Origin of the sequence: Streptomyces sp. yr375 (genome assembly GCF_900110755.1) — a bacterium.
GTDB lineage: Bacteria > Actinomycetota > Actinomycetes > Streptomycetales > Streptomycetaceae > Streptomyces.
In genome coordinates this window covers 1-57,671 of sequence record NZ_FOFF01000051.1, presented here as the reverse complement: position 1 = coordinate 57,671, position 57,671 = coordinate 1, and the positions used below count along the sequence as shown (strand labels likewise).

Below are 57,671 nucleotides of genomic sequence, written 5' to 3'. Positions count from 1 at the left end.
ACTCCGGATAAAGTTGAACATTGAACGGAATGGGTCTACGGTCACTCACGTTGACGTCGTTGAATATTAAACATCAACGATCTTCGCCCTCCCCAAGGAGCACACCATGGGCATCTTCGGCCGCAAGAGCACCAACGAGACCGCCGCGACCACCACGACCGGCACCACGACCAGCACCGCGACCGACGTCGCCGCCGGCGCGACGAACCCCGGCCTCGCCGCCCTGACCGGCGACTACTCGATCGACCCGGCGCACTCGTCGATCGGCTTCGTCGCGCGCCACGCGATGGTCACGAACGTCAAGGGCAAGTTCACCGACTTCACCGGCTCGCTGCACCTGGACGGCACCGACCCGACACGCTCCACCGCCTCCATCGACGTCACGATGGACAGCATCGACACCGGGTCCGCCGACCGCGACGGCCACCTGAAGAGCGCGGACTTCTTCAAGACCGACGAGTTCCCGGCGATGACCTTCCGCTCCACCTCGGCGCAGGCGCTCGGCGACGACGACTACCGCATCACCGGCGACCTCACCATCCTCGGCGTCACCAAGCCCCTCACCATCGACCTGGAGTTCCACGGCAGCGCCAAGGACCCGTTCGGCAACGAGCGCGTCGGCTTCGAGGGCAAGGCGGAGATCCTGCGTTCGGCGTGGGGCCTGACCTGGAACGCGGCACTGGAGACGGGCGGCGTCCTGGTCTCCGACAAGATCAAGCTGAACTTCGACATCTCGGCGATCAAGAACGCGTAAGCGCGTCGTCGATTCGTCGCCGCATACGTAAGAAATCGGCGGATAGGGGCCGGAAGCGAACAGCTCCCGGCCCTTCGCTGTGTCCTGTGTCACAGTCACGAGGCATGAGCATCAGGACCGGACCCCAGGCATACCCGGGCGCGAACCGCGACCACTGGTACCAGGACGACTTCGGCGGCGACCGCATGGAGGTCAACGTCGTCGTCCTGCACACGACGGAGGGCCGCTCGCTGCCCGACTACCAGGGCGGCTCCGTCGCACCCAACCTGACGGCGGTGCCGGACTTCGCCGCCCGGCGGCTGAAGTGGTACCAGCACTTCGACATCGACGTCTCCTCCCGCGCGCTGGCCAACCTGCGCGGCGGCGTCGAGACGAACACCCTGAACGTCTGCCAGGCGGAACTCGTCGGCACCTGCGACCCCGACATCCACGCCAAGTGGAAGGCCCGCGACCTGGACCACATCTACTGGCCGAAGGCCCCCGAGTGGGCGCTGCGCGCCGTCGCCCAGTACCTGGCGTGGATGCACCTCCACCACGACGTACCGCTGCGCGGGCCGACGCTGTGGCCCGCGTACCCGAAGTCGGCGGGGAACGGCGGCGGGCAGCGGATGAGCGGGGAGCGCTGGAACGCGTTCAAGGGAGTGTGCGGACACATGCACGTCCCCGAGAACGCGCACGGCGACCCCGGCGCGCTCGACTTCGAGTCCCTGCTCGACTTCGCGAAGGCAGCGGTCCAGGACTGAGACCGGTTCACGACGTACCGGCGGGCGCGGAGGGGAAGGAAAGGGGAGCGGGCGTCTCGGTCGGGGAGCGGAACGGCGGTGGGTGACTGGTGGGCGGCGGAGATCACGTCGAGTTCCGGGGGAACGTGTTCCTCGGACCGGTCACCGGGTTGGGAGTCGTACCGGGGGCTGTGGCCGGAGCCGCTCCCCCGCCGCCGCCATCCGGTGCCGTGTCCAACCTGCTGCGCGCGCCCGCCGTCTTCACGGGCCGTGACACCGAGGCCGGACGGCTCCTGGACGCACTGGATCCGGCCACCGAACACACTGCTGTCGGCGTCGGCGTCGGCGTCGTCGCCGTCGCGGGCCTGGGCGGAGTGGGCAAGACCGCCCTCGCCCTGCACGTGGCGCACACGGCGCGGCAGCGCGGCTGGTTCCCCGGCGGTGCGCTCTTCGTGGACCTGCGCGGATACGACGACGTCCCGGCGACCTCCGAACACGCCGTACTGTCCCTGCTGCGGGCGCTCGGCGGCGACGAGCCCGGCGGCGAGGACCTCTACGGCCGCTACCGCATCGAACTCGCCCGCCGCGCACCGGTGTTGATCGTCCTGGACAACGTCTCCGACCCGGCGCAGATCACCCCGCTCCTCCCCGGGGAGGGCGCTGGCCACCGTGTGCTGATCACCTCCCGGGACGTCCAGGACTCCCTCCCCGTACGGCAGTTCACGATCGGCGCGCTGGCGACCGAGGACGCCTGCCTGCTCGTGGACCGCTGCCTGCGGGAGCACGACCCCGATGACCTGCGCGCCACCGAGGACCCCGACGCCGTCCGCGAACTGGCCTCCCTGTGCGGCCACTTGCCCCTCGCCCTGCTGATCGCCGCCGCGCTGTTACGACGCCGTGGACCGCGCCCGGTCAGCACCCTCACCGCCGAACTGCGCACCGCCGCCGACCGGGTGCGGGCGCTGCGCTTCAAGGGGGTGGACCAGTACCGCCGGGAGCTTGCGCTGCGGCCGGTCTTCGACGTCATGTACGGGCGGCTGGAGCCGGAAGTGGCCCGCGTACTACGGGCGTTGGGCCAAGCGCCGACGCCCGAGGTGTGGATGGGCTCGGCGGTCGTCCTCGCGGACCTGTCGCTCGACGAACTGCGGCCGCTGCTGGACGACTTGGTCGCCGCGTCCCTCCTGACCGCGGACCCCGGCGGCGAACTGTGGCGGATGCACGACCTGGTCCAGGTGTACGTCCGCGGCGTTGCGGACGCGGACCCGAGGACCGCGCAGGAGGCGGAGACCGCCCGGGGCCGCCTCCTCGACATCTGCGAGACCGGCCTCCGAGCCGCCAACAACTGCCTCTGGCCCGGCGCACACCCCGACACCCCCGACTCCTTCACCGGCGACTACCAGCGCGCCCTGAACTGGCTCGACGCGGAACGCCAGACCCTGCTGGGCCTGGCCCGCCGAATGGACACAACAGAGCCCACGACCCCGCACACGGACCCGCACACGACCGCTGCCCAGCCCCCGCCCCCGCCCCGAACCGCTCAAGCCATGGCCCTGGGCCTCAACCTCGACGCGTACCTGCATCTGCGCCGGGCCCACCACGACTGGCTGGAGGTGGCGACGGCCGCGCACCGCACCGCGCAGCGCCTGGGCGACACCGCGGCCACGGCCGCCGCGTGCGGTTCACTGGGCATGTGCCTCAACGCCCTCGGCCGGGGCGAGGAGGCGGTCCCCCTCCTGTACCGCGCGACGGAACTCTGCGCCGAGACCAGGAACCAGCGCGCCGAGGCCGCCGCGTGGACGAACCTCGGGACCGTCCTGCGCGGTCTGGGCAGACCCGCCGAGGCCGTCCGGGCCCACCGCGGAAGCCTGCGCCTCTACGAAGCGCTCGGCGACCGGCGCTCCAAGGGACTCGCCCTCGGCAACTACGGCGCCACGCTCTACGCGCTGGGCCGCTACGACGACTCGCTCGCCGCCACGAGAAAAGCGCTGCGCATCCACCTCGAACTGGGCGACAAGTCCGGCGAGGCAGCCGCCCGAAGCTTCCTCGGCCACCTCTGGACGACAGCCGGCCGCACCGCCGAGGCCGCCGATGAATACCTGCGCTCCGCCCGCCTCTACACCGCACTCGACAACCCGCACGAGACGGCGACAGCCTGCCTCCACATGGCCCGCGCCCTACACACCCTCGGCCACCCCGCCCAGGCCGAGGAAATCCTGAGAATCGCCGCCGCCTGCTTCGAATACGCCGGCTCGCAGGAGGAAGCGGCGAAGGCGAGACGGCTCGCCGAGGGGCAGTAGCCGGCCTGCGGGGCGGTGCGTGAGAGCCGGGCGCCGACAGGAACACGCGCTACTCCCCCGCGTAAAGACGCGCCAGATCCACCAGTACCACCTCTCCTCGGTCGCCTGCCGCACGCAGTTCGTCGCTGAATCCCCCTCCGCTGTAGCAGGCGAGCCGGACAGCCGAGGTGTCGATGCCGCGTGCCGCGAGCAACGCCGCCGCGTGACGCAGCCTTTCCAGGTGCCCCATGCCCATGGCCTGGTCCCACTTGGCCTCCCCCAGGGACAGCAGGACCCCGTTGTCCTGTCCGACGGCCCCGCGCACCACCACGTCGATCTCATGGCTGGTCCGCCCTGCCTGATCAGGAACAGTCCCGTACGTCACGTCGATCGGCATACCCCCGAAGGTCTCCGGAGCAGCGAAATGCGCCACCCACTCCCGGCAGATCTGCTCGAAGTGCGGCCCCACGACGGCGGACAGGAACCGGTAACGGGAACTCCGCCAGACCTGCTCCGCCATCCCCCGGTCGAGCAGAGGGAGTCGAGGCCGCGAAATGGCGTGGTCGAAGGCGATGAGCGGCTCACCCACACGGTAGACGCTGCGGTTCTTGCGGAAGGCGTCCGCCTCCTTGCGGACCAGGCCGCAGTCCTGGAGCACCGTGAGGGGGTGAGTGATGTCGCTGACGGGCCGCTCCAGGAATGCGGCGATACGCCCTGCCGTGCCGTTTCCGGAAGCGAGGGCCGCCAGCACGGAGTGGTACAGCGCCCGGTCCCGGAGGTCCGACTCGTCGGCGAGGAGGTAACGGGCCTCGCGGTAGAGCGGGGAGCGGGGTGACAGCGCCGTACGACAGACCCAGGCGTCGAAGTCGGCCAGGTCGGCCGGGGTGTCGTCCCGGACGAACTCCCGGCGGTAGGCGGGAGTTCCACCCACAACGCTGTGGACGAGCAGGGCGAGGCGAGCGTCTTCGATGCCCCAGAAGGTCGCAGTCTGCCGGAAGTCCAGTGGATGGACGACGAGTTCGAGGCCGGCCCGGCCTCTGAGGGGTGAAGTGCCACTGAGCAGCCTGCCCATGAAGGAGAGGGAGCTGCCGCACAGGAGCAGTCGGGTACGCGACTCGAGCCGTTCGGGGCGACGGGGGCCGTAGGCGACCTGGACGATGGAAGGCAGCGACGGAGTCGCCCTGGCCAGGTAGGGGAACTCGTCGATGACGACCGGGAGAGGCCGCTCCTTGCCCAGGGCGAGCAGCGCGTCGACGGCCTGCTCCCAGCGGTCGAACCGCATGGGGGCGACGGTCCCGGTGTACTGGCCCAGCTCTTCGCCGAAGCGGCGCAGAGACTCGGCCTCCGTCGCCTCGTACGCACAGAAGTAGAAGCCTCCGGCGGCCCGGGCGAGGGAGTCGAGCAGAAAGGACTTCCCCTGCCTGCGCCGCCCGGAGACCACAGCCATGGTCGCCTCACCGCCGTCATCGGCGGCGAACGCGGTGAGCTCGCTCCATTCCCAGTCGCGGGCGAACATGTCGGAGGGTTTGGGGAGGTGGGGATGGCGGGGGCGATCAGACACGGGGCGGCTCCTGTGCAGAGCAGGACTGGACGGCCGGTTTAGGGAAGTACGTTTCCCGGAAGTACGTTTCCCTTAACGAGGCGCGGGTTCTCCGGTCACTCCTGCGACAGGATGGGGATGGTGATGCCCACGCGGGGGGATTCCGGTGGGCGGTCAGGACCACGTCGAGTTCCGGGGCGGCACGTTTCACGGGCCTGTGACAGGCAGCGTCGAGCACCATCACCATCCCGTGCCCATCGTCACCGTCACGTCGACGCTTCCCTCACCCCCTGCGGCTTTCACCGGTCGCGACGGAGAACTCGGCGCATTGTCGGAGGCGCTCGACCCCAGCACCCATGGGAGCCCTGACGCGATCCTGATCACCGCCGTAGGTGGGCTCGGCGGGGTCGGCAAGACGGCGCTGGCCCTTCAGGCGGCTCACGCGACGCGAGCCCGCTTCCCGGGCGGAGCCCTCTTCATCAACATGCGCGGCTACGACAGAGCTCCGGTGGCCCCCGAGGAAGCGGTGCTGTCGTTTCTCCGCGCCTTCGGGGTCCGGGGCGAGGACGCTCCCATCGCACCGGAGGACCGGTACTCGCTGTACCGGTCGCTGCTGGACTCACGTGCGTCGATGCTGATCTTCCTGGACAACGTTTCGGAAGCCGCACAGGTGGTGCCACTGCTACCCGGCAGCACGCGCCATCGCGTGCCGGTGACGTCGGACTGCCGGGCCGCAGACTCCCCCTGGGCGCTGTGGCCTTCTTCGGTTGGCCGAATCAGCACCCTTGTGTGCGCGGCTGTCGCGTTCTCATAATCCTGCAACCGGCTTGACCTGACCATGCCAGCGCATGGGTATTCCTTTGCGTGCGCGATGTTTGTTGGCATGCACACGTCACGTCCTGCCCCCACCCCCACGGAAGGCAGCATCTTGAAGAAGTTCCTCACCGTCCTCAAGAGATTCGCCGTCGTCGGCGCCGCCGCCCTCGCGGTCGCCAGTCTCCAGCCCGTCTCGGCCGCGCAGGCCGCGCCGGCGCCCGTCATCGGCGGCACCCGTGCCGCGCAGGGCGAGTTCCCGTTCATGGTCCGGTTGTCCATGGGCTGTGGCGGTGCGCTCTACACGCAGCAGATCGTGCTCACCGCCGCGCACTGCGTCAGCGGGACCGGCGCCAACACCTCCATCACCGCCACCGCCGGCGTCGTGGACCTGAACTCCACCAGCGGCCGGGTCCAGGTCAAGTCCACGTACGTGTACCGGGCCCCCGGCTACGACGGCAACGGCAAGGACTGGGCGCTCATCAAGCTCGCCTCGCCCATCACCACCCAGTCCACCCTGAAGATCGCCACGACCACGGAGTACAACACCGGCACCTTCACCATCGCCGGCTGGGGCGCCGCGACCGAGGGCGGGGCCCAGCAGCGCTACCTGCTCAAGGCCACCGTGCCCTTCGTGAGCGACGCGGCCTGCCGTGCCTTCAGCGGCTACAGCGGCCTGGTCGCCAGCGACGAGATCTGCGCCGGGTACACGGCCGGCGGCACCGACACCTGCCAGGGCGACTCGGGCGGCCCGATGTTCCGCCGGGACGCGGCCAACGAGTGGATCCAGGTCGGCATCGTGAGCTGGGGCATCGGCTGCGCCCGCGCCAACGCCCCCGGCGTCTACTCCGAGGTCTCCACCTTCGCCTCGGCCATCGCCTCGGCGGCAGCCTCGCTCTGACGCCTGCCCCGATCACCGCTTAAGCCACGGGCCCGGCGCCACCAGCGCCGGGCCCGTACTCGTACCCTCGCGTCCTCAGAACCCTCCGCCGAAGTCGCCGCCCCCGCCACCCCCGCCGAAGTCCCCTCCCCCGCCGAAGCCGCCGCCGTAGTCGCCGGGGTCGAAGTCGGCGCCGGAGACGTCGCCGCCCTGGTAGCCGGCGCCGCCGAACTCGCCGTAGCCGGTGCCGTAGTCGGAGGCGTAGGACGGGGTGGCCATCAGGGAGCCGAGCATGGTGCCGACGAGGAGGCCGGGCAGGATGCCGCCGCCGAAGTAGCCGCCCGCCCAGGGGCCGTAGGCCGGGCCCGCCTCCCAGTACGGGCGGCGGCCGTAGTCGCTGTCGACCTCGCGGATGACGGGGTCGCGGCCGTCGGCGAGCCGGGTCGCGTCCGCCGCGCAGACCGGGACCTCGCGCGTGGCCCCGCCGGACGGCGTCCAGGTGGCGTCGGCGACCGAGGGGCCGTGGCGGGGGTCGAAGAAGCAGGGCGGACGGCGCTCGGGCAGCGGCGTTCCCGCGCGGCGGGCGGCGAGCTGGGCCAGGGAGAAACGGCCGTCCTCCAGCGCCTGGGTGACGGCGCGGACGTCCTCCGGTCGCGTCGCCGCCGCCATCGACGACTTGGCCTGTTCGTAGGCGTCCAGGGCGCGTTCATAGTCGGCGCGCATGGTGTCGTCGGCACCCGGTTCGGCCGGGTGGAAGTCCAGGCGGTCGAGTTCCTCGCCGAAGGCCGTGATGTCCTCGTCTACGACGACCCGCAGCCGTTCGAGGGCGGCCCGCTGCTCCTCCGCGTGCCGCCGGCGGTTGCGCCGCACCAGGGTGTACGCGCCCGCCCCGCCGGCCACCAGGACCGCGCCGACGGCGATCAGCGCGCCGGACGAGATCCGGTCGCCGCCGCCCGAGGAACTCCAGCTCCCGGGGGCCGAGCCGCCCATGTTGGCCAGGGCGCGGTCGGTGAAGTCGCCCAGTTGGGCCTTGGCGGTGCTCTCGTCCTGGACGCTGGTGACCAGATTCCGGACAGCGGTGCGTGACATGACGGACGAGTCGGCGCGGGCGTCGAAGCGGTCGCCGAGGCGGATCGCGTACAGGCCGGTGACGCCGGTGGCCGTACGCAGGTCCGGGAACAGGTTCGCGGTCGGGTACCCGGCCGGCAGGACGGCGATGAACAGGGGTTTGTCGGCGCCCTCGATCTGCCGCTGGAGCGCGTGCGCGTCCGCCTGCGACAGTTGGCCGCTCGCCTGCGGATCGACGTAGACCGGGCTCTTGCGCAGCGCCTCGGCGATCGTCGAGACGCTGGTCAGCTCGGTGGCGGCCGTGGTCGTGGCCGCAGTGGTGGCCGCGGTGGCGCGGGGGGCGCCCGCCGACGTCAGGACGGTGAGGACCGTCAGGACGGCGAGCGCCAGCGCGAGTCCCAGCGCGAGCAGCGGTCCGGTGCGGCCGGTACGGACCGTACGGCCTCGGGGGCGACGGGTCGGCGGTACGACCTTCATACCTCGAAGCTACCCGAACCATCCCCAAAGGGGACATCGGGTGGGCATTCAGTGGCCCCCCGACTCCCCTACTCCGCCGGGTCCACGCCCGCCCGCAGCAGACCGTACGTGTACGCGTCCTCCAGGGCCTGCCATGACGCGGCGATGACGTTCTCGGCGACGCCCACCGTGGACCACTCGCCCGTGCCGTCCGTCGTGGAGATCAGGACGCGGGTGGTGGACTGGGTTCCGTGGACGCCCTCCAGGATGCGGACCTTGTAGTCGACCAGGTCGAGCTTGGCGAGCTGCGGGTAGATCTTCTCCAGGGCCACCCGCAGGGACCGGTCCAGGGCGTTGACCGGTCCGTTGCCCTCCGCCGTCGCCACGATGCGCTCGCCCTTGGCCCACAGTTTGACCGTGGCCTCGTTGGCGTGGGTGCCGTCGGGGCGGTCCTCGACGATGGCCCGCCAGGACTCGACCTCGAAGTACTTCAGCGGCCGGCCCTCGACCTCGGCGCGCAGCAGCAGCTCGAAGGAGGCGTCGGCCGCCTCGTACGTGTAGCCCTTCAGCTCACGCTCCTTGACCCGCGCCACGACCCGGCCGACCACCTCGCGGTCGTCGCCCAGATCGACGCCCAGCTCCTTGCCCTTGAGCTCGATGGACGCGCGGCCGGCCATGTCGGAGACCAGCATCCGCATGGTGTTGCCGACCTGCTCGGGGTCGATGTGCTGGTAGAGGTCGGGGTCGACCTTGATCGCGGAGGCGTGCAGACCGGCCTTGTGGGCGAAGGCCGAGACTCCCACGTACGGCTGATGCGTGGACGGCGTGAGGTTGACGACCTCGGCGATCGCGTGCGAGATCCGGGTCATCTCGCGCAGCCGGCCCTCGGGCAGCACCTTCATGCCGTACTTCAGCTCCAGGGCCGCGACCACCGGGAACAGGTTGGCGTTGCCGACCCGCTCGCCGTAGCCGTTGGCCGTGCACTGGACGTGCGTCGCGCCCGCGTCCACCGCGGCCAGGGTGTTGGCCACCGCGCAGCCGGTGTCGTCCTGGGCGTGGATGCCGAGGCGGGCGCCGGTGTCGGCGAGGACCGTGGCGACGACCGCCTGGATCTGCGCCGGGAGCATGCCGCCGTTGGTGTCGCACAGGATGACCACGTCCGCGCCGGCCTCGGACGCCGCCCGGACGACCGCCTTCGCGTACTCGGGGTTCGCGCGGTAGCCGTCGAAGAAGTGCTCGCAGTCGACGAAGACCCGGCGGCCCTGTCCCTTGAGGAAGGACACGGTGTCGGCGACCATCGCCAGGTTCTCGTCCAGCGTGGTGCGCAGGGCGAGCTCGACATGGCGGTCGTGGGACTTCGCGACCAGGGTGATCACGTCCGCGCCGGAGTCGAGCAGTGCCTTGACCTGCGGGTCCTGCGCGGCATTCGCGCCCGCGCGGCGGGTCGCGCCGAAGGCGACCAGCTTGGCGTGCCGGAAGTCGATCTCCTGCCGGGCGCGGGCGAAGAACTCGGTGTCGCGCGGGTTGGCGCCGGGCCAGCCGCCCTCGATGAAGCCCACGCCGAAGTCGTCCAGGTGCCGGGCGATGGCCAGCTTGTCGGCGACGGTGAGGTTGATGCCCTCGCGCTGCGCACCGTCGCGCAGGGTGGTGTCGAAGACGTGGAACGAGTCGTCGGGTTCGCTGGTTGCGGTCATGGTCTGAAGGCTCCTGTGTCGGATCTCGGTCGTTACCGGAATGACCGGCTCCACCATCCCCCCATGTCCCTCGCGCTCTCGCTCCCGGCTGCGGGTGGGCCAGAAATGCGAAAAACCTCTCGCGGGTGCGAGAGGTCTGCGCGCGGGTCGAGGACGACGATGGCCGCTCGTACCTGGTCGTACGGAGCGGTCACTGCGGACCGGCGCGCCTGCTGCCAATAATCATGGCGAACGAGAGCACGCAGGCAGTCTGGCACAAGCCACCACGAAGCGAACCGGGTGTCTCAGGATACGGGCGGCGGTAGCCGCTGTCGTGGACACGGTGTCCACGACAGCGGCTACCGCCGGTGCCTGAGTGCTCAGCCCAGCTTGTGCATCCAGCCGTGCTTGTCCTCGGCCGTGCCGCGCTGGATGTCCAGCAGGGCCTGGCGGAGCCGGAGGGTGACCTCGCCGGGCTCGCCGCCCGACTGCCGCCACTCGACGCCGGTGCGCTTGACCGTGCCGACGGGGGTGATGACGGCGGCGGTGCCGCAGGCGAAGACCTCCGTCAGCGTGCCGTTCTCGGAGTCGCGCTGCCACTGGTCGACGGAGATACGGCCCTCCTCGGCCTCGTAGCCGAGGTCGCGGGCGACGGTGAGGAGGCTGTCTCGGGTGACGCCCTCCAGGATGGAGCCCGACAGCGACGGCGTGACGATCCGGTCGCCGTACACGAAGTACAGGTTCATGCCGCCGAGTTCCTCGACCCAGGTGCGCTCGACCGCGTCGAGGTAGCAGACCTGGGCGCAGCCCTGGGCGGCGGCCTCGGCCTGGGCGAGCAGGGACGCGGCATAGTTGCCGCCCGTCTTGGCGTCGCCCATGCCGCCGGGGACGGCGCGGACGTGGTCCTCGGAGACCCAGATGGAGACGGGCTGCACGCCGCCCGGGAAGTAGGCGCCGGCCGGGGAGGCGATCACGATGAAGAGGTACTCGTTGGCCGGCTTCACGCCCAGCCCGACCTCGGTCGCGATCATGAAGGGCCGCAGGTAGAGGGATTCCTCGCCGCCGTGCGCGGGCACCCAGTCCTGGTCCTGGGCGACGAGCGCGTCACAGGCCGCGATGAACGTCTCGACCGGCAGCTCGGGCATGGCGAGGCGGCGGGCGGAGGCCTGGAAGCGCAGGGCGTTCTTGTCGGGGCGGAAGGTGGCGACCGAGCCGTCGGGACGGCGGTAGGCCTTCAGGCCCTCGAAGATCTCCTGCGCGTAGTGCAGGACGTTGGTGGCCGGGTCGAGCGGGATCGCCGCGTACGGGACGAGCTGGCCGTCGTGCCAGCCGCGGCCCTCGGTCCACTTGATGGTCACCATGTGGTCGGTGAAGTGGCGGCCGAAGCCGGGGTGCGCCAGGATCGCGTCGCGCTCGGCGGCGGCGAGCGGGCTGGCGGAGGGCTTGAGCTCGATCGTGGGCGTCGTCATGAGTGGTTGTCCTTCACCGTTGTGTAGTGACGGGCCGCGCTCACGTCCCTGCGGCCGGTGGCCGATGGCCGATGCCTTGGGACGTCCGAGCATTCCCTCATACCGCGGCTCCGCGTTCGATTATCGCAAGCGGGGCAGGGGGAAGGAAAACGGCGTGAATGCGACCCGGGGATGATGGTGTCACCCGGCGGCGGACATGCGGAAGCCGCCGGGCGCGGAGGCGACCCGACGGCTTCTGGCAGCTCGGGTCAGCGGGCTACTCGTACGGAGAGCGCGTCGCCGATCTCGGAGGTGGTGCGGGCCGGCAGCGCGGCGCGCTCCGCGAGGTCGGCCGAGACGGCGTCCTCGATGCGGACGGCCTCGGCCTCGTGGCCGAGGTGGCGCAGGAGCAGGGCGACGGACAGGACCGTGGCGGTGGGGTCGGCCTTGCCCTGGCCCGCGATGTCCGGGGCCGAGCCGTGCACGGGCTCGAACATGGACGGGAACTCGCCGGACGGGTTGATGTTCCCGCTCGCGGCGACGCCGATGCCGCCGGAGACGGCCGCGGCGAGGTCGGTGATGATGTCGCCGAAGAGGTTGTCGGTGACGATGACGTCGAACCGGGCCGGGTCCGTGACCAGGTAGATCGTCGCGGCGTCGACGTGGATGTAGTCCGTGGTGACGTCGGGGAACTCGGCGGCCACCGTGTTGAAGACGTTCGTCCACAGGTGGCCGGCGAAGGCCAGCACGTTGTTCTTGTGGACCAGCGTGAGCTTCTTGCGGGGGCGGGCCTGGGCGCGGGCGAAGGCGTCCCGGACCACGCGCTCGACGCCGAAGGCCGTGTTCACGGAGACCTCGGTGGCGACCTCGTGCGGGGTGCCCTTGCGGATCGTGCCGCCGTTGCCGGTGTACGGGCCTTCGGTGCCCTCGCGGACGACGATAAAGTCGATCTCGGGCTGGCCGGCCAGCGGGGTGGCGACACCCGGGAGGAGCTTCGACGGACGCAGGTTGACGTGGTGGTCGAAGAGGAACCGCAGCTTGAGCAGGAAGCCCCGCTCCAGGACACCGGACGGCACGCTCGGGTCGCCGATCGCGCCGAGCAGGATCGCGTCGTGCTGCCTGAGCGCCTCGGCGTCGGCGTCGGTGAGGGTCTCACCGGTGGCGTGGTAGCGCCGGGCGCCGAAGTCGTACTCCTTGGTCTCCAGCTTCACGTCCTGCGGGAGGACGGCGGAGAGGACCTTGAGACCTTCCACCACGACCTCCTGGCCGATGCCGTCACCGGGGATCACTGCGAGATTGAGGCTGCGAGACATGCGGGAACCCTACTCCTCGTCCCATGGGATGACACGGACTGTCCGCCATACGGACGGGAGGCAAGTGTCGGATGCAGGCCGGTCAGTGGCCGGTCTCGCCGCCGTTGTCGCGGCGGTCCAGGGCCCGCTGGAGGGCGGCGGCGGCGTTCTTGCGGTCGGACTCGCTGGTGCGGGAGATGTGACGGACTCGGCGGCGGGCGGTCGTCTCGGCCATGGGAAATCGACTCCTTCGAAGTCAGGGAGCGCGGCGGAAATGCGGCGGGGGGTGCGAGACGCCGGATGGGGCGGGGAGCGGGCCGCAGGGGTTGCCTGCACGGGGTCCGGCTCACGACCGCCGTTCGCTGGGTCGAGCGAAGACGTTCGGCTCCTACAAAAGTAAGCGAGGAGCGCGCGCCTGTCTCTACAGTTAGTCGGACTTCCTACTATCTGAGACGGCGGCCGTCCCGCCGGGCCCGCCGAGGGCCGTGAGCACCGCTTCCCGGAAGCCCTCCGGGTCCTCCGCCCACGGCAGGTGACCTGCCTCGGGGAGGGTCACCCGGCGTACGTCCGGCAGGGCCCGCTCCAGTGAGTCGACGGCCGGGCGCGGCCGGATGTCGTGGGCGCCGTCGACGATCAGCACGGGCAGGTCGAGGGCGCGGCAGGCGTCGTACAGCTCCGGGGTGCCCCAGGCGCGCTCGCGTTCCGCGTTGAGGGCCTTGTTGCACTCCGTGTTGATCCCGAGCCAGGGGTCGGCCATGCGCTCGGCGTGTTCCAGGGCGTGTTCGCGGTCCTGGAACTCGATCGACCATTGCAGGACGGCCCGTTCGCGGTCGCCGGGTGGCAACTCCCGCCAGCGGGCGAGGCGTTCGGGCGGGTCGCCGAGGCGGGCGAGGAAATTCGCGGCGAAGTCGGGGTACCAGTCGGCGTCCGGTCCGATGCCGGTCCCGGAGACGTACACCAGCGCGCTGACCCGCTCGGGGTGCGCGAGCGCGTAGCTCAGGGCCAGTTGGGCGCCCCAGGAGTGGCCGAGCAGCGCCGTCCGCGCGAACCCGAAGTGCGCGCGGACGGCGTCCAGGTCGGCGACGAACCGGGCGCTCGTCCAGGGCCCTTCGCAGCGTTGCGAGCGTCCGCAGCCGCGCTGGTCCCAGCGCACGACGGTGGCCCGGTCGGCCAGCAGAGCGGCCACGTCCCCGAGGGTGTCCCACAGCCCGGGTCCGCCGTGGCACAGCACCAGGGGTGCGCCGCCGGACCCGGACCGGGACGCCCACAGCCGGACCCCGTCGCTCGCGCGCACCGTCGTCTCCATGGTGCGAGTGTGCCCGGACGCACGCCCCCGGGCGACGGGGTTGGTGAGGCGGCGGTCAGCCCATGTGCGGGTAGGTGTAGTCGGTCGGCGGGACCAGCGTCTCCTTGATGGCGCGGGTCAGGGTCCAGCGCATCAGGTTCTGCGGGGCGCCGGCCTTGTCGTCGGTGCCGGAGGCGCGGCCGCCGCCGAAGGGCTGCTGGCCGACGACGGCGCCGGTCGACTTGTCGTTGATGTAGAAGTTGCCGGCCGCGTAGCGCAGCTTCTCCATCGTGTACGCGGCGGCGGCCCGGTCGCCCGCGATGACCGAGCCGGTGAGCGCGTAGTCCGACACCGCCTCCATCTGCGTCAGCATGTCGTCGTAGCGCTCGTCCTCGTAGACGTGCACGGCGAGGAACGGGCCGAAGTACTCGGTCGTGAAGACCTCGTTGTCCGGGTCGGTGCACTCGACGACGGTCGGGCGGACGAAGTAGCCGACCGAGTCGTCGTAGGAGCCGCCCGCGACGATCGTGCAGGTCGGGTCCGACTTCGCGCGGTCGATGGCCGCCTTGTTCTTGGCGAACGCGCGCTCGTCGATGACCGCGCCGATGAAGTGCGACAGGTTGGTGACGTCGCCCATGGTCAGGCGGTCGACCTCGGCCGCGAACTCCTCCTTGAAGCCGGAGTTCCAGATCGACGCCGGAAGGTAGGCGCGGGAGGTCGCGCTGCACTTCTGGCCCTGGTACTCGAACGCGCCCCGGGTGAGCGCCGTCTTCAGGACGGCCCGGTCGGCGCTCGGGTGGGCGACGACGAAGTCCTTGCCGCCGGTCTCGCCGACCAGGCGCGGGTAGGAGCGGTACTTCTCGATGTTGGCGCCGACCGTCTTCCACAGGTACTGGAAGGTCTTCGTCGAGCCGGTGAAGTGGATGCCGGCCAGGTCGCGGTGTTCGAGGGCGACCTTCGACACCTCGACGCCGTCACCGGTGACCAGGTTGATGACGCCCTTCGGCAGCCCCGCCTCCTCCAGCAGCCGCATGAGCAGCACGGCGGCGTGGGTCTGCGTCGGGGACGGCTTCCAGACCACCACGTTGCCCATCAGCGCGGGCGCGGTCGGCAGGTTGCCCGCGATCGCCGTGAAGTTGAACGGCGTGATCGCGTAGACGAAGCCTTCCAGCGGGCGGTGGTCGAGGCGGTTCCAGACGCCCGGGGAGTTGGCCGGGGGCTGCTCGGCCAGGATCTGGCGGGCGTAGGCGACGTTGAAGCGCCAGAAGTCGACCAGTTCGCAGGGGCAGTCGATCTCGGCCTGCTGGGCGGTCTTCGACTGGCCGAGCATGGTGGACGCGGCGAGGGTCTCGCGCCAGGGGCCGGCGAGGAGTTCGGCGGCGCGCAGGATGATCGCGGCGCGGTCGTCGAAGGACATGGCGCGCCAGGCGGGCGCGGCGGCGAGGGCCGCGTCGATCGCGTCCTGGGCGTCGGACCGGGTGGCGTTGGCGTAAGTACCCAGCCGCGCCTTGTGGTTGTGCGGCTGTACGACGTCGACGCGCTCGCCGCCGCCCATCCGCCGCTCGCCGCCGATGGTCATCGGCAGGTCGACCGGGTTCTCGGCCAGCTCCTTGAGCTTGACCTCCAGCCGGGCCCGCTCGGGCGAGCCGGGCGCGTAGCCGTGCACCGGCTCGTTGACGGGGGTGGGGACCTGGGTCACAGCGTCCATGGGTTCCGTAACTCCTTGTGCTTGAGCGGGTGTTCGGGTCAGCGCTTGGTAAGGGTCGAGCGAGCGAAGAAGCGCAGGTTCGCCGGCTTTTCCGCCAAGCGGCGCATGCTGTGCCTTCCCGGGGGACAACCCCCGGACCCCCGGCCGAGACTCCGTGCGTGCGCCATCTTTCAACCTCGGGTGAGCGTGCTGCGGGCGAAAAAGCGGAGGTTCGCCGGCTTTTCCGCCAGCCGCCGCATGAAGTAGCCGTACCAGTCGGTGCCGTAGGCGGTGTAGACGCGCATGCGGTGGCCTTCGGCGGCGAGGCGGAGGTGCTCGGCGCTGCGGATGCCGTACAGCATCTGGAACTCGTACTCGTCTGGCTTGCGGGCGGCGCGCCGGGCGAGTTCCTGGGCGATGGAGATGAGGCGCGGGTCGTGGGACCCGATCATCGGGTACCCGAGGCCCTCCATCAGGGTCCGCAGGACCCGGACGTACGCCTTGTCGATCTCGTGTTTCTGCTGGTAGGCGACCTCGGCTGGCTCCTTGTACGCGCCCTTCACGAGCCGTACCCGGCTGCCGGACGCGGCGAGGCGGCGGGCGTCGGCCTCGGTGCGGAACAGGTAGGCCTGGATGACGCAGCCGGTCTGCGGGAAGTCCCGGCGCAGTTCCTCGTGGATGGCGAACATCGAGTCCAGGGTGGTGTGGTCCTCGGCGTCGAGCGTGACGGTCGTCCCGATGGCGGCGGCGGCCTCGACGACCGGGCGGACGTTGGCGAGGGCCAGCTCGTGGCCGCCGTCCAGCGCCTGGCCGAACATCGACAGCTTGACGGACATCTCGACCCGCTCGCCCAGCTCCAGCCCCTTGAGCCGGGCGATCAGCGCGAGGTAGGCGTCGCGGGCGGCGGCGGCCTGGCCGGGGGTGGTGATGTCCTCGCCGACGACGTCCATCGTCAGGTCCAGCCCCTGGGCGGTGAGCTGCTCGATGATCGGGACGACGTCGTCCACCGACTCACCGGGGATGAAGCGGTCCACGACCTGCTTCGTCACCGGGGCCGCCGAGATCAGGCGTCGCATCCGGTCGCTGCGCGACGCGGCGAGAATCACGGGACCCAGCACGGGGCACCTCCACAAACCAGCAGATAGAACCACCGTGAAACCTAAGGATCCCTCCGATCGTCGGCCATCGACACCTGTCACGCATCCGTGCCGCAGATCTCAGACAGATGTATGAAGGGTCGGCGGAGATGGGAGAGAATGCCCCGGTGACGTCCGAACACCGGGGTGACTATCAGGAGCTGGTCGACGAGCTGTCCGAGCTGCTCGGCGCTCCCGCGACCCTGGAGAACCGGGACTTCGAGCTGATCGCCTTCGCCGTGTACGACAGCGAGGGCGAGCTGGACGCGTCGGCGCTGGACCCGGTGCGCACCCGCTCGATCCTGACCCGGCGTTCCACGGCCGCCGTCCGCACCTGGTTCGAAAGCTTCGGCATCACACGTGCGAGCGGCCCGGTCCGGATCCCGCCGACGCCGGAGGCCGGGGTGTACCGGGGGCGCGTCTGCCTGCCGGTACGCCATCGGGGGGTCGTCCTCGGCTATGTCTGGCTGCTGGTCGACGATCCCGGGCCGTCGGACGCCCGGCTGGCTGCGGCGATGGAGGTGACCGGCCGGATCGGCGCGCTGCTCGCCGACGAGGCCCAGCACGGCGCCGACCTCACCCGGGAGCTGCGGGCGGTGCTGACCGCGCGGCCCGGGTGGCAGCGGGACATGGCGGTGGCCGAGCTGCGCACCGCGCTCGGCGCCCGCGCGGACGGCCCGCACACGGTGGTGTGCGTGACGCCCTGGCCGTCCGCGGACCCGGACGACGCCCCGTCGCTCCGTACGCTGCCCGGCGCGACGGCGCTGTGCACGGTGCCGTGGGACACGACGCCCCCGTCCCACTCCCTGGCCCTGCTGGTCCGGCTGCGCGCGGCGGACACCCTCACCCCGGCGATGTCGGCGGCGACCCGGCTGCTGGAGCGGGCGGGCGAGACGACGGGAGGGGTCGCCGCGGGAGTGGCGGCCGGCCGGGTCGGTCTCGCGGAGCTGGGCGCGGCCTGGGAGGAGGCGTCGGCGTCGGCGCGGGCGGCGCTGGCGGAGCCCCGGCTCGGCCCGGTCGCCCGGTGGGCGGCCATCGGCCCGTACCGGCTGCTGACCGCCCTGCCCCCGGAGACCGCTCAAGACCCCGCCGCGGCAACCCTGTTGTCCCCCGCCCACCGCGAACTCGCCCGCACGGCCGAGGTGTACCTCGACTGCGCGGGCCAAGCGGGCCGTACGGCGGCGGAGTTGGGCATCCACCGGCAGACGCTGTACTACCGCCTCTCCCGCGTCGAGCAACTGACCGGGCTGGACCTGGCCGACGGCGAGGACCGCCTGCTCCTGCACATGACCCTGAAGGCGGCCCGACTCCCCCGGCGACAGCCCCGACAGCAACCCGGACACCAGCCCCCGCAGTAGCCCGGACAGCGGCCTTCACGGTGCTGACACCCTGAAAAAACGCCGGACGAGCTGAGAAACTCAGCCCGTCCGGTGTCTTGCTACAAAGCCACGTTCAGTGCCACCCAGCCCGTCCGGCGATTGAGGACGAGGCCCCTTAAGGGCCGAAGCGGGGGCCTGGGGGCGGCAGCCCCCAGAACGGCGGGCAACCTCAGACGAGGTTAACCGCACGAGCAGACGTCGCGCCGATCTCCTCGGCCACCTCCGCCAGCACACCCACCGGCACCGCGTCGTCGACGGTCAGCACGGCCAGCGCCTCGCCACCGGCGACCGCGCGGGCGACCTGCATACCGGCGATGTTGATCCCGGCCTCGCCGAGAACCCGCCCCACGGTGCCGACGACACCGGGACGGTCCTCGTACCTGAGGACGACCATGTGATCGGCGAGCGCGAGGTCGACGTCGTACTCGCCGACCGCGACGATCTTCTGAAGGTTCTTCGGACCGGCCAGGGTGCCGGAGACCGACACCTCCTCGCCGTCGGAGAGCGTGCCGCGCACGGTGACGACGTTGCGGTGGTCGGCCGACTCGGAGCTGGTCGTCAGCCGCACCTCCACCCCGCGCTCCTGCGCGAACAGCGGCGCGTTGACGTAGGACACGGTCTCGTCTACGACGTCCTCGAAGACGCCCTTGAGGGCGGACAGCTCGAGCACCTTCACGTCGTGCTGGGTGATCTCGCCGTACACCTCGACGTCGAGGCGGACCGCGACCTCGCCGGCGAGCGCGGTGAAGATCCGGCCGAGGCGCTCGGCGAGCGGCAGCCCGGGCTTGACGTCCTCGGCGATGACACCGCCCTGGACGTTCACCGCGTCCGGTACGAGCTCGCCGGCGAGGGCGAGGCGTACCGAGCGGGCGACCGCGATACCGGCCTTCTCCTGCGCCTCGTCGGTCGAGGCGCCGAGGTGCGGGGTGGCGACGACCTGGTCGAACTCGAACAGCGGGGAGTCCGTGCAGGGCTCCTTCGTGTACACGTCGAGACCGGCGCCGGCGACCCGGCCCTCCTTCAGCGCCGAGTACAGCGCCTCCTCGTCGACGATCCCGCCACGCGCCGCGTTGACGATCCGCACGCTCGGCTTGACCTTGCGCAGCGCCTCGTCACCGATCAGACCGACCGTCTCGGGGGTCTTCGGGAGGTGGACGGTGATGAAGTCGGCGACCTCGAGCAGCTCGTCCAGCGACAGCACCTTGACGCCCATCTGCGCGGCGCGCGCGGGCTGCACATAGGGGTCGTAGGCGACGACCTTCATGCCGAAGCCGGACATGCGCTGCGCGACGAGCGCGCCGATGCGGCCCAGACCGACGACGCCGAGGGTCTTCTCGGCCAGCTCCACGCCCGTGTACTTGCTGCGCTTCCACTCGCCGTTCTTCAGCGCGGCGTTGGCCTGCGGGATGTGGCGGGCGGTGGCGAGCAGCAGACCGCAGGCCAGCTCGGCGGCGGTCACGATGTTGGAGGTGGGGGCGTTGACGACCATCACGCCGGCCTTGGTGGCGGCGGAGACGTCGACGTTGTCCAGGCCGACGCCGGCTCGTGCGACGACCTTCAGCTTCTTCGCGGCGGCGATCGCCTCGGCGTCGACCTTGGTGGCCGAGCGGATCAGGATCGCGTCGACGTCGGCGATGGCCGGGAGCAGTTCGGCTCGGTCCGCTCCGTTGCAGTGCCGGATCTCGAAGTCCGGGCCGAGCGCGTCCACCGTCGCGGGCGACAGCTCTTCAGCGATGAGTACGACAGGTTTCGAGCTCACGTGAGTCCTCACAAGTCCATTGCGTGCGGACGGCCGTCCCGACGGCCGCAGGCGGTGGAGGGGCTAGCCGCGTGGAAGACGCACGACGCTGTGGGCCTGAACGCGTTTGTAGTGCAGCAGTGTAGTGCTGCACCGGAGGTCGCCTTACGCCTCTGCGGAAGGATCACCCGGACGTGGCCGGGCAAAACGGCCAGGGGGCCGGAGCAGTGCGCTCCGGCCCCCTGGCCGTAAGGCTTACGCCTCGTCGTTCACCCAGCTCATCAGCTTGCGGAGCTGCTTGCCGGTGGTCTCGAGCAGGTGCTCGGAGTCGGCCGTCTTGTACTCGTTGTACTTCTTCAGGCCGCCGTGGTACTCGTCCATCCAGTTCTGGGCGAAGGTGCCGTCCTGGATCTCGGCGAGGACCTGCTTCATCTCGGCCTTGGTGGCGTCGGTGATGATGCGCGGGCCGGTGATGTAGTCGCCCCACTCGGCGGTCTCGGAGACGCTCCAGCGCATCTTCTCCAGGCCGCCCTCGTACATGAGGTCCACGATCAGCTTCAGCTCGTGCAGGCACTCGAAGTAGGCGATCTCCGGCTGGTAGCCGGCCTCGACCAGGGTCTCGAAGCCCGCCTTGACCAGCGCGGACGTACCGCCGCAGAGAACGGCCTGCTCACCGAACAGGTCGGTCTCGGTCTCCTCGGTGAAGGTCGTCTTGATGACGCCGGCGCGGGTGCCGCCGATGCCCTTCGCGTACGACAGGGCGAGCGCGAAGGCGTTGCCGGTGGCGTCCTGCTCGACGGCGGCGATCGCGGGGACGCCGCGGCCCTCCTCGTACTGGCGGCGCACCAGGTGGCCCGGGCCCTTCGGGGCGACCAGGGCGACGTCGACGCCGGCCGGGGCCTTGATGAAGCCGAAGCGGACGTTGAAGCCGTGCGCGAAGAACAGGGCGTCGCCGTCGTTCAGGTTCGGGGCGATGGACTCCTCGTAGACCTGGGCCTGGATCGGGTCCGGGATGAGGATCATGATGACGTCGGCCTCGGCGGCGGCCTCCGCCGGGGTCACCACGCGCAGGCCCTGCTCCTCGGCCTTGGCCTTGGACTTGGAGCCCTCGTGCAGACCGACTCGGACGTCGACACCGGAGTCACGGAGCGACAGGGCGTGGGCGTGGCCCTGGCTGCCGTATCCGATGACCGCGACCTTGCGGCCCTGGATGATGGACAGGTCGGCGTCGGCGTCGTAGAACAGCTCGGCCACTTTGGGTTCTCTCCTTGGGGTGCAGGTGTTGCGTCCCACCGTATGACGGCGGGCGGAAGGGAAGTCTCGCGGTCTCGGTATACGGGCGGTGCGCGGGCGGCCGGTGTCGTGCCGACCGCCCGGATCCATCCTTACGCCGACCGGTCCAGAGCGCGCAGCGACCGGTCGGTGATCGAACGGGCGCCACGGCCGATCGCGATTGTGCCGGACTGGACCAGTTCCTTGATGCCGTACGGCTCCAGCATCTTGAGCATGGCCGTCAGTTTGTCGGTGCCGCCGGTGGCCTCGATGGTCACGGCCTCCGGGGAGACGTCGACGGTCTTGGCGCGGAACAACTGGACGATCTCGACGATCTGCGAGCGCGTCTCGTTGTCGGCGCGGACCTTCACCAGAACGAGTTCGCGGTGAACGGCCTGTCCCGGCTCGAGTTCGACGATCTTCAGCACCTCGACGAGCTTGTTGAGCTGCTTGGTGACCTGCTCCAGCGGGAGGGCGTCGACGCTCACCACGATCGTGATGCGGGAGATGTCGGCGTGCTCGGTGACGCCCACGGCGAGCGAGTCGATGTTGAAGCCCCGGCGGGAGAACAGGGCGGCGATCCGGGCCAGGATGCCCGGCTTGTTCTCCACCAGGACGGAGAGCGTGTGCTTGGACATGTCTTCTTTACGTCTCTCTCGCTCAGTCGTCTTCGTTGTCGCCGAAGTCGGGGCGGACGTCCCGGGCGGCCAGGATCTCGTCGTTGGAGGTGCCGGCGGCGACCATCGGCCACACCATGGCGTCCTCGTGGACGATGAAGTCGATGACGACCGGGCGGTCGTTGATCGAGTTCGCCTCTTCGATGGCCTTGTCGAGGTCGTCCGGGGACTCGCAGCGGATCGCGTGGCAGCCCATGGCCTCCGACAGCTTCACGAAGTCGGGGACGCGGGTGCCGGCGCTCGGCTGCTTGCCGTCGGCCTCGGGGCCGCTGTGCAGCACGGTGTTGGAGTAGCGCTGGTTGTAGAACAGGGTCTGCCACTGGCGGACCATCCCGAGCGCGCCGTTGTTGATGATGGCGACCTTGATCGGGATGTTGTTCAGGGAGCAGGTGGTGAGCTCCTGGTTGGTCATCTGGAAGCAGCCGTCGCCGTCGATCGCCCAGACCGTGCGCTCCGGGCGGCCGGCCTTGGCACCCATCGCGGCCGGGACCGCGTAGCCCATGGTGCCCGCGCCGCCGGAGTTCAGCCAGGTGGCGGGCTTCTCGTACCGGACGAAGTGGGCGGCCCACATCTGGTGCTGGCCGACGCCCGCCGCGAAGATCGTGCCCTCGGGGGCGAGCTGTCCGATGCGCTCGATGACCTGCTGGGGGGCGAGCGAGCCGTCGGCGGGCTGGTCGTAGCCGAGCGGGTAGGTCTCGCGCCACCGGGAGAGGTCCTTCCACCAGGCGCTGTAGTCGCCCTGCTGGCCCTCGCTGTGCTCCTTCTGGACCGCCTGCACCAGGTCGGCGATGACCTCGCGGGCGTCCCCCACGATCGGGACGTCGGCGGCGCGGTTCTTGCCGATCTCCGCCGGGTCGATGTCCGCGTGGACGATCTTGGCGTACGGGGCGAAGCTGTCGAGCCTGCCGGTGACTCGGTCGTCGAAGCGGGCGCCGAGGGCGATGATCAGGTCGGCCTTCTGCAGTCCGGTGACGGCGGCGACCGAGCCGTGCATGCCGGGCATGCCCAGGTGCTGCGGGTGGCTGTCGGGGAACGCGCCGAGCGCCATCAGCGTGGTGGTGACGGGCGCGCCGGTCAGCTCGGCGAGCACCTTCAGCTCGGCGGTCGCGCCGGCCTTGATCACACCGCCGCCGACGTACAGGATCGGCCGCTTGGCGGCGGTGATCAGCTTGGCCGCCTCGCGGATCTGCTTGGCGTGCGGCTTGGTCACCGGGCGGTAGCCGGGCAGGTCCATGGTGGGCGGCCAGGAGAACGTGGTCTTCGCCTGGAGGGCGTCCTTGGCGATGTCGACCAGGACCGGGCCGGGGCGGCCGGTGGAGGCGATGTGGAAGGCCTGCGCGATGATCCGCGGGATGTCCTCGGCCTTGGTGACCAGGAAGTTGTGCTTGGTGATCGGCATCGTGATGCCGACGATGTCCGCCTCCTGGAAGGCGTCCGTGCCGATCGCCTTCGACGCCACCTGCCCGGTGATCGCCACGAGCGGCACCGAGTCCATGTGGGCGTCGGCGATCGGGGTCACCAGGTTGGTGGCGCCGGGACCGCTCGTCGCCATGCAGACGCCGACCTTGCCGGTGGCCTGCGCGTAGCCGGTGGCCGCGTGGCCCGCGCCCTGCTCGTGGCGGACCAGCACGTGCCGGACCCGCGTCGAGTCCATCAGCGGGTCGTAGGCGGGGAGGATCGCACCGCCGGGAATGCCGAATACCGTGTCGGCGCCGACCTCCTCGAGAGAACGGATGAGGGACTGCGCACCCGTCACGTGCTCGACGGACGCGGAGTGCTGTCCTCCGGATCGGGGCCGCGGCTGCGGATGGGCCCCGGTGGCCTGCTCGGTCATCGTCATTCTCTTCTCGATGCTGAGGGTTTTACTGAGGGTCTTACTGGGGGTCTTGCAGGGGTCTTGCGGACGTCGTACTGCGGGTTTTGTGCAACAAAAAACCCCTCGTGCCAAAAGGCAAGCGAGGGGAGCGCGCCGGGGTGGGTCGCTGTGCGTTCCGGGTCCGTCCGGACGTCACCAGCTTCAGCCGACGCGCTTTCCAAGTACGAGAATTCGGGTGCGCATGGCATTGACCCTCCCCCTGGCGCGCACCGACTGTCAAGTGGGTGGGACGGGCGTCTCATTATGTGAGCGAAGGGCACTTCCGCTCCCGAGGACGGCGGTGACACCACTGGTGTACACCCCCGCGCCGCCGCCCGCGAACGCGGGCTCGGCGGGCCCGTGCGGCACCGGGTAGCGGCCGGTCGCGAGGGCGCGGCGCAGCCGGTACTCGTCGAGCGGCCCGGAGAACGCCATGCCCTGCCCGTGCGTACAGCCCATCGCGCGCAGCGCCACGACCTGCTCGGGCAGATCGACCCCCTCGGCGACGGACGGGAGCCCGAGGTCGCAGGCGATCCGCAGCAGCCCACTGGTGATCTTGTGCAGCCGCGCGGACTCGACGACCCCCTCGACCAGCGAGCGGTCCAGTTTGAGTACGTCGACGGGGAGCCGGCGCAGCGCTGTGAGCGTCCCGTAGCCGCTGCCGAAGCCGTCGAGCACGATCCGGACGCCGAGGCGCTTCAAGGCCCCCAGACGGCGTTCCAGCTCGTCCAGCGGCACCCTGGGGTCGGTGTCCGACAGCTCGATCACCAGCGCCCCTGACGGCAGCCCGTGGCGCGTCAGCAGCGCCTCGACGGAGCCCAGCGGCATCGACCGGTCCAGCAGCCGCCGGGCGCTCACCCGGACGACGACCGGCACGGTCAGTCCGCTCGCGGTCCGGTCTGCGGCCTGTTCGACGGCCTCCTCCAGCACCCAGCGGCCCAGCTCGGCCGTCTTGTCGCTGTCCTCGGCGACCCGCAGGAACTCGGCGGGCGTGAAGAGCACCCCTTGGGAGGAGCGCCAGCGGGCCTGCGCGGCGACCGACGAGATCCGGCCGTCCTCCAGGCGCACCACCGGCTGGTGCAGCAGCGCGAACTCGCCGTCGTGCAGCGCGGCACGCAGCCGCGTGGCCAGCTCCGCCTTGCGTACGACGTCCTGCTGCATCTGCGGCTTGTACAGCTCGACCCGGCCCTTGCCGCCCGCCTTGGCGCGGTACATGGCGAGGTCGGCGTTGCGCAGCAGTTCACCTGCGCCCAGGCCCGGTTCGGCGAAGGCGACGCCGATGGACGCGGCGACTCGGACCTCGTTGCCGTCGATCAGGTAGGGCTGGGAGAGAGTGAGCCTCAGCCGGTCGGCGAGGTCCAGTATGTGGCGTTCCCGGGCGGCCCGGTCGCGGGTGGCGTCGCCGACGATCAGGGCCGCGAACTCGTCGCCGCCGAGCCGGGAGGCGGTGTCGCCCTGGCGGACCGCGTCCTGGAGCCGGCGGGCGGCCTGGACCAGCAGTTCGTCACCCGCGGCGTGGCCGATGGTGTCGTTGACGGCCTTGAAGCCGTCCAGGTCGATGAAGAGGACCGCCGTGTTGCGCAGGGCGGGGCCCCGGTCGGAGCTGCGGCGGCCGGACAGGGCCTGCTGGACGCGCCGGGTGAACAGGGCGCGGTTGGGCAGGTCGGTGAGCGGGTCGTGCTCGGCGTTGTGCTGGAGCTGGGCCTGAAGGCGCACCCGTTCCGTCACGTCGCGGCTGTTGAAGATCAGGCCGCCGTGGTGGCGGTTGACGGTCGACTCGACGTTGAGCCAGCCGCCGTCGCCGGAGCGGAAGCGGCACTCGATGCGCGTGGTGGGTTCGTCCTGCGGGCTGGCGGCGAGGAAGCGGCGCACCTCGTGCACCACGCAGCCCAGGTCCTCCGGGTGGATGAGGTGGGCCAGCTCGGTGCCCACCAGTTCCTCGGCGGGCCGCCCGTAGACCCCGGCGGCGGCCGGGGAGACGTAGCGCAGGATGCCGCTGGGGGCGGCGATCATGATGACGTCGCTCGAGCCCTGCACCAGGGAGCGGAAGTGGTTCTCCTTCTGCGCCAGTTCCTGGGTGAGGGTGATGTTGTCGAGCAGCATGATCCCCTGCCGCACCACGAGGGCGAGCACGACCGCGCCGCCGGTCAGCAGCACCACGCGGTCGACGCTGCGGCCGTTGAGGACGTTGTAGAGGATCCCCAGGGTGCAGACGGCGGCGGCGAGATAGGGCGTGAGCGCGGCCAGCGAGCCGGTGATGGGCCGGGTGACCGGATAGCGGCTGAGATCGCCTCCCTGGGGAGGGGCCTGGGCGCCCGCCTGCCCCGCGCTCTGCCCTGCCGTCTGTGCGGACGGGTGGGCGGACGGGTGGGCAGGGGCCTGGGACGGTCCGTGCGGGCGGCCCGCGGTGCGCTGCTGGCCGGGTACGTGCTCGTGCACCACGCGCGTGTGCCCGTCGTCGGCCGCCGCGCGGTGCTGGCGGGAGGCGGCCCAGGGCGCGTACGCCAGGAGCAGCGAGCCGGCGAACCAGCCGGCGTCGAGGAGCTGGCCCGAGCGGTAGTTGTTGTGCAGCAGCGGTGAGGTGAACAGGGCGTCGCACATGACGGTCAGGGCGAGCGCGCCGACGGCCGTGTTGACCGCCGTGCGGTTCATGGGCGAGCGCCTGAAGTGCAGGACGAGCACCATGCTCACCAGGGCGATGTCGAGCAGCGGGTACGCCAGTGACAGCGCCGCGTGCGCCACGCTCGGCCCGTCGAACTTGGCGGCCTGGGCGAGCGCGAGGCTCCAGGAGAGGGTGAGCAGCGAGCCGGCGATCAGCCAGGCGTCCAGCGCCAGGCAGACCCAGCCGGCCTTCGTCATGGGCCGGGCGGCGAGCACCAGCAGCCCCACGATGGCGGGGGGCGCGAAGCACAGGAAGAACAGGTCGGCGAAGCTGGGGCTGGGCACGGGCCGCCCCAGGACCACTTCGTACCAGCCCCAGATCAGGTTGCCGAGGGCCGCCATCGCCGAGGACAGCGAGAACAGCAGCCAGGCGGGTCGAAAGCGGACGCGGCGGGTGCGCGCGTAGAGGAAGCACGACACGGCGGCGGTGCCTGCCGCGCCGGCGAGCCCGAAGTCTCCCATGATCAGCGCTAGTTGGTCGGAGCCCCAGCCGAGCGCGGAGCCGATGGCGTATCCGGCGCACACGAGGGCGAGCACCAGTTGGTGGACCAGGTTCGGTCCGAGGCCGCCGGTGGAGGGCGGCGCGGAGCGCGGTGTCCCCGCGGGAGGCTGCGTGCGCGGCGCTCCGTCGAGGAGGGTCGTGGAGGTCGACGGCGGGCTCACCGCTTCCTCCCGGTCCGCGTCACTCCCGGATTCCTCGGGTGCCAGGGTCGCCGTCGGCGGCTCCGCCGCGTCGGATCGTTCGTCCATAGGCCGTGCATCGCCCGTCGCCCCCCTCACAAGTCTGCAATGTCCATCCCTGACGCCGAACGTGCACGGCGCAGCCCCTGTCGGGACGATACACCAGTCTCGTCACTCAGGGACATAGTTCCTCTACGCTGCGTGACGATCATCGGCATATGCGCCCGGACGAGGTACGGAGCGCTTCCGGGGGACTGCGGAGGGTGCCCGAACCGGACTACAGGACTGCCATGGCCGCCGTCATGTTCCGCTCGCCGTGCCCGTCGTAAGGATCACGTTGCGCAGGGGCCGCCGGTTCACGAATCGGCCCAACTGGTCCACCAGCAGGCGTTCGGCGCGGGGCCGGAAGGCGGAGGTGGGGCCGCCGACGTGCGGGCTGACGAGGACGCCCGGCGCGGTCCACAACGGGTGCCCCGGGGGCAGCGGTTCGGGGTCGGTGACGTCCAGGGCGGCGGTGAGGCGGCCGCCCTCCAGTTCGGCGAGCAGCGCCCTGGTGTCGACGACCGGGCCGCGGGCCACGTTGACCAGCAGCGCGCCGTCCTTCATGCGGGCCAGGAACTCGGCGTCCACCAGGCCGAGCGTGTGCTCGTTCAGGGGCGTGGACACGATGACGACGTCCGCCTCGGGGAGCAGGGCGGGTAGTTCGGTGAGCGGATGCACGGGACCGCGCGCCGTCGTGCGCCAGGAGCGCGCGACGCGCGCCACCCGCGCCACCTCGAACGGCGCGAGCCGGTCCTCGATGGCCGCGCCGATCGATCCGTACCCGACGATGAGCACGTTCTTGTCGGCGAGCGCGGGCCGGAACCCGCCGAGCCACTCCCCCCGGTCCTGGGCCCGCACGAAGTCGGGGATCCCGCGCAGCGACGCGAGGACCAGGGTGAGCGTCAGCTCGGCGGTGCTGGCCTCGTGCACCCCGCGCGCGTTGCACAGCCGTACGCCGGGACGCAGGTGGTGCAGGCCCGGCTCCACGCTGTCGGTGCCGGCCGTCAGCGTCTGCACGACCTGGACGGCGCTCAGGTGGGGCAGCGGCCGCAGGACGACGTCGGCCGGCTTCATGTAGGGGACGACGTAGAAGACGCAGTCGGCCGGATCCGCCGGGAAGTCCCGCGCACCGTCCCAGAAGCGGTAGTGCGGCCCCTCTGGGAGGCCCTCGATCTCCTCCGGAGGGAGGGGGAGCCATACGTCAGCAGCGTTCATGGTCGGGAGGCTATGTCAGGTGCGCGTCGAGACAGAGGTTACGCAGAGGTTAGGTTGGGGGGTCGGAAAGGGAGGGTCACGGCCAGGTGGAGCGCAGGACGATCGGCGCGGGGGCGCTCGAGGTGGGGGCCGTCGGTCTCGGGTGCATGCCGATGAGCTGGGCCTACAGCGGGTCGCGGCAGCGGGGCGACGAGTCGCTCAGGGCGGTGCACCGGGCGCTGGACGCGGGTTCGTCGCTGCTGGACACCGCCGACATGTACGGCCCGTTCACCAACGAGCTGCTGCTCGGGCGGGTGTTGAAGGAGCGGCGCGCGGACGTCTTCGTGTCGACGAAGGTCGGGCTGCTGGTCGGCGAGCAGCACATCGTGGCCAACGGCCGCCCCGGGTACGTGAAGCGGGCCTGTGACGCCTCCCTGCGACGCCTGCAGACGGATGTCATCGACCTCTACCAGTTGCACCGCGCGGACCCCGAGGTCCCGGTCGAGGAGACCTGGGGTGCGATGGCCGAGCTCGTCCGGGCGGGCAAGGTGCGGGCGTTGGGGCTGTGCGCGGTGGGGGCGCGGGGTGGTCGCCGGGCCGGGGGGCGGCTGCACGACGGAACGATTCGGCAGTTGCGGCGGGTCCAGCAGGTCTTCCCGGTGAGCGCGGTGGAGGCGGAGCTGTCGGTGTGGTCGCCGGAGGCGCTGGACGCGCTGCTGCCGTGGTGCGAGGCGCGCGGGGTCGGTTTCGTGGCGGCGATGCCGCTCGGCAACGGTTTCCTCACCGGCACGCTGACCCCGGGCGAGGGTTTCGAGCCGGACGACATGCGGGCCAGGCACCCCCGTTTCACCGCCGAGATGATGGCCGCGAACCAGCCGATCGTGGCCGGACTGCGCCGGGTCGCCGCCCGGCACGGCGAGTCCGTGACGGCCGCGCAGGTGGCCCTGGCCTGGGTGCTGGCGCAGGGCCCGCACGTGGTCCCGGTCCCGGGGGCCAAGCAGGAGCGCTGGGTGGCGGAGAACGTGGCCGCGCCCGCTCTGCGGCTGACGCCGCAGGACCTGGCGGAGGTGGCGGAACTGCCGGGGGCGCGGGGATCGTGGGAGTAGCCGCGGCCTCCGCGTCCCGCTTTCGGGTCGGATCGGGCCGGATCGGGAACCCGTGAGGCGTGCGGGGCGTAGGACAGGGGGAACGGGCCGACCTGCCCGCCTGCCTGCCGCAGGTGCCACCGGGATCGTCTTGTCCGCCGTGACCGCCATGACCACCGTGACCGCCGCTTCGAAGGGACCAAGATCGTGCAACGTCGAACTGTGCCGGCCGTCCTGGCCGTTCTGGCCGCGAGTGGTCTGGCGGTGACGGCAGGTTGCTCCGCCGGTTCCTCCGGGGCCGGGGAGTCGCCGGGCGCGGGTGCCTCCGTCAGCGCGTCCCCGGGCGGCGGTACGGCCGCGCAGACCTCACCGGCCGCCGAGAAGACGCCGCCCGCGAAGGGCACCGTCAAGGTGGTGCGTACGGTCGCCGAGGGCCTGGACACCCCGTGGGGCCTCGCCCCGCTCCCCGAGGGCGGCCTGCTGGTGGCCTCGCGCGACGAGGGGACGATCACGCGGGTGGACGAGAAGACGGGCGGCAAGACCGAGCTGGGCGAGGTGCCGGGCGTCTCCGCCGCCGGTGAGGGCGGTCTGCTGGGCCTCGCGCTCTCCCCCGACTACGCCTCGGACCACATGGTCTACGCCTACTTCACCTCGGTCTCGGACAACCGGATCGTCCGCATGCTCTACGACGCGAAGCGGCCCGCCGGGGACCAACTGGGGGCGCCCGACACGGTGTTCAAGGGCATCCCCAAGGGCATGATCCACAACGGTGGCCGGATCGCGTTCGGTCCGGACGGGATGCTGTACGCCGGCACGGGCGAGAGCGGCGACCGGGGGCTGGCCCAGGACAAGAAGTCCCTCGGCGGCAAGATCCTGCGGCTGACCCCGGAGGGCGAGCCCGCCGCCGGCAACCCGTTCCCGGACTCCCCGGTGTACTCGTACGGCCATCGCAATGTGCAGGGGCTGGCCTGGGACTCCCAACAGCGCCTGTTCGCCTCGGAGTTCGGCCAGGACACGTGGGACGAGCTGAACGCGATCGCGCCGGGCGGCGACTACGGCTGGCCCACGGCGGAGGGTAAGTCCGGCGACCCGAAGTTCCAGAACCCGATAGCCCAGTGGCACACCGACGACGCCTCGCCCAGCGGTATCGCCTACGCCGAGGGGTCGATCTGGATGGCGGGGCTGAAGGGGCAGCGCCTGTGGCGCGTCCCGCTGAACGGCACGGCGGCCTCGGCAGCGCCGCAGGCCTTCCTCAAGGGCGAGTACGGGCGACTGCGTACGGTGGTGTCGGCGGGCGGCGACAAGCTGTGGGTCACGACCAGCAACACGGACGGCCGCGGCGACCCGAAGAAGGGGGACGACCGGATCCTGGAGATACAGGTGAGCTGAACACCGTCACCCTTCCTCTGGTGCCTCCGCCTCCGGTTCCGCTTCCGGCTCGGGCGGCCGTACGACGACCTTCCCGGACGTGAGGTCTATCGGCCCCCGCCCGGGATCACCGTCCCCGACGTCCTCCCGGGTGAGCTCCAGCCGGTTCTGCTCGTCCCGGGTGTGCTTACGGCCCGGCGCGAAGAGGTCCTCGAAGGCGTTGAACATCGTTCTCCCTTCGTCTGTTCGTCTGTTCGTCTATTCGTAGATGAGGGACTGATCGAGCGACGCGAGCGAGAGCGGGATCAGGAAGGCACGGTGCACCAGGTAGCGGACGGTCAGCCCGGGGGCGACGGACACCACGCGCATGTCCTCGCCGCCGAACGCCTGTGACACCGGTGTGAAGGGGGCTTCGGCGAGCTTGGCCATGCCCTGGACGAGCAGTTTGCGGCTGGTCTCGGGGAGGGCGTCGCGTTGGGCCGCGGCGCGCTCGGTGAACTCGATCCGGTACACGCGGCTCCTCCATGGCTGGTGGCACCGCCATTATCGCGCGGCCACCCGCTCCCCCGCCCCCGGCGGGAACAGGCGCAGCCGATGGGCCAGGGCCGCTGCCTCTCCGCGGCCGGTGACGTCGAGTTTGGACAGGATGTTCGAGACGTGGACGCTGGCCGTCTTCGGGGAGATGAAGAGGGCCTCGGCGATCTGGCGGTTGGTGCGGCCGGCACAGACCAGGCGCAGGACGTCGCGTTCCCGGCTGGTCAGGCCGAGGGAGTCGAGGGGGTCGAGGGGGTCGGTGGAGGGTGTCCGGGCGGTGCCGGAAAGGGGAAGGCGGGCGCGTTGGGCGAGGCGGGTGACGGCGTCGGTGAGAGGGGCCGCGCCGAGGTGGGCGGCGACCGCGTGGGCGAGGCGCAGCAGCTCGGCGGCCCGGTCGCGTTCGTCGTCGGCGCCGCCGGTGGCGAGCAGGGCCTCGGCCAGGCGGTGGCGGGTGCGGGCGAGGTCGTAGGGGCGTTCCAGGCGTTCGAAGGCGGCGACGACCTCGGACCAGTCGTCGGGGTCGGTGCGGCCCTCGGCGCGCAGCAGCTCGGCGCGGACCCAGCGTTCGTGGGCCCGCCAGACGGGGGCGATGGTGGCGAGCTGCCGGGCGGCCGTGCGGAGGCGGCCGAGGAGGTCGGCGCGACCGGGCTCGGCGGCGGGCAGGGCGCGGGCGTCGCCCTCGGCGGAGGCGGCTGCGAGCAGCAGGGGCCAGGCGTAGCGCTGGGTGCCGGGCGGGAAGCCCTGGTCGAGGACGGGGGCGAGGTGGGCGCGGGCGTCCAGCGGGTGGCCCTGGGCGGCGGCGAGTCCGATGGCGAGGCGGGTGAGCGGGAGACGGTGTTGGGGGGCGTGTGCGTGGGAGCCGAAGGAGGCCTGTCCTGCGGCGAGTTGGCGGTCGGCCTCGGTGAGGTCGCCGCGGGCGAGGGCGAGTTCGGCGCGGAGGGTGGCGTGCCAGCCTCGGACCGCCGCGCCCTGGGCCAACCGTCCGACGGCGGTGCAGGCGCGGTCGGCCTCGTCCCAGCGGCCCAGGGAGAGGAGGGACTCGGCGAGGTTGCCCCACACCCAGGCCTCGGCGTCGGGCGGTCCGTGCCGTTTGGCGAAGTCGACGCCCTTCTCCAGGATCGGGACGGCCTCGCTGGAGCGGCCGACCGCCTCCAGTTCGGTGGGGAGGTTGGCGTAGGCGTTCAGCGCCACGGAGGGCAGGTCCTCGGCGAGGGCCTGGTCCCTGACCTGGTGCAGTTCCGCCAGTCCGGCGTCGATGTGGCCGGCCTCGACCTTGAGGACGCCGAGGATCTGGCGGGCGTCGAGCTCGGTCTCGCGGGCGCCGATCATGCGGGCGTACTCCACGGCCCGTTCGGCGGCCTGGTAGGTGTCGGGGCCGGGCAGGTGGACCATGCACCAGTTGGCGACGTGGGTGAGCACCTCGGCGTGCACATGGCTGGGCGGCAGGCCGCGTACCAGGTCCTGGGCGGTGGTCAGTTCCTCGCGGCCGCTGCCCCGGCCCAGGGAGTGCACCAGCCGGGAGCGCTGCACCCAGAACCAGGCGGCGCGCAGCGGGTCGTCCTCGTCGTCCAGCAGGCGCAGCGCGCGCTTGGTGATCTTCAGGGCGCGTTCGCGTTCCCCGCAGTAGCGGCCCGCGACGGCGGCCTCGGCCATGAGGTCGAGGTAGCGCGGCGGGGTGGTGGTGGCCTGGCCGACGGAGCGCAGGGCGGCCCGTACCTCCTCGGGGGCGGCCTCCCACAGCTCCATCGCCCGTTCCAGGAGCCGGAGTTGTTCGCTGTGGGCGCGTCGGGAGCGGGCTTCGACGGAGGCGTCCAGGACGGCGGGGAGGGCCTTGGCCGGGTCGTGGGCGTGGTACCAGTAGCTGGCCAGCCGCATGGCGTGCTCGTCGGCGGGGACGAGTGTCGGGTCGGCCTCCAGGGCCTCGGCGTAGCGGCGGTTGAGGCGGGCGCGTTCGCCGGGGAGCAGGTCGTCGCCGACGGCCTCGCGGACCAGGGAGTGCCGGAAGCGGTAGCCGTCGCCGTCGGGGGTGGCGCGCAGCAGGTTGGCGCCCACGGCGGCGCGCAGGGCCTCGAGGAGATCGTCCTCGGCGAGCCGGGCGACGGCGGCGAGCAGCCGGTACTCGACGGTGGAGCCGCCCTCGGCGACGATCCGGGCGACGGTCTGCGCGCTCTCGGGCAGCGCCTCGACTCGGACGAGCAGCAGGTCGCGCAGGGTGTCGGTGAGACCGGTGCGGCAGCCCTGGTCGGCGGCGACGGCGAGTTCCTCGACGAAGAAGGCGTTGCCGTCGGAGCGTTCGAAGATGGCGTCGACCTGGCCGGGGTCGGGTTCGCGGGCCAGGATGCCGGCGATCTGGCGGCCGGTCTCGGCGCGGGTGAAGCGGGCAAGTTCGAGGCGTCGGACGGTGCGCAGCCGGTCGAGTTCGGCGAGCAGGGGGCGCAGCGGGTGGCGGCGGTGGATGTCGTCGGCGCGGTAGGTGGCGAGGACGACGAGGCGGCCGGTGCGCAGGGTGCGCAGGGTGCGCAGGAGGTAGGAGAGGAGGTGGCGGGTGGAGGCGTCGGCCCAGTGCAGGTCTTCCAGGGCGACGACGAGGGTACGGTCGGCGGCGACGCGTTCCAGGAGGCGGGCGGTGAGGTCGAAGAGGCGGGCGATGCCCTCCTCTTCGGGGCGGCCGGGGCGACCTGGGCCTTGGCCGGGGCCTTGGGCGGGGCCTCGGGCGGGGAGGGTCTCGCCCAGTTCGGGCAGCAGCCGGGCGAGTTCCTCTTCCTGGCCGGTCGCGGCGGCGGACAGTTCGTCCGGAAGGGCGCGGCGCAGGGCGCGCAGGGCGGTGGAGAACGCGGCGAAGGGCAGTCCGTCGGCGCCGATCTCGACGCAGCCGCCGACCGCGACGACGGCGCCCTGCCTGCGGGCGGTGACGGCGAACTCCTCGACGAGCCTGCTCTTGCCGACCCCGGCCTCGCCCCCGATGAGCAGCGCCTGCGGCTCCCCCGCCGTGGCCCGGGAGAGCGCGGCGTTCAGGGTGTCCAGCTCGTCGGCGCGACCGACGAAGACGGGGCTGACGGACCTGGTCTGCACGGGGGCGAGCATCGCACGCGGGGGTGCGGACGGCCCAGTGGATATCGCCGGGATCGGGAGGGGAGGCATGCGGTCGCCCGTCCTCGCCCCGGCCTTCACGACGGCCGGGCGAAGCGGAGCCGACGCAGGCGCGGGGTATGCGGCTCGTTCTCGGCGTCGCCGTCCGACCGCTCGGCGGTGGCGCGTTCGGCGGCATCGCGGCGGGCGGCGCGACCGGTGCGGACGGCCTCACGGGCGAGGCGCTCATGTTCGGCTTGGCGGAGCAGTTCGGCGGAACGGGCCTGCTGGAGCTCGTACGCGTTCATGGTGGATGCCCCCTGGGGAAGACGGGTCTCGCCGGTACCTCTGTCGGTACCGACGCATCCACCTTCGTGTCCCGGCGGGGTCCGCCACATCGGGAGAGTTCCGCATCTTCGGCGACCGGGGGTGCCTTAGACGCAGCCGAGGGGCCTCAGGTCGGCCGTAAGGTGCTTACGGCCGGCTCTAAGACCCCTCGTGACCTGCGGTGACTCAGCCTACGGAGGACATGTCGAGCATGGCGTCGGTGTACTTGAGGACGGCCAGCAGCAGGCCGATGACGCCGAGCGCGATGCCCGCCCAGGAGACCGACTTGATCCAGGACGCCTGCGGGCGGGCGGGACTGCCGAAGGCCGGGCGGGCCAGCACGACGACGCCGGTGACCAGCGCGGCCAGCGCGAACAGGCCGGCCCACATGGCGGTGGTGTGCCAGGCGTCGACATAGACCGCGTCGATCGTCTTGGCGACGCTCTGGGTCGGCGAGCTCTGCACCTGCAACTGGCCGACGATGCCCTGGCGGGCCCCGGCGACGGTGCCGATCCAGCTACCGGTGAGCGACACGAAGCCGAGCACGGCGGCGACGACCGCGCCCGCGCCCTGGCCGACGCCGGTGGAGTCGGCGACGGCGGCGTCCTCGACCGCGTCCTCGTCCTCCTCGGCGACAAGCTCGTCGGAGTCCGTGGCCTCGGAGTCCGTGGCCTCCTCGGTCACCTCGTCCGTGGCGGCGGTCTTGGCGTCGGTCTTGGTGACGTCCACCTTCTCCTCGTCGGTCTTCGCCTCGGTGCCGGGCTCGGCGCCGGCCTCGTCAACAGTCTTGGTTCCCATACCTCGCACCGTACGGACGCTCTCTGAGAGGTCCCTTAATGATCGTTGTGAGCGCCGCGCGCGCGTGCCTCGCGCCACTCCTGGGCCAGCACGGACCACACTTCGAGGTCGTGCCGCACCCCACGATAGGGGTAGGCCTCCCGGCGTACGCCGTCGCGGGTCATCCCCAGCCGCCGGGCGACGTTCAGGCTGGGCGTGTTCCCCGCCGACGCGCACCACTCGACGCGCCGCATCCCGCGCTGGTCGACGGCGAAGTCGATCAGCACCCGGATCGCCCGGGTGACCAGACCGCGCCCGGTGCCGGCGGGTTCCAGCCAGCAGCCGACCTCGCAGTTGCCGTCCGCCGCGTCGAAGTTCAGGAAGAGCACCCCGCCCACCAGCGTGCCGTCCAGCCACAGGCCGTGCAGGGAGCCGGTGTCGGCGGCGCGCATATCCGCGTACCGCTGGAGCACCTCGCGCGCGCCGGTCGCGTCGGTGGCCTTGGCGCCGAAGGGGACGTACTGGTTGATGAACTCCCGGCCGCGCTCCAGGTGGGCGAGGAACTCCTCGGCGTGCCAGGGCTCCAGGGGGCGCAGTTCGGCTCCGTCGTCACCCAGCGATATCGCGTACATCCGCCCGCGGCTCCTTCTCCAGTGCCTGCGTCGGCACCACTGCGGCGAGCCTCTCATGGGCGGCGCGGCACTCGGGCGGTTCGATGCTGATGCGCGGCAGCCGCTTCTCGAGCCAGCGGGGCAGCCACCAGTTGGCGCCGCCGAGGAGATGCATGAGCGCGGGCACCAGCAGCGTGCGCAGGACGAACGCGTCGAGGGCGACGGCGGCGGCGAGCGCGATGCCGAACATGGCGATCACCCGGTCGCCGCTGAGGACGAAGGCGAGGAAGACGGAGATCATGATGACGGCGGCGGAGTTGATCACCCGGCTGGTCTCGGCGAGGCCGACGCGGACGGCGCGCCGGTTGTCGCCGGTCTCGAGCCACTCCTCGTACATCCGGCCGACCAGGAAGACCTGGTAGTCCATGGAGAGGCCGAAGAGGACCGACACCATGATCACGGGGAGGAAGGGCTCGATGGGCCCCGCGCGGCCGAGGCCGAGCAGTTCGCTCCCCCATCCCCACTGGAACACGGCCACGACGATGCCGAACGCGGCGGCGACGGCGGCGACGTTCATCACGGCGGCCTTCAGCGGTATGCCGACGGACCGGAACGCGAGCAGGAGCAGCAGACAGCCCAGGCCGATGACGACGCCGACGAACAGCGGCAGCTTGCCGACGATGACGTCCGCGAAGTCGTCGTAGCCCGCTGTCACGCCCCCCACCTGCACGTCGAGGGAGGTGCCGGCCTCGGCGCGGGGCAGCACCTCGGTGCGCAGCCGGTCGACGAGTTCGCTGGTGCGCTGCGACTGCGGGGCGGACTCCGGTACGACGGTGAGGTACGCGGTGTGGCCGTCGGAGTCGAAGGTCACCGGGGTCACCGACGCCACGCCCTCGGTGGTGCGCAGGGCGGTGTCGAGGTTGTCGAGGGCGAGCCGGTCCTCGGCGCCCTGGACGCCGGTCACCAGGGTCAGCGGGCCGTTGACGCCCGCGCCGAAGCCTTCGGCGAGAAGGTCGTAGGCCTGGCGGGTGGTGGCCGACCGAGGGGCGTTGCCCTGGTCGGAGGTGCCGAGGCGGAGGGAGAAGGTGGGCAGGGCGAGGACGGCGATGACGACGAGGGCGAGCGTGCCGAGCAGCTTGGGGTGGCGCTCGACGAACGCCGACCAGCGGGCGGCGAGCCCGGTCGGCGGCTCCGGCTGCGGCCCGTGGTCGGCGAGCCTGCGGCGTTCGCGGCGGCTGAGGGCGCGCAGGCCGATGCGGGACAGCAGGGCGGGCAGCAGCGTGACGGAGGCGGCGACGGTGAGGACGACGGTGAGGGAGGCGGCGATCGCCACACCGTTGAGGAAGCTCAGGCGCAGGATCAGCATGCCGAGCAGCGCGATGCACACCGTGGCGCCCGCGAAGACGACGGCGCGGCCGGTGGTGGCGACGGCGTTGGTGGCGGCCTCGGCGACCGTGAGGCCGCGTTTCAGGCCGCGCCGGTGCCGGGTGACGATGAACAGGGCGTAGTCGATGCCGACGCCGAGGCCGATGAGCATGCCGAGCATGGGGGCGAAGTCGGCGACGGTCATGGCGTGTCCGAGGAGCGCGATCCCGGCGTACGCGGTGCCGACGCCGACCAGCGCGGTGGCGATGGGCAGCAGCGAGGCGGCGAGCGACCCGAAGGCCAGGAACAGGACGAGCGCGGCGACGACCACTCCGACGACCTCGGCGAGATGCCCGCCGGAGGGCTCGGTGAGCGCGATCGCGCTGCCGCCCAGCTCGACCTGGAGTCCGTCGCTCCGGGCGGCCTCGGCGGTGTCGACGACGGCCTGTGCCTCGGCCTTGTCGATGTCCTCGGCGCGGTCCTCGAAGACGACGGTGGCGTACGCCGTGTGCCCGTCCTTGCTGATGCGGTCGCTGCCCTGGTCGTCGTAGGGGCCGGCGACGGAGGCGACGCCGGGCAGGTCGGCGATCTTCTCCAGTGCGTGGGTCATGGTCTGTTCGACGGCGGCGGCGCGGACGGTGCCGGCGGCGGTGTGCCAGACGACGGTGTCGCTGTCGCCGCCGAGGTCCGGGAAGCCGTCCGTCAGCAGCCGGGTGGCGTGGCCGGACTCGGTGCCGGGGACCTCGTAGTCGTTGGAGTAGGCGGTGCCGGTGACGACGGCGGCGGTGGCGGTGCCCCCGAGGGCGAGGAGCCAGAGCAGGATCGTGGCGAGGCGGTTGCGTACACACCAACGTGCGAGGGCTGCCACGGACGCGCTCCCGGGGGCTGAATTGTGGATCTTTGGCCGGGAACAGTCGTGCGTGAACTGAAAAGCCCGCAAAGAACGTATGAGCGATGCGAGCCCACTCTGACAGGAGTGAAAGATCGTTTGATGCGTTCGTGTGTCTTTTCACAGGAGTGGGAGACAGATCACAGGACAATAACGGCCGCGGTGTCAGGCCACGTCGGGCACGTGTCAACGCCGCGCGCAGGAGGGCGAGGTCAGTCGAGCTGGTCGCCGAACGCCATCACCATCACCCCGACGATCAGCAGCCACAGCGCGCGCCGGGTGCGGCCGCGCGCGCCCAGCAGGGCGGCGCAGGCGCAGACGGCCGCGCCGAGGGCGTAGGCCGCCGGGACCAGGGCCGGGGCGGGGCCGGTGAGGCGCAGGAGGGACGCGGCGAGGCCGGCGAGGGTGAGCAGCGCTCCGGCGCCGGTCGCCGTCCAGCGGGCCCGCCGGGCGTCCTCGGTGCCGTACTCCTCGTCCGGGTCGTCTTCCGGGTCCGCTATGTCGCTTTCTTCTGTGCCGCTGTGGGGTTCGGAGTCGGTTCGTGCACTCATGGCGGGCGAGCGTAGCGCGTCCGGCCCGGAACGCGAGAGGGGTGCACCGATGTCCGGTGCACCCCTGTGGGGATCTCGCGGGCCTCAGCCCTCGCTGACGCCCAGTTTCTCCAGGATGAGTTCCTTGACGCGGGCCGCGTCGGCCTGCCCGCGCGTGGCCTTCATCACTGCGCCGACGAGCGCGCCGGCCGCGGCGAGCTTGCCGCCGCGGATCTTGTCGGCGATGCCCGGGTTGCCGGCGATGGCCTCCTCGACGGCGGTGGTGAGCGCGCCCTCGTCGGAGACGACCTTCAGCCCGCGCTTGACGACGACCTCGTCCGGGGTGCCCTCGCCCGCGAGGACGCCCTCGATGACCTGCCGGGCCAGCTTGTCGTTCAGGTCGCCGGAGTTCACCAGCGCGGTGACCCGGGCGACCTGCTCGGGCGTGATGGCCAGCTCGTCCAGCGAGGTGGCGGACTCGTTGGCGCTGCGCGCCAGTTCGCCCATCCACCACTTGCGGGCGGAGGCCGCGTCCGCGCCGGCGTCGATCGTGGCGACGATCAGGTCCAGCGCGCCGGCGTTGAGGATCGACTGCATGTCGGTGGCGGCGATGCCCCAGTCCGCGAGGAGCCGGTTGCGGCGGGCCAGCGGCAGCTCCGGCAGCCCGGCGCGGATCTCCTCGACCCACGCGCGGGACGGGGCGACCGGCACGAGGTCGGGCTCCGGGAAGTACCGGTAGTCCTCGGCCTCCTCCTTCACGCGGCCCGAGGTCGTCGACCCGGTGTCCTCGTGGAAGTGGCGGGTCTCCTGGATGATCGTGCCGCCCGCGTTCAGCACGGCCGCGTGCCGCTGGATCTCGAAGCGGGCCGCACGCTCCACGGAGCGCAGCGAGTTGACGTTCTTGGTCTCGCTGCGGGTGCCGAACTTCTCGCGGCCGTGCGGGCGCAGCGACAGGTTCACGTCGCAGCGCATCTGGCCCATCTCCATCCGGGCCTCGGAGACGCCGAGCGCCTTGATGAGCTCGCGCAGCTCACGGACGTAGGCCTTCGCCACCTCGGGAGCGCACTCGCCGGCGCCCTCGATCGGCTTGGTGACGATCTCGATGAGCGGGATGCCGGCCCGGTTGTAGTCCAGCAGGGAGTGGGACGCGCCGTGGATACGGCCCGTCGCGCCGCCGACGTGCAGCGACTTGCCGGTGTCCTCCTCCATGTGGGCGCGCTCGATCTCCACGCGGAAGGTCTCGCCGTCCTCCAACTGGACGTCGAGGTAGCCGTTGAAGGCGATCGGCTCGTCGTACTGGGAGGTCTGGAAGTTCTTCGGCATGTCCGGATAGAAGTAGTTCTTCCGGGCGAAGCGGCACCACTCGGCGATCTCGCAGTTCAGCGCGAGACCGATCTTGATCGCCGACTCGATGCCGATCGCGTTGACGACCGGGAGCGCGCCGGGCATGCCGAGGCAGGTGGGGCAGGTCTGCGAGTTGGGCTCGGCGCCCAGCTCGGTCGAACAGCCGCAGAACATCTTGGTCTTGGTGCCGAGTTCGACGTGGACTTCGAGGCCCATGACGGGGTCGTACGTCGCCAGGGCGTCCTCGTACGACACCAACTCGTCGGTCGTGGTGGTCACGGTGAAAACTTCCCTCTCAGCCCAGCAGGACGTCGTCGTCGCCCAGCCGCTTCAGCTCGCGGTACAGGATGGCGAGGCCGGTGACGATCGCGACCGCGGAGACGGTGGCGTCGACCAGCCGCAGGGTGTCCTGCTCGGCCCGGGCCCTCTTGATCTGCTTGGCGACACTCAGCGCGCTGAAGGCGGTGGTGGCCATGGACAGGTACGTGCCGGACCTGGACTTCTTGAAGCCCTTGGCCTTGTTCAGTGCACTCACAGCGACGGTGCCTCCTCGAGGAGCGGGTGACCCCACTTTTCCACGAAGGCGGCCTCGACGGCGGCCCCGACCTTGTACAGCCTGTCGTCCTTCAGCGCCGGGGCGATGATCTGCAGGCCGACCGGGAGGTTGTCCTCCGGGGCGAGACCGCAGGGCAGCGACATGGCGGCGTTGCCCGCCAGGTTGGTCGGGATGGTGCACAGGTCGGCCAGGTACATCGCCATCGGGTCGTCGGCGCGCTCGCCGATCGGGAAGGCGGTGGTCGGCGTCGTGGGCGACACGATCACGTCGACCTGCTCGAAGGCCTTCTCGAAGTCGCGCGTGATGAGCGTGCGGACCTTCTGGGCGGAGCCGTAGTAGGCGTCGTAGTAGCCGCTCGACAGGGCGTACGTGCCGAGGATGATGCGGCGCTTGACCTCGGGGCCGAAGCCCGCCTCCCGGGTGAGGGAGGTGACGTCCTCGGCCGAACGGGTGCCGTCGTCGCCGCTCCGCAGGCCGTAGCGCAGGCCGTCGAAGCGGGCGAGGTTGGACGAGCACTCGGACGGGGCGATCAGGTAGTACGCCGACAGGGCGAGGTCGAAGGACGGGCAGTCCAGCTCGACGATCTCGGCGCCCAGCTCCTTCAGCAGCGCGACGGACTCGTCGAACCGCTGGATGACGCCGGCCTGGTAGCCCTCGCCGCGGAACTGCTTGACGACGCCGACGCGCATGCCCTCGACGCTGCCGTTGCGGGCGGCCTCGACGACCGGCGGGACCGGGGCGTCGATGGACGTGGAGTCCAGCGGGTCGTGCCCGGCGATGACCTCGTGCAGCAGCGCCGCGTCCAGGACCGTACGGGCGCAGGGCCCGCCCTGGTCGAGGGAGGACGAGAAGGCGACCATGCCGTAGCGGGAGACCGCCCCGTACGTCGGCTTCACGCCGACCGTGCCGGTGACGGCGGCCGGCTGGCGGATGGAGCCGCCGGTGTCGGTGCCGATGGCCAGCGGCGCCTGGAAGGAGGCGAGCGCGGCGGAGGAACCGCCGCCGGAGCCGCCGGGGATCTTGGTGAGGTCCCAGGGGTTGCCGGTGGGCCCGTAGGCGCTGTTCTCGGTGGAGGACCCCATGGCGAACTCGTCCATGTTGGTCTTGCCGAGGATGACGACGTCGGCGGCCTTCAGACGCTTGGTGAGGGTGGCGTCGTACGGCGGGATCCACCCCTCCAGCATCTTCGAGCCGACGGTCGTCGGGATGCCCTCGGTGGTGAAGATGTCCTTGAGCGCGAGGGGGACGCCGGCCAGCGGGCCGAGCTTCTCGCCGCGCTCGCGCTTGGCGTCGACGGCGCGCGCCTGGGCGAGCGCGCCCTCGCGGTCGACGTGCAGGAAGGCGTGCACCTTCTCGTCGACGGCCTCGATGCGGGCGAGGTGGGCCTCGGTGACCTGGACGGCCGTGAGTGCGCCGGAGGCGATCCGCGCGGCGGTCTCGGCGGCGGTGAGCTTGATGATGGTGACGTTGTCCGTCATGACTTTCTAGTCCTCCCCCAGGATCTGCGGCACCTTGAAACGCTGCTGCTCCTGGGCCGGGGCGCCGGAGAGCGCCTGCTCGGGGGTGAGCGACGGACGGACCTCGTCCGCCCGCATGACGTTGGTCAGCGGGAGCGGGTGCGAGGTCGGCGGTACGTCTTGGTCGGCGACCTCGCTGACGCGGGCGACCGCGCCGATGATGTCGTCAAGCTGTCCCGCGAAGTGTTCGAGCTCTTCGGGCTTCAGCTCCAGACGCGCCAGCCGGGCGAGGTGGGCGACCTCCTCGCGCGTGATGCCAGGCATGCAGCGTTCCTCTGGGGTGGAGTGAGTGAGTGTGTGGTGTGGGGCCAATCCTAGGGGGCATGGCCGGGTGCCCGTGAAACGGTTTGCCCGGCGGAGGTGCGGCGCGGCCTCGGAGAGGGCGACCGACCGGTTCGGTCGGCGGACCGGTCAGACGGCGAAGAGCAGTCCGGCGCTGACGAGTACGACGACGGCCGTGGCGAAGTGGATTCCGAACGCGACGGCCCTGGTTCCGCCGTGCCGCAGGACGATCACGGTGTCGCCGAGCGGCACGAGCGCCGCGCAGAGCATGAACCAGGCCCCGGCGGTGGCGCCGGCGAAGGCGAGCAGCGCCAGTCCGAGGACGCCGAGGGCGGCGTCCCTGACGCCCTTGATCGCGAGGTAGGCGGCGGCGTCGCCGGTCGGGTCGGCCGGTACGCCGTAGCCGGCGGCGGCGGGGCCGGGCCGGAACAGGAAGCGGGCCCCGATGAACAGGATGAACAGGTCGAGCACGGCGGCCAGGGTGTAGGCGGTGACGGTCACGACGGATCCCTCTCGGTGTGGCTCTCCAGCGCCCCTAGCGGCGCTAGCAGAAATAGCGAAGCTAACAGAGCATCGAAAGAATGGCTAGCGCTGCTAGAATCCGAGGCATGTCGATTCAGACGCGCCGAGAGCGCGAACGAGCGGAGCGCGAGCAACTGATCGTCACGGCGGCTCGTGCACTGGCGGAGGCGGAGGGCTGGGACGCGGTCACCACCCGCCGCCTCGCGGCGGAGATCGAGTACAGCCAGCCCGTCCTGTACAGCCACTTCAAGGGCAAGGACGCGATCATGGCGGCGGTCGCGGTGGAGGGCTTCGCGGAGCTGGGGGCGGAGCTGCGGGCGGCGCGGAGCGGGGCGGCGGACGCGCGCGCGGGGCTGGCGGCGGTCGGCGAGGCGTACACCGCCTTCGCGCGGCGCCGGCCCGCCCTGTACGACGCGATGTTCACGCACACCGTGAACCTCCCGTTCGCCAGTGCGCAGGCCCCGGCCGCCCTGTGGGACGCCTTCGGCGAACTGGTGGCGGCGGTCGCGCCGCTCGCGGCGACGGACGACGAGGCGGGCCTCCTCACGGAGACCTACTGGGCGGGCCTGCACGGCCTGGTGACCCTGATGCGCAGCGGCCGCCTCCCTGAACACGCCCACGACCAACGCCTACGCCTGCTGACCGGCCACTTCGCGGCGGGGGTGGGGTGAGGGGCGAGCTGAACGGGTGGGGTGGTGGTCAGTCGTCGGTGGTGGCTGCCGGGAGGGCCGCCGCGGGGCGTTGCCAGCCTCGGGAGCCGCGGGCGCGCAGCCACGCCGTGGTCTCCTCGGGCGGCATCGCCGCGGCCACCAGCCAGCCCTGGACCGCGTCGCAGCCCAGGTCCCGCAGGCGTTCCCACGTCTCGTCGTCCTCGACGCCCTCGGCGACCACCAGCAGTCCCAGGGAATGCGCGAGGTCGACCGTGCAGCGCACGATCTCCGCGTCCTCGTTGTCGACGGCCAGCCGGGCCACGAAGGAACGGTCGATCTTCAGCTCGCTGACCGGCAGCCGGCGCAGGTGCACCAGGGACGAGTAGCCGGTGCCGAAGTCGTCCAGGGACATCTTCACGCCGTGTCCGGTCAGCCCGTTGAGGGTGGCGGCGGCGCGCTGCGGGTCCTCCAGGAGGACGTGTTCGGTTATCTCCAGTTGGAGCGAGCCCGCCGGAACGCCGTGCCGGGCCAGCCGCGCGGCCACCGATCCGGCGAAGCCCGGCGTGTGGACGTCGCGTGGGGAGACGTTGACCGCGACCGGCACGTACAGCCCCTGGGCCCGCCACCGGGCGACCTGGGCGAGCGCCGTCTCCAGCACGTACTCCGTGAGGTGCGGCATCAGGCCCGACGACTCGGCGATCGCTATGAACTCGTCCGGCGGCACCTTCCCGCGCTCCGGGTGCACCCAGCGGACCAGCGCCTCCAGCCCCGCCACCTGTCCGTCGAAGCGGACCTTCGGCTGGTAGTGCAACTGCACCTCGTGCGCGTCGAGCGCGCGCCGCAGGTCGCCCAGCAGGCCGAGCCGGTCGGGGGTGTTGGAGTCACGCTTGGACTCGTACACCTCGACCGCCGTACGGTCCCGCTTGGCCTGGTACATCGCCACGTCGGCCCGGCGCAGCAGGCCCTCCGCGTCGAGTGCGTGGTCGGGGAAGACGGCGACTCCGGCGCTGGCCTCCAGGACGAGGGTGAGCCCGTCGAGGTCGAGCGGCGAGCTGAGGTCGGAGACCAGCGCGCGGGCGATCCGGGACGCCGAGGTCGTGGAGTCGGCGACCGGGAGTAAGACGGCGAACTCGTCGCCGCCGAGGCGCGCGACCTCCGCCCCGCGCGGCAGGGCGAGCCGCAGCCGCTCGGCTATCTGGAGGAGGAGCCGGTCACCGGCGAGGTGCCCGAGGGTGTCGTTGACCGAACGGAACCGGTCGAGGTCGATCAGCATGAGCGCGGCCCGGGCGCCGATGCGCTCGGCGTCGTCCAGGGCGGTCCAGATGCGTTCCAGGAGCCACTGACGGTTCGGCAGGCCGGTCAGCGGGTCGCGCAGTTGTTCCTCGGCGCGGGCGCGGGCTATCCACAGGGTGGAGTCGAGGGCGATGAGCGGTATCGCGAACAGCGGCAGCAGGATCGGCTTGGCGACGGCGACCACGCAGATCAGCGGGCCGATGCCGAGCAGGGCGACCGCGACCAACCCCTGCCTGACCAGGGCCGTACGGGCGACGGTGGGCAGTCCGCCGGAGCGCGGCGCGTTCAGGTACCAGAGCAGGACGCGGGTGACGGCGAGGTAGGCGACGGCCACCACGACCACCTGGGGGCCGGTGTAGACCGTCCAGGTGTCGGGGGTCCAGGGGCGCTCGACGGACGGCACCCGGCCGCAGGCGGCCAGCAGCAGCGCGCCCGCGCCGATGCCGAGGATGTCCACCGCGCCGTGCAGGACGCCCTGCCGCCAGCGGTGGCGCCGGGCTATGCCGACCAGGACGACGACGGTGAGGCTGACCAGGCCGGCCGGCACCCAGCCGTACAGCAGCAGGACGCCGAGGGTGAGGGCGGCGCCGGAGCCGGTGCCGCCCCACCAGCGGGCGCGGCCGAGCAGCACCAGGTGGCCGACGATGACGCCGGCCAGCAGGGCCAGGGCCCAGCCGGCGGTGCCGGACGGGAAGAGCGCGTGGTCGTCGTCGAAGGCGTGGTAGAGGCCGACGCCTAGGGCGAGAGCGGCCGCCGAGACGACCCCGGCGGGCAGTGCGAGCCAGGACGGGTGCCGGTCGGGGTCGGGTTCGGCGCCGGGCAGCCCGGGGTGTGACGCGGCGACTCCGGGGTAGTTGAGCGTGGGCTGCGGGGCGGTGGGCCACGCGGAAGGGGGTGCGGGGGGCGGCGCGGAGTGCGCCGCCGTAGGGGGCGCGGTGTGGGGTGCGTACGGTTCCGTGGCCGGGTGGTGTCGGGCGGATCGCGCCGTCCACCTCCCCCACCAGACGCCGACGGCCCGGCGTCGGCGCAGCCGTGACTCCGGGGCGGCGCTCTCGGTCGGTTCCATTCCCGTCCCTCTCACAGCCGGCGGTGCCCATTCCCCTGCTCGCCAGGAGCACGGGAATGCCCCGACCGCAGTCGGGCACGGCGGGCGCACATCTCAACAGTAGGCCGCAGAAGGCTTCCACGGGCAGCGGTCGTCGACGGTTGCCCGAATGCGCCCCGGCCACCCTTATGCATCTGGTATGCGCCGATCGGGTGGCCTTCAACCGCCACTGTTCGCCTCTGTTGCGCCTTCTTCGCCGCTCCCCGCCGCTGCTCGCCGCTCCCCGCTGCTCCTGGCTACTCCTCGATGGGCAGGGCGACTTCGGTCGCCGCCTCGGGGCCCTGCTCCAACAGGACGGTGAAACCGTCCTCGTTCAGGACCGGCACCTTGAGTTGCATCGCCTTGTCGTACTTCGACCCAGGGTTGTCGCCTACGACGACGAAAGACGTCTTCTTCGATACAGAACCGGTCACTTTCGCTCCGCGGCTCTGGAGGGCGTCCTTGGCGCCGTCCCGGGTGAAGTGTTCGAGGGTGCCGGTGACCACGACCGTCAGCCCTTCGAGGGGGCGCGGCCCTTCGTCCGCACCGGTGCTCTCCTCCTCCATGCGGACGCCGGCGGCCTTCCACTTGCGGAGGATCTCCTGGTGCCACTCCTCGGCGAACCACTCCTTGAGCGAGGCCGCGATGATGGCACCGACGCCCTCGGTGGCCGCCAACTCCTCCTCGGTGGCCTGCTCGATGCGCTCGATCGAGCGGAACTCACGGGCCAGCGCCTCGGCCGCGACCGGCCCGACATGACGGATCGACAGACCGGTGAGGATGCGCGCGAGCGGGCGCTCCTTGGCGGCGGCGATGGTCTCCAGCATGGCCAGCGCGTTCTTCTTCGGCTCGCCCTGCTGGTTGGCGAAGACCGTGGCGATCTTCTCCTCGCCGGTCTTCGGGTCCCGCTTGGGCAGCCCGCTGTCCTGGTCGAGGACGTACGCCCGGATCGGCAGCAGCCGCTCGATGGTGAGGTCGAAGAGGTCGCCCTCGTCGGCCAGCGGCGGCCGCTCCGGCTCCAGCGGCTTGGTGAGCGCGGCCGCCGCGACGTACCCGAAGTGCTCGATGTCCAGCGCCTTTCGGCCGGCCAGGTAGAACAGCCGCTCGCGCAACTGGGCCGGGCAGGTACGGGCGTTGGGGCAGCGCAGGTCGACGTCGCCCTCCTTCATCGGCCGCAGCGCAGCGCCGCACTCGGGGCATTCGGACGGCATCACGAACTCGTGCTCGCTGCCGTCGCGCAGATCGACGACCGGGCCGAGGATCTCCGGGATCACGTCACCGGCCTTGCGCAGCACCACGGTGTCGCCGATCAGGACGCCCTTGGCCTTGACGACGTCCTGGTTGTGCAGGGTGGCGAACTCCACCTCGGAACCGGCCACCGTCACCGGCTCGACCTGCGCGTACGGCGTCACCCGGCCCGTACGGCCCACGCCCACGCGGATGTTGACGAGCTTGGTGTTGACCTCCTCCGGCGCGTACTTGTACGCGATCGCCCAGCGCGGCGCGCGGGCCGTGGAGCCGAGCCGCCCCTGCAACCGGATCTCGTCGAGCTTGACGACCACCCCGTCGATCTCGTGCTCCACCGAGTGCCGGTTCTCGCCGTAGTTCGCGATGAACCGGCGTACGGCGTCGAGGTCGTCGGCGATCTCGTTGTGCGGGGAGGTGGGCAGGCCCCAGGACTTGAGGAGTTCGTAGGCCTCGGAGAGGCGGCCCAGGCCCTCGTACCCCTCGAGGGCGCCGATGCCGTGCACGACCATGTGCAGCGGGCGGGAGGCGGTCACGCGCGGGTCCTTCTGGCGCAGTGAACCGGCCGCCGCGTTGCGCGGGTTGGCGAAGGGCTTGTCGCCGGCCTCGACCAGCCGGGCGTTCAGCTCCTCGAACTTCTCCATCGGGAAGTAGACCTCGCCGCGGATCTCCACCAGGGACGGCACCCCGTCGCCCGTGAGGCGGTCCGGGATCTCCGCGATGGTGCGCACGTTGGGCGTGATGTCCTCGCCCGTGCGGCCGTCGCCGCGGGTCGCCGCGCGCGTGAGACGGCCGTTCTCATACGTGAGGTTGACGGCGAGGCCGTCGACCTTCAGCTCGCACAGGAAGTGGTGGACGGAGGCCCCGACGTCCTTGTGGACGCGCTCGGCCCAGGCCGCGAGCTCCAGGTCCTCGAAGGCGTTGTCGAGCGACAGCATGCGCTCGCGGTGCTGGACGGCCGTGAACTCCGTCTCGTACGCGCCCGCGACCTTCTGGGTCGGCGAGTCGGGGGTGCGCAGCTCGGGGTACTCCTCCTCCAGCGCCTCCACGGCACGCAGGAGTCTGTCGAACTCCGCGTCGCTGACGACGGGAGCGTCCTTCACGTAGTACCGGAAGCGGTGCTCCTCGATCTGCTCGGCGAGCTGCGCGTGCTGCTCCCGTGCCTCGCTGGGCACCGCCGTCTCCGCTTGCCTGTCGCCGGCCACCGTGTTGTCCTCCCGTTACTCAGGGTTGTCCGCGAGTGATCTCGCCGCCCGGACGCAGTGGGCGAGGGCCTGGCGGGCGTACGCGGGGGAAGCCCCCGCGAGGCCGCACGTCGGCGTGAGCGTGACCGCCTCCGTGAGAAGCCCCGGTTGCAGCCCCAACCTGCGCCACAGCATCCTGACACCCATGACGCTACCGGCAGGGTCTGACAATGCCGCGTCCGTGCCGGGCACGACACCGGCGAACAGCCGGGTGCCGGCTTCGACCGCCTCGCCGAGCGCGTCGTCGTCACGCTCGGTGAGCAGCGAGAAGTCGAAGGAGACGGCCGCCGCGCCGGCCCTGCGCAGCAGCGCGAAGGGGACTTCCGGCGCGCACGAGTGGACCACGACGGGGTCCTCGCCCTGTACGCCGACGACGTCCCTGAGGGTGCTCTCCACGAGCTGCCGGTCGACGGCGCGGTAGGTGCGGTAGCCGCTGGCGGTCCTGACCCGGCCGCGCAGGACGGCGGTGAGGGAGGGTTCGTCGAGCTGGAGCACGACCTGCGCGCCGGGCACCCGGCGGCGGACCTCGGCGAGGTGCTCGCGCAGGCCCTCGGTGAGGGAGCCGGCGAGGTCGCGGCAGGCGCCGGGGTCGCGGAGCACCGCCTCGCCGTTCTTCGTCTCCAGCGCGGCGGCGAGCGTCCAGGGGCCGACTGCCTGCACCTTGACCTGGCCTTCGTAGCCCTGCGTGAACTCCTCCAGCGCGTCGAGGTCCTCCCTCAGCCAGGACCGGGCCCGGTGGGTGTCCCGGCCCGGCCGGTCGCCGATCCGCCACCCGCTGGGCTCCACGCGCGCGTACAGCTCGACGAGGAGCCCCGCGGTGCGGCCGATCATGTCGGCGCCGGGGCCCCGGGAGGGCAGTTCGGCGAGGAACGGGAAGTCGTCGAAGGACCCGGTGACGGTCTTGGCGGCCTCACGGGCGTCGCCGCCCGGCAGCGAACCGATGCCGGTGGCGGGGCCGAAACTGAAATGTGCGTTCACGAGTGAAGCCTACGTACGCCCGGAGGCCGGCCTCACCGCCCCGGCCTCACCGACCCGGTCGTACCGTCAGGTCGTTGATCTCCGCGTCCCTGGGCAGGTCGACGGCCGTCAGGATGGTCGTCGCGACGGACTCGGGGTCGATCCACTCCCCCGGGTCGTACTCCTTGCCCTCCTGCTGGTGGACCTTGGCCTGCATGGGGCTCGCGGTGCGCCCGGGGTAGACGGAGGTGACGCGGACGCCGTGGCCGTGCTCCTCGGCGCGCAGCGCGTCGGCGAGGGCCTTCAGGCCGTGCTTGGAGGCGGCGTACGCGGACCAGTCGGCGCTCGCCCGCAGGCCCGCGCCGGAGTTCACGAACACCACATGGCCCCGGGCGGCCCGGAGTTGGGGCAGGAAGTGCCGGGTCAGCTCGGCGGGGGCGATCAGGTTGACGTTGAGCTGGTGGCGCCAGGACTTGGGGGTGAGGTCGCCGACCGGGCCGAGGTCGACGACGCCCGCGATGTGCAGCAGGGAGTCCACCCGGTCCGGGAGCGTCTGGTGGGAGAAGGCCCAGCTCAGCTTGTCGGGGTCGGCCAGGTCTCCGACGAGCGTGCGCGCGCCGGGGAACTCGGCCGCCAGCTCCTTCGCGCGGCCCGCATCGCGCGCGTGCAGCACGAGTTCGTCCCCGCGCGCGTGCAGGCGGCGGGCGACGGCCGCACCGATGCCGGAGCCCGCTCCGGTGATCACATGAGTAGCCATGCCCGCCATGCTCGCATCAACGAGCCGCTACTCGATGCCCTGGCTCTCTTCGAGGTAGGCCAGTGCGCCCACCGGCTCCTCCACGAAGAACACCAGGTCGGTGAGGGGGCGGGGCAGGAAGCCCTCGTCGTCCATGCGGCGGAACTGCTCCTTGAGGCCGTCGTAGAAGCCCGCGGTGTTCAGCAGCACGACCGGCTTGTCGGTGTGGCCGTGCTTCTTCAGCTCCAGGATCTCGGTGGCCTCGTCCAGCGTGCCCGTGCCGCCGACCATGACGACGACCGCGTCGGCCTTCTCCAGCAGCAGCTTCTTGCGCTCGGCCAGGTCCTTCGCGATGACCATCTCGTCGGCCCCGGGGCGCGTCCGGTCCCTCAGGAAGTCCACCGACACCCCGCACAGCCGGCCGCCCGCCTCCTGCACGCCGTCCGCGACGACCTTCATCAGGCCGACGTCGGAACCGCCCCAGACGAGCGTGTGGCCGCCCTTGCCCAGCAGTTCGGCGAACTCGCGCGCGGGGCGCGTGTACCGGTCGTCGAGGTCGGCGGCGGAGAGGAAGACACAGATGCGCATGCCGCCACCGTACGTGGGAACAACCGGGGGCCTGCGAGTGCTTTTCCGGGCATGACCCAGGGACACACGATCACGATCGAGCGGGACGGCCGGCACGTCAGGGTCGTCCACGGCGGGCACGTCCTGGCGGAGAGCGACCGGGCACTCGTCCTGCGCGAGACGGGCTGTCCGGTGCGGTACTACCTGCCCCCCGAGGACGTACGCCTGGACCTCCTGACCCCCTCCGACACCCACACCCACTGCCCCTTCAAGGGCACGGCGTCCTACTGGTCGCTGCCCGACGCGCCCGATCTCGTCTGGGCATATCCCGACCCCAAGCCGGACGTCGCCGAGATCAAGAACCATCTCTGCTTCTACGAAGTCGAGGTGTCGTAGGGCGATGAGCGCCATGCCGTGCGGCAGTCTGCACAGGCATGGACAAGAAGACCATTTCCCGTGACGGCACCGAACTCGCGTACACCCGCGCCGGACAGGGCCCCGCGGTCATCCTGGTGAGCGGGGCGATGTCCACGGGCTCCACCGTGGCCCCCCTGGCCGGGCTGCTCGCGGACCGCTTCACCGTCCTGCGGTACGACCGCCGGGGCCGCGGCGAGAGCGGCGACACGGCGCCCTACGCGGTGGAGCGCGAGGTCGAGGACCTGGCGGCCCTCGTCGACGCGGCGGGCGGCGAGGCGGCGCTGTACGGCGTCTCGTCGGGCGGCGCGCTGGTGCTCCGGGCGGCGGCCGACGGGCTGCCGGTGCGCCGAGTGGCCGTGTACGAGACCCCGTTCGCCGTCGACGAGGAGGCGGCGGCGGAACGCGCCACGTACACCGCGCGGCTCACCGAGGCGCTCGCGCGCGGGCGGCGCGGGGACGCCGTCGAGTTGTTCCTGCGGCTGACGGGGCTGGCCGAGGAGATGATCCAGGGGGCCCGGCGAGCGCCGATGTGGGCGGGGATGGAGGCCATCGCGCCGACCCTCGCCTACGACGACGCCGTCATGGGCGACGGGCGGGTGCCCCGGGAGCGGCTGGCGTCGGTCGGTGTGCCCGTGCTGGGCGTGGCGGGCGGGGCGAGCGCGCCGTGGCTGCGCGAGGCCGTGCGCGCGGTCGCGGAGGCGGTCCCGCAGGGGACGTACCGGACGCTCGAAGGGCAGACCCACATGGTCGATCCGAACGTCCTCGCGCCGGTACTGGCCGAGTTCTTCGGCCAGTAGGCCAGTAGGCCAGGAGGCCGGCAGACCGGCGCTTGGACCGGTGCCGTCAGGACACCCCGGCCGTCGCCCGTACCGTGGACGCGATCGTGGCCGAGCCGACCACGCGCGTGTCGTCGTACAGGACGATCGCCTGGCCGGGGGCGACGCCCCGGACGGGCTCGGTGAAGGCGACCTCCAGGCGGCCGTCGAGCAGTTCGGCGGTCACCTCGGTCTCGCCGCCGTGGGCGCGCAGTTGGGCCGTGTAGGTGCCGGGGCCGGTGGGGGCCGCTCCGCACCAGCGGGGCTTGATCGCGGTCAGGGCCGTCACGTCCAGGGCGGCGGCCGGGCCGACCGTCACCGTGTTGTTCACCGGGGAGATGTCGAGGACGTAGCGGGGCTTGCCGTCGGCGGCCGGGGTGCCGATGCGCAGCCCCTTGCGCTGGCCGATGGTGAAGCCGTACGCGCCCTCGTGGGAGCCGATCCTCGTGCCGGACTCGTCGACGATGGCGCCCTCCGCCTTGCCGAGGCGCTTGGCGAGGAAGCCCTGGGTGTCGCCGTCGGCGATGAAGCAGATGTCGTGCGAGTCGGGCTTCTTGGCGACGGCCAGGCCTCGGCGCTCGGCCTCCGCGCGGATCTCGTCCTTCGTCGTCACCGTGTCGCCGAGGGGGAACAGCGCGTGGGCGAGCTGCCGGTCGTCCAGGACGCCGAGGACGTACGACTGGTCCTTGGCCATGTCGGAGGCGCGGTGCAGTTCCCGGGTGCCGTCCTCGCGCACGATGACCTGCGCGTAGTGCCCGGTGCAGACCGCGTCGAAGCCGAGCGCGAGCGCCTTGTCGAGCAGCGCGGCGAACTTGATCTTCTCGTTGCAGCGCAGGCACGGGTTGGGGGTGCGGCCTGCCTCGTACTCGGCGACGAAGTCGTCGACGACGTCCTCGCGGAAGCGGTCGGCGAGGTCCCACACGTAGAACGGGATGCCGATGACGTCGGCGGCGCGGCGGGCGTCCCGGGAGTCCTCGATGGTGCAACAGCCGCGCGCGCCCGTGCGGAAGGACTGCGGGTTCGCGGAGAGCGCGAGGTGGACGCCTGTCACGTCGTGGCCGGCTTCGGCGGCGCGGGCGGCGGCGACGGCGGAGTCGACCCCGCCGGACATGGCGGCGAGTACGCGGAGGGGGCGGGGCTGCGAGGTCTCAGTCATAACCCTTCCAGAGTACGGGTCGCCGGGAACCGCAGCCCGCGCACATCCGTTGACGATCACGAGGGGCGCAAAAGGGCGGGCAGGGCAGCACCGGTAGGCGGGAGGGGCACGGGTATGGGGGAGCGGACGGGTGACTCCGACCGGCGGATCGGGCGGCGCGCGCTGCTGATCGGCGGGGCGGTGGCCGCGGCCGGCACCGGAGTACTGGCGCGGGACGAGCTGGCGCGGTTGTACTGGCGGCTGCCCGGCGTGCGCAGACAGCGGGTGGCGGGCGCGGTCGACTTCCGGGGCGCGCGGTGGGTGGCGGCGTCGGAGGCCAACTTCCGCTGGGCGGACCGGCCGGACGACTACGGGGTCGACATGATCGTCGTCCATGTCACCCAGGGCGATCTGGCGAGCGCGGTGAAGGCGTTCGAGGACCCGGGGCACCGGGCGGCGGCGCACTACATCGTGGGCCGGGACGGGCACGTCACGCAGATGATCCGCGAGCTGGACGTGGGGTACCACGCGGGCAACCGCGCGTACAACGAACGCAGTGTCGGCATCGAGCACGAGGGCTTCGTGGACCGGCCGAAGGACTTCACCGACGCGATGTACACGGCGTCCGCGCGGCTGGCCGCCGCGATCTGCCGGCGGTACGACATACCCGTCGACCGCGAGCACATCATCGGGCACGTGGAGGTGCCGGGCACGGACCACACCGATCCCGGGAAGCACTGGGACTGGGACCGGTATCTGCGGCTCGTGCGGGAGGCGCGGACGGCTGCCGCCTGAGCGCCGTCCAGCCATCCACCGGCCGTTCACCGGCCACCCACCGGCCGCCCACCAACCGTCCATAGAGTGACGCAGGTCACATCCGCTGGAATATCGTGAAGGATCGGTGAGCGTCGGCCGTCCGATGTGTCCCCTGTCCCGAACATGACCTGCGAACCGTCAACTCGGCGTCCTTTGAGGCTGGTTGACACGGGGTCGGCGCGCACGGCGGTCGCACAGCGTCCTCGGCTCGCCCCTAGGTTCGGCCCAGTCTTTACATAAGCCTTAGGTCGAAGCTCCACGGCTATGACCGACACCACAGATCCCGCCTCCGGCGCGGAACGGCAGACCAAGGGCGCCCACGCGAGGAGCGGCCGGAGCGTCAAGGACGAGCACGGGAAGGAGTCCAAGGGCGGGCGCGGCAAGGGCCTGCACCGGCGGAAGTTCCTCGGCGGGATGGCCGGCGCGGCCGGGCTGGCCGCCGTCGGGGCCGCCGGGGCGACGTTCTCGCTGCTGACGGGCAACAACAACAAGGCGGCCGCCGCCGACGCGACCGGCACCCTCACCATCCCCGACCTGCTGGAGGGCACCACGGCCGACGGCACCACCACCTACACCCTGACCGCGAAGACCGGCACGAACGAGGTGATCAGCGGCGTCAGCAGCACCACCGCCGGCTACAACGGGACGTTCCTCGGCCCGACCATGAAGTGGACCACCGGCGACACGGTCCTGCTGAACATCACCAACACCCTGGGCGCCGACACCTCGGTCCACTTCCACGGCGCCCACATCCCGGCCAAGATGGACGGCGGCCCGCAGAACGCCTTCGCGGACGGTGTGACCTGGTCGCCGACCTTCGAGGTCAAGGACGAGGCGAAGACCCTCTGGTACCACCCGCACGCCCTGGGCACCACGGCCGAGCAGGTCGTCCACGGACTGGCTGGCATGGTCATCGTCGACGACGGCTCGGACGTCTCGACCGCTCTGCCGAACGACTACGGCGTCGACGACATCCCGATCATCCTTCAGTGCCTGGCGGCCGACAGCAGCGGCGACATCAAATACAACATCAGCGGCTATCTCGCCTCCAGCCTCAGCTACCCGCTGCTGTGCAACGGCACCAACGTCGACTCGACGACCCTCGGGTTCACGGCCACCAAGACGCGCACGCGCTTCCGGGTGCTGAACGCCTCGCCGGCCGACATCCTGACGGTCCAGCGCAGCGACGGCGGGACGCTCACCCAGATCGCCACCGACCAGGGCTATCTGACCGCGCCCACCGAGGTGACGTCGATCCGGCTGGTGGCCGGCGCGCGCGCCGAGTTCGTCCTCGACCTCGCGGACGCGGTCACGCTCCAGGCCGTCGTCACGACCGGCTGGATCCGTGGCGGCAGCGGCACGTACGACTTCCTGACGGTGACTCCGGACGCCACCGACACGCCCGCCGACCTGCCGAGCGCGCTCAACACGATCACCCGGTACGACACGAGTGCCTTCACCGCGCGGACGATCTCCCTCGGCCAGAGCGGGCAGAACATGACGATCAACGGCTCGGTCGGCACCACCATGTCCGGCATGGCGATGATCAGCACCACGCTGGACGCCGAGGAGGTCTGGACGATCAAGAACGGTACGCAGTTGGAGCATTCGTTCCATCTGCACGACGTGCCGTTCCAGTTGATCGAGATCAACGGTTCGACGCCCACCGGCGTCGACCTCGGCTGGTTCGACACCTACGAGGTGGTCGGCGGCGGCTCCATCAAGATCGCGATGAAGTTCACCGACTTCACCGACGACACGTACATGTACATGCTCCACTGCCATCTGCTCCAGCACGAGGACGAGGGCATGATGGCGGCGCTGATGGTGACGGAGAGCTAGCGCCTTCGGCCGCTCCCCGACCCCGCCTCTCCGAGACCCCGCGTCGGCCCGACGCGGGGTCTCGGCGTCACGTCAGTCCCGCCGCGCGGGCCCGTTCCACCGCCGGGCCGATGGCCTTGGCGACGGCCTCGACGTCGGCCTCGGTGGAGGTGTGGCCGAGGGAGAAGCGCAGGGTGCCGCGGGCCAGGTCGGGGGCGATGCCGGTGGCGAGCAGGACGTGGCTGGGCTGGGCGACCCCGGCGGTGCAGGCGGAGCCGGTGGAGCACTCGATGCCCTGGGCGTCCAGGAGCAGCAGGAGCGAGTCGCCCTCGCAACCGGGGAAGGTGAAGTGGGCGTTGGCGGGGAGCCGGTCCACGGGGTCGCCGCCGAGGATCGCGTCCGGGACGGCCGTACGGACCGCGTCGATCAGGGTGTCGCGCAGGGCGCCGATCTCGCGGGCGAACCACTCGCGCTGCTCGGCGGCGAGGCGTCCGGCGACCGCGAAGGAGGCGATGGCGGGGACGTCGAGGGTGCCGGAGCGGACGTCGCGTTCCTGACCGCCGCCGTGCAGGACGGGTACGGGGGTGTACTCGCGGCCCAGCAGGAGCGCGCCGATGCCGTACGGGCCGCCGATCTTGTGGCCGGTGACGGTCATCGCGGCGAGGCCGGAGGCGGCGAAGTCGACGGGGACCTGGCCGAAGGCCTGGACCGCGTCGGCGTGCAGCGGGACGCCGAACTCGGCCGCCACGTCCGCCAGTTCGCGGACCGGCATCAGGGTGCCGATCTCGTTGTTGGCCCACATGACGGTGGCCAGGGCGACGTCGTCGGGGTTGCGGGCGATCGCCTCGCGCAGGGCGTCGGGGTGGACGCGGCCGTGGGGGTCGACCGGCAGGTACTCGACCGTGGCGCCCTCGTGTTCGCCGAGCCAGTGCACGGCGTCGAGGACCGCGTGGTGTTCGACGGGGCTGGCCAGGACGCGGGTGCGGGCCGGGTCGGCGGCGCGGCGGGACCAGTACAGGCCCTTGACCGCGAGGTTGTCGGCCTCGGTGCCGCCGGAGGTGAGAACGACCTCGCTGGGGCGGGCGCCGAGCGCTTCGGCGAGGGTCTCACGGGCTTCCTCGACCGTGCGGCGGGCCCGGCGGCCGGCTGCGTGGAGGGAGGAGGCGTTGCCGGTGATGCCCAGGTGCGCGGTGAGTGCCTCGACCGCCTCGGGAAGCATCGGGGTCGTCGCGGCGTGGTCGAGGTATGCCATGGTGGCGACGATTCTACGGGGCCGGGTAGTCGGCCTCGCCTCAAGGTGCCCGCGGTCGGCCCGCGGTCGGCCCGCGGTCGGCCCGCGGTCGGCCCGCGGTCGGCCCGCGGTCGGCCCGCGGTCGGCCCGCGGTCGGTCAGAAGCTCCAGGAGATCGTCGAGTCCGCCTGGATGAAGGCCGCCAGGACCAGGAGGTCGGCGATGCCCAGGGCCAGGCCGAGGTAGGCGCGGCCGGGGCGGGCCGTGCGCCGCCAGAGGGCGACCGAGGCCAGGGCGATGGCGATCGGGCCCAGGAAGAGATTGAGGACGAGCAGGCCCAGGAGGCCCAGGATGAA

Annotated in this window: 49 protein-coding genes; 13 read left to right on the top strand and 36 right to left on the bottom strand. The window is 71.6% G+C overall.

From position 1 onward, the window contains the following. Window positions 1-106 precede the first annotated feature (106 nt). The 3 genes from BMZ82_RS33250 (at window position 107) to BMZ82_RS33240 (ending at window position 3,773) form a co-directional block, all read left to right on the top strand. Window positions 107-754 carry a YceI family protein gene (locus BMZ82_RS33250; protein ID WP_093781127.1) on the top strand — a complete coding sequence of 216 codons (648 nt, stop codon included), beginning with the start codon at window positions 107-109 and terminating at the stop codon, window positions 752-754. A 104-nt stretch (window positions 755-858) separates the two neighbouring features. Then, complete coding sequence (locus BMZ82_RS33245; RefSeq protein WP_093781126.1) at window positions 859-1,497, top strand: hypothetical protein; 639 nt, start codon at window positions 859-861, stop codon at window positions 1,495-1,497. A 209-nt stretch (window positions 1,498-1,706) separates the two neighbouring features. Then, entirely contained in the window at window positions 1,707-3,773 is a 2,067-nt protein-coding gene (locus tag BMZ82_RS33240; protein WP_143098954.1) for a tetratricopeptide repeat protein, read from the top strand. Between the two features lie 49 nt (window positions 3,774-3,822). Here BMZ82_RS33240 and BMZ82_RS33235 read toward each other — a convergent pair whose 3' ends face one another. Next, on the bottom strand, window positions 3,823-5,268 hold the full coding sequence (locus BMZ82_RS33235) for an ATP-binding protein (protein ID WP_093781132.1): 1,446 nt from the start codon (window positions 5,266-5,268) through the stop codon (window positions 3,823-3,825). Between the two features lie 274 nt (window positions 5,269-5,542). Here BMZ82_RS33235 and BMZ82_RS33230 point away from each other — a divergent pair, with 274 nt between their 5' ends. Continuing rightward, window positions 5,543-6,106 (top strand): ATP-binding protein, encoded by a 564-nt coding sequence (locus BMZ82_RS33230; RefSeq protein ID WP_143098953.1) that lies wholly within the window; start codon window positions 5,543-5,545, stop codon window positions 6,104-6,106. A 114-nt stretch (window positions 6,107-6,220) separates the two neighbouring features. Next, a complete protein-coding gene (locus tag BMZ82_RS33225; RefSeq protein WP_093781123.1) occupies window positions 6,221-7,006 on the top strand; it encodes a S1 family peptidase in 786 nt (261 codons plus the stop codon). A 75-nt stretch (window positions 7,007-7,081) separates the two neighbouring features. On the opposite strand, the gene BMZ82_RS33220 is transcribed toward BMZ82_RS33225, so the two are convergent. The 8 genes from BMZ82_RS33220 to BMZ82_RS33185 form a co-directional block, all read right to left on the bottom strand. Next, the gene (locus BMZ82_RS33220; protein ID WP_218159079.1) at window positions 7,082-8,530 is read right to left on the bottom strand and encodes a hypothetical protein; all 1,449 of its coding nucleotides are present in this window, start codon (window positions 8,528-8,530) and stop codon (window positions 7,082-7,084) included. A gap of 68 nt (window positions 8,531-8,598) precedes the next feature. After that, window positions 8,599-10,203 (bottom strand): citramalate synthase, encoded by a 1,605-nt coding sequence (cimA, locus tag BMZ82_RS33215; protein ID WP_093781122.1) that lies wholly within the window; start codon window positions 10,201-10,203, stop codon window positions 8,599-8,601. A gap of 359 nt (window positions 10,204-10,562) precedes the next feature. Beyond that, entirely contained in the window at window positions 10,563-11,651 is a 1,089-nt protein-coding gene (locus tag BMZ82_RS33210) for a branched-chain amino acid aminotransferase (protein WP_093781121.1), read from the bottom strand. Window positions 11,652-11,899: 248 nt separating this feature from the next. Then, complete coding sequence (locus BMZ82_RS33205; protein ID WP_093781120.1) at window positions 11,900-12,943, bottom strand: 3-isopropylmalate dehydrogenase; 1,044 nt, start codon at window positions 12,941-12,943, stop codon at window positions 11,900-11,902. An 82-nt stretch (window positions 12,944-13,025) separates the two neighbouring features. Beyond that, entirely contained in the window at window positions 13,026-13,157 is a 132-nt protein-coding gene (locus tag BMZ82_RS42245) for a hypothetical protein (protein ID WP_093781119.1), read from the bottom strand. Window positions 13,158-13,349: 192 nt separating this feature from the next. Next, window positions 13,350-14,228, bottom strand: a complete 879-nt coding sequence (locus tag BMZ82_RS33195) for an alpha/beta fold hydrolase (RefSeq protein WP_093781118.1) — start codon at window positions 14,226-14,228, stop codon at window positions 13,350-13,352. A 55-nt stretch (window positions 14,229-14,283) separates the two neighbouring features. Next, window positions 14,284-15,915 (bottom strand): L-glutamate gamma-semialdehyde dehydrogenase, encoded by a 1,632-nt coding sequence (gene pruA, locus BMZ82_RS33190; RefSeq protein ID WP_093781117.1) that lies wholly within the window; start codon window positions 15,913-15,915, stop codon window positions 14,284-14,286. A gap of 170 nt (window positions 15,916-16,085) precedes the next feature. Next, entirely contained in the window at window positions 16,086-17,012 is a 927-nt protein-coding gene (locus BMZ82_RS33185) for a proline dehydrogenase family protein (protein ID WP_093781116.1), read from the bottom strand. Window positions 17,013-17,140: 128 nt separating this feature from the next. Between BMZ82_RS33185 and BMZ82_RS33180 the strand changes: the two genes are divergently transcribed. After that, a complete protein-coding gene (locus BMZ82_RS33180) occupies window positions 17,141-18,388 on the top strand; it encodes a PucR family transcriptional regulator (RefSeq protein ID WP_177244781.1) in 1,248 nt (415 codons plus the stop codon). 190 nt (window positions 18,389-18,578) lie between these two features. Here BMZ82_RS33180 and serA read toward each other — a convergent pair whose 3' ends face one another. From serA to BMZ82_RS33150, 6 genes are all read right to left on the bottom strand, one after another. Then, window positions 18,579-20,168 carry a phosphoglycerate dehydrogenase gene (gene serA, locus BMZ82_RS33175; RefSeq protein WP_093781114.1) on the bottom strand — a complete coding sequence of 530 codons (1,590 nt, stop codon included), beginning with the start codon at window positions 20,166-20,168 and terminating at the stop codon, window positions 18,579-18,581. Between the two features lie 234 nt (window positions 20,169-20,402). Next, complete coding sequence (gene ilvC, locus BMZ82_RS33170; protein ID WP_093781113.1) at window positions 20,403-21,401, bottom strand: ketol-acid reductoisomerase; 999 nt, start codon at window positions 21,399-21,401, stop codon at window positions 20,403-20,405. 131 nt (window positions 21,402-21,532) lie between these two features. Beyond that, complete coding sequence (gene ilvN / locus BMZ82_RS33165) at window positions 21,533-22,057, bottom strand: acetolactate synthase small subunit (RefSeq protein ID WP_093781112.1); 525 nt, start codon at window positions 22,055-22,057, stop codon at window positions 21,533-21,535. Between the two features lie 22 nt (window positions 22,058-22,079). Next, the gene (locus BMZ82_RS33160; RefSeq protein WP_093781111.1) at window positions 22,080-23,936 is read right to left on the bottom strand and encodes an acetolactate synthase large subunit; all 1,857 of its coding nucleotides are present in this window, start codon (window positions 23,934-23,936) and stop codon (window positions 22,080-22,082) included. Between the two features lie 252 nt (window positions 23,937-24,188). After that, window positions 24,189-27,275 (bottom strand): putative bifunctional diguanylate cyclase/phosphodiesterase, encoded by a 3,087-nt coding sequence (locus BMZ82_RS33155; RefSeq protein WP_177244784.1) that lies wholly within the window; start codon window positions 27,273-27,275, stop codon window positions 24,189-24,191. Window positions 27,276-27,593: 318 nt separating this feature from the next. Beyond that, entirely contained in the window at window positions 27,594-28,550 is a 957-nt protein-coding gene (locus tag BMZ82_RS33150) for a 2-hydroxyacid dehydrogenase (RefSeq protein WP_093781109.1), read from the bottom strand. Between the two features lie 86 nt (window positions 28,551-28,636). Between BMZ82_RS33150 and BMZ82_RS33145 the strand changes: the two genes are divergently transcribed. Next, on the top strand, window positions 28,637-29,635 hold the full coding sequence (locus BMZ82_RS33145) for an aldo/keto reductase (RefSeq protein WP_093781108.1): 999 nt from the start codon (window positions 28,637-28,639) through the stop codon (window positions 29,633-29,635). A 183-nt stretch (window positions 29,636-29,818) separates the two neighbouring features. After that, window positions 29,819-31,003 (top strand): PQQ-dependent sugar dehydrogenase, encoded by a 1,185-nt coding sequence (locus BMZ82_RS33140; protein WP_093781107.1) that lies wholly within the window; start codon window positions 29,819-29,821, stop codon window positions 31,001-31,003. A 6-nt stretch (window positions 31,004-31,009) separates the two neighbouring features. On the opposite strand, the gene BMZ82_RS33135 is transcribed toward BMZ82_RS33140, so the two are convergent. The 13 genes from BMZ82_RS33135 to BMZ82_RS33075 all read right to left on the bottom strand — a co-directional run bounded on the left by BMZ82_RS33135 (window position 31,010) and on the right by BMZ82_RS33075 (window position 43,284). Continuing rightward, window positions 31,010-31,210: a DUF6191 domain-containing protein gene (locus BMZ82_RS33135; protein ID WP_093781106.1), complete on the bottom strand. Its 201-nt coding sequence runs from the start codon at window positions 31,208-31,210 to the stop codon at window positions 31,010-31,012. Between the two features lie 30 nt (window positions 31,211-31,240). Next, window positions 31,241-31,495, bottom strand: coding sequence for a type II toxin-antitoxin system RelE family toxin (locus BMZ82_RS33130; protein WP_093781105.1), 255 nt, complete (start codon window positions 31,493-31,495; stop codon window positions 31,241-31,243). A 30-nt stretch (window positions 31,496-31,525) separates the two neighbouring features. Continuing rightward, on the bottom strand, window positions 31,526-34,600 hold the full coding sequence (locus BMZ82_RS33125) for a helix-turn-helix transcriptional regulator (protein WP_093781104.1): 3,075 nt from the start codon (window positions 34,598-34,600) through the stop codon (window positions 31,526-31,528). An 83-nt stretch (window positions 34,601-34,683) separates the two neighbouring features. After that, window positions 34,684-34,893 carry a hypothetical protein gene (locus BMZ82_RS33120; protein ID WP_093781103.1) on the bottom strand — a complete coding sequence of 70 codons (210 nt, stop codon included), beginning with the start codon at window positions 34,891-34,893 and terminating at the stop codon, window positions 34,684-34,686. Window positions 34,894-35,098: 205 nt separating this feature from the next. Continuing rightward, window positions 35,099-35,710 (bottom strand): hypothetical protein, encoded by a 612-nt coding sequence (locus BMZ82_RS33115; RefSeq protein ID WP_093781102.1) that lies wholly within the window; start codon window positions 35,708-35,710, stop codon window positions 35,099-35,101. A gap of 35 nt (window positions 35,711-35,745) precedes the next feature. Beyond that, on the bottom strand, window positions 35,746-36,321 hold the full coding sequence (locus BMZ82_RS33110) for a GNAT family N-acetyltransferase (RefSeq protein WP_093781101.1): 576 nt from the start codon (window positions 36,319-36,321) through the stop codon (window positions 35,746-35,748). Continuing rightward, a complete protein-coding gene (locus tag BMZ82_RS33105) occupies window positions 36,299-38,533 on the bottom strand; it encodes an MMPL family transporter (RefSeq protein ID WP_093781100.1) in 2,235 nt (744 codons plus the stop codon). The genes BMZ82_RS33110 and BMZ82_RS33105 overlap by 23 nt, the downstream gene beginning before the upstream one ends. 233 nt (window positions 38,534-38,766) lie before the next feature. After that, window positions 38,767-39,105 (bottom strand): hypothetical protein, encoded by a 339-nt coding sequence (locus BMZ82_RS33100; RefSeq protein WP_093781099.1) that lies wholly within the window; start codon window positions 39,103-39,105, stop codon window positions 38,767-38,769. A gap of 84 nt (window positions 39,106-39,189) precedes the next feature. Next, window positions 39,190-40,707 (bottom strand): Asp-tRNA(Asn)/Glu-tRNA(Gln) amidotransferase subunit GatB, encoded by a 1,518-nt coding sequence (gene gatB / locus BMZ82_RS33095; RefSeq protein ID WP_093781098.1) that lies wholly within the window; start codon window positions 40,705-40,707, stop codon window positions 39,190-39,192. Between the two features lie 16 nt (window positions 40,708-40,723). Next, window positions 40,724-40,963, bottom strand: coding sequence for a hypothetical protein (locus BMZ82_RS33090; RefSeq protein ID WP_093781097.1), 240 nt, complete (start codon window positions 40,961-40,963; stop codon window positions 40,724-40,726). Continuing rightward, window positions 40,960-42,462: an Asp-tRNA(Asn)/Glu-tRNA(Gln) amidotransferase subunit GatA gene (gatA, locus tag BMZ82_RS33085; protein ID WP_093781096.1), complete on the bottom strand. Its 1,503-nt coding sequence runs from the start codon at window positions 42,460-42,462 to the stop codon at window positions 40,960-40,962. Before gatA ends, BMZ82_RS33090 begins: the two co-directional genes overlap by 4 nt. 6 nt (window positions 42,463-42,468) lie before the next feature. Further along, on the bottom strand, window positions 42,469-42,765 hold the full coding sequence (gene gatC, locus BMZ82_RS33080) for an Asp-tRNA(Asn)/Glu-tRNA(Gln) amidotransferase subunit GatC (RefSeq protein WP_007384860.1): 297 nt from the start codon (window positions 42,763-42,765) through the stop codon (window positions 42,469-42,471). 147 nt (window positions 42,766-42,912) lie between these two features. After that, window positions 42,913-43,284 (bottom strand): DUF4267 domain-containing protein, encoded by a 372-nt coding sequence (locus BMZ82_RS33075; RefSeq protein WP_093781095.1) that lies wholly within the window; start codon window positions 43,282-43,284, stop codon window positions 42,913-42,915. Window positions 43,285-43,391: 107 nt separating this feature from the next. Here BMZ82_RS33075 and BMZ82_RS33070 point away from each other — a divergent pair, with 107 nt between their 5' ends. After that, a complete protein-coding gene (locus tag BMZ82_RS33070; RefSeq protein WP_093781094.1) occupies window positions 43,392-43,976 on the top strand; it encodes a TetR/AcrR family transcriptional regulator in 585 nt (194 codons plus the stop codon). 28 nt (window positions 43,977-44,004) lie between these two features. Here BMZ82_RS33070 and BMZ82_RS33065 read toward each other — a convergent pair whose 3' ends face one another. The 5 genes from BMZ82_RS33065 to BMZ82_RS33045 form a co-directional block, all read right to left on the bottom strand. After that, a complete protein-coding gene (locus tag BMZ82_RS33065) occupies window positions 44,005-46,314 on the bottom strand; it encodes a putative bifunctional diguanylate cyclase/phosphodiesterase (RefSeq protein WP_093781093.1) in 2,310 nt (769 codons plus the stop codon). Between the two features lie 275 nt (window positions 46,315-46,589). Next, entirely contained in the window at window positions 46,590-48,782 is a 2,193-nt protein-coding gene (gene ligA, locus BMZ82_RS33060) for an NAD-dependent DNA ligase LigA (protein ID WP_093781092.1), read from the bottom strand. Window positions 48,783-48,797: 15 nt separating this feature from the next. Further along, a complete protein-coding gene (locus BMZ82_RS33055; RefSeq protein ID WP_093781091.1) occupies window positions 48,798-49,799 on the bottom strand; it encodes a methionine synthase in 1,002 nt (333 codons plus the stop codon). A 46-nt stretch (window positions 49,800-49,845) separates the two neighbouring features. Then, on the bottom strand, window positions 49,846-50,544 hold the full coding sequence (locus BMZ82_RS33050) for an SDR family oxidoreductase (protein WP_093781090.1): 699 nt from the start codon (window positions 50,542-50,544) through the stop codon (window positions 49,846-49,848). Window positions 50,545-50,562: 18 nt separating this feature from the next. Then, window positions 50,563-51,102, bottom strand: coding sequence for an LOG family protein (locus BMZ82_RS33045; protein WP_093781089.1), 540 nt, complete (start codon window positions 51,100-51,102; stop codon window positions 50,563-50,565). 51 nt (window positions 51,103-51,153) lie between these two features. On the opposite strand from BMZ82_RS33045, the gene BMZ82_RS33040 reads away from it, so the two are divergent. Beyond that, window positions 51,154-51,477, top strand: a complete 324-nt coding sequence (locus tag BMZ82_RS33040; RefSeq protein ID WP_093781088.1) for a DUF427 domain-containing protein — start codon at window positions 51,154-51,156, stop codon at window positions 51,475-51,477. Between the two features lie 38 nt (window positions 51,478-51,515). Beyond that, window positions 51,516-52,295 (top strand): alpha/beta fold hydrolase, encoded by a 780-nt coding sequence (locus BMZ82_RS33035; RefSeq protein WP_093781087.1) that lies wholly within the window; start codon window positions 51,516-51,518, stop codon window positions 52,293-52,295. A 46-nt stretch (window positions 52,296-52,341) separates the two neighbouring features. Here the strand turns inward: BMZ82_RS33035 and mnmA are convergent, their stop codons facing one another. Continuing rightward, complete coding sequence (gene mnmA, locus BMZ82_RS33030; protein ID WP_093781086.1) at window positions 52,342-53,469, bottom strand: tRNA 2-thiouridine(34) synthase MnmA; 1,128 nt, start codon at window positions 53,467-53,469, stop codon at window positions 52,342-52,344. Window positions 53,470-53,583: 114 nt separating this feature from the next. On the opposite strand from mnmA, the gene BMZ82_RS33025 reads away from it, so the two are divergent. Together BMZ82_RS33025 and BMZ82_RS33020 are read left to right on the top strand one after the other, a co-directional pair. Continuing rightward, complete coding sequence (locus BMZ82_RS33025) at window positions 53,584-54,243, top strand: N-acetylmuramoyl-L-alanine amidase (protein WP_093781085.1); 660 nt, start codon at window positions 53,584-53,586, stop codon at window positions 54,241-54,243. A 285-nt stretch (window positions 54,244-54,528) separates the two neighbouring features. After that, window positions 54,529-56,106, top strand: coding sequence for a multicopper oxidase family protein (locus tag BMZ82_RS33020; protein ID WP_093781084.1), 1,578 nt, complete (start codon window positions 54,529-54,531; stop codon window positions 56,104-56,106). 67 nt (window positions 56,107-56,173) lie between these two features. Here BMZ82_RS33020 and BMZ82_RS33015 read toward each other — a convergent pair whose 3' ends face one another. Further along, window positions 56,174-57,337 (bottom strand): cysteine desulfurase family protein, encoded by a 1,164-nt coding sequence (locus BMZ82_RS33015; protein ID WP_093781083.1) that lies wholly within the window; start codon window positions 57,335-57,337, stop codon window positions 56,174-56,176. Window positions 57,338-57,473: 136 nt separating this feature from the next. Continuing rightward, window positions 57,474-57,671: DUF4190 domain-containing protein (locus BMZ82_RS33010; protein ID WP_093781082.1), on the bottom strand; the 198-nt coding region annotated here is incomplete at its 5' end.

Coding starts and splice junctions, on each gene's coding strand:
- BMZ82_RS33210 (WP_093781121.1), bottom strand. CDS start 11,651: ATGACGACGCCCACGATCGAGCTCAAGCCCTCCGCCAGCCCGCTCGCC.
- BMZ82_RS33070 (WP_093781094.1), top strand. CDS start 43,392: ATGTCGATTCAGACGCGCCGAGAGCGCGAACGAGCGGAGCGCGAGCAA.
- BMZ82_RS33045 (WP_093781089.1), bottom strand. CDS start 51,102: ATGCGCATCTGTGTCTTCCTCTCCGCCGCCGACCTCGACGACCGGTAC.
- BMZ82_RS42245 (WP_093781119.1), bottom strand. CDS start 13,157: ATGGCCGAGACGACCGCCCGCCGCCGAGTCCGTCACATCTCCCGCACC.
- BMZ82_RS33195 (WP_093781118.1), bottom strand. CDS start 14,228: ATGGAGACGACGGTGCGCGCGAGCGACGGGGTCCGGCTGTGGGCGTCC.
- BMZ82_RS33160 (WP_093781111.1), bottom strand. CDS start 23,936: ATGACGATGACCGAGCAGGCCACCGGGGCCCATCCGCAGCCGCGGCCC.
- mnmA (WP_093781086.1), bottom strand. CDS start 53,469: ATGACTGAGACCTCGCAGCCCCGCCCCCTCCGCGTACTCGCCGCCATG.
- BMZ82_RS33100 (WP_093781099.1), bottom strand. CDS start 39,105: ATGAGTGCACGAACCGACTCCGAACCCCACAGCGGCACAGAAGAAAGC.
- BMZ82_RS33040 (WP_093781088.1), top strand. CDS start 51,154: ATGACCCAGGGACACACGATCACGATCGAGCGGGACGGCCGGCACGTC.
- BMZ82_RS33115 (WP_093781102.1), bottom strand. CDS start 35,710: ATGGGAACCAAGACTGTTGACGAGGCCGGCGCCGAGCCCGGCACCGAG.
- BMZ82_RS33025 (WP_093781085.1), top strand. CDS start 53,584: ATGGGGGAGCGGACGGGTGACTCCGACCGGCGGATCGGGCGGCGCGCG.
- cimA (WP_093781122.1), bottom strand. CDS start 10,203: ATGACCGCAACCAGCGAACCCGACGACTCGTTCCACGTCTTCGACACC.
- BMZ82_RS33035 (WP_093781087.1), top strand. CDS start 51,516: ATGGACAAGAAGACCATTTCCCGTGACGGCACCGAACTCGCGTACACC.
- BMZ82_RS33235 (WP_093781132.1), bottom strand. CDS start 5,268: ATGTTCGCCCGCGACTGGGAATGGAGCGAGCTCACCGCGTTCGCCGCC.
- BMZ82_RS33150 (WP_093781109.1), bottom strand. CDS start 28,550: ATGAACGCTGCTGACGTATGGCTCCCCCTCCCTCCGGAGGAGATCGAG.
- BMZ82_RS33250 (WP_093781127.1), top strand. CDS start 107: ATGGGCATCTTCGGCCGCAAGAGCACCAACGAGACCGCCGCGACCACC.
- BMZ82_RS33020 (WP_093781084.1), top strand. CDS start 54,529: ATGACCGACACCACAGATCCCGCCTCCGGCGCGGAACGGCAGACCAAG.
- BMZ82_RS33180 (WP_177244781.1), top strand. CDS start 17,141: ATGGGAGAGAATGCCCCGGTGACGTCCGAACACCGGGGTGACTATCAG.
- BMZ82_RS33220 (WP_218159079.1), bottom strand. CDS start 8,530: ATGAAGGTCGTACCGCCGACCCGTCGCCCCCGAGGCCGTACGGTCCGT.
- BMZ82_RS33125 (WP_093781104.1), bottom strand. CDS start 34,600: ATGCTCGCCCCCGTGCAGACCAGGTCCGTCAGCCCCGTCTTCGTCGGT.
- gatA (WP_093781096.1), bottom strand. CDS start 42,462: ATGACGGACAACGTCACCATCATCAAGCTCACCGCCGCCGAGACCGCC.
- BMZ82_RS33120 (WP_093781103.1), bottom strand. CDS start 34,893: ATGAACGCGTACGAGCTCCAGCAGGCCCGTTCCGCCGAACTGCTCCGC.
- BMZ82_RS33015 (WP_093781083.1), bottom strand. CDS start 57,337: ATGGCATACCTCGACCACGCCGCGACGACCCCGATGCTTCCCGAGGCG.
- BMZ82_RS33135 (WP_093781106.1), bottom strand. CDS start 31,210: ATGTTCAACGCCTTCGAGGACCTCTTCGCGCCGGGCCGTAAGCACACC.
- BMZ82_RS33245 (WP_093781126.1), top strand. CDS start 859: ATGAGCATCAGGACCGGACCCCAGGCATACCCGGGCGCGAACCGCGAC.
- BMZ82_RS33110 (WP_093781101.1), bottom strand. CDS start 36,321: ATGTACGCGATATCGCTGGGTGACGACGGAGCCGAACTGCGCCCCCTG.
- gatC (WP_007384860.1), bottom strand. CDS start 42,765: ATGCCTGGCATCACGCGCGAGGAGGTCGCCCACCTCGCCCGGCTGGCG.
- ilvN (WP_093781112.1), bottom strand. CDS start 22,057: ATGTCCAAGCACACGCTCTCCGTCCTGGTGGAGAACAAGCCGGGCATC.
- pruA (WP_093781117.1), bottom strand. CDS start 15,915: ATGGACGCTGTGACCCAGGTCCCCACCCCCGTCAACGAGCCGGTGCAC.
- BMZ82_RS33065 (WP_093781093.1), bottom strand. CDS start 46,314: ATGGAACCGACCGAGAGCGCCGCCCCGGAGTCACGGCTGCGCCGACGC.
- BMZ82_RS33205 (WP_093781120.1), bottom strand. CDS start 12,943: ATGTCTCGCAGCCTCAATCTCGCAGTGATCCCCGGTGACGGCATCGGC.
- BMZ82_RS33050 (WP_093781090.1), bottom strand. CDS start 50,544: ATGGCGGGCATGGCTACTCATGTGATCACCGGAGCGGGCTCCGGCATC.